The following is a 57671-nucleotide window of genomic DNA, read 5'->3' on the forward strand; positions in this document are numbered from 1 at the left end:
ATACGCCCCTTGGTATATTTCGGTGATGGCTTTTAAACTTTCCGCTACATATTTTCCGGTATTGGCACTCGTTACCAAAGCGCGGCCTATCTCAACAGGCAAATTTTGCGCCGCAGCGGGAGCAACACTGGTAAAGATCATAGTAAAACTTAGTAGTAAAGATAGTAGTTTTTTCATCGGAAAACTCCTTATAAAAAATCAAATTTTACGCCATAATCATAACCTTATTGTAATGCAATTACCAAAAAAGAGCAAGGGCCAAAAGGCCTATTTTTTACATAGGACTTTTTGCCCTCTAATACAGCATCAAACACTAACCAAGTGTTATACCTGTATTATAACAAAAAAGCAAACGCTGTCAATATTTTTATATTTAACCAACGCTTTTTCGTCCTATACAACAACCAAAATATATATAATAGTATAAGAGAGAAATTTGAAAAAACAAGGTTGTTTTCCGTCAAGAATATACATTATGCACGTCAGAGCACCACATATCAGCAAAAAATGGATGATTTTTTCCGTAACAGCCAACGGAACATTTATGTCCACCTTGTCAGCGGGCATTGTAAACATTGCACTACCGACCATGTCAGAGCAGTTTCATGTATCGTTAGAAAACATCCAACTTGTCGTCAGTTTATATTTATTAGTATTGACGTGTTTATTACCGGTATTTGGCAAATTAAGCGACTTATATAGCCGTAAGTGGATGTATTTAGGTGGCTTTATTACGTTTGGAGTAGGGGCTTTATTTGGCGCGCTTGCCAATTCGCTTACAACCATGTTGCTGGCACGGGCCGTACAAGGTATCGGATCATCGGCCATGATGGCTACATCGCAAGCCTTAATTGCACAAATTTTTCACGGGAAGTCGCGCGGAAAAGCGTTTGGCGCCATCGGTGCGGTAGTAGCAGGGGGATCTTTGGCAGGGCCGGCTATCGGCGGTGCGCTCATTCAAGCATGGGGTTGGCGATCTATCTTTTGGCTGACTATTCCTATTTGTATATTAGGTGTATGGCGGGGTATTTATTTAATTCCGCGTTTTAAGGCTATTAAAAAGATGAAGATGGACTATCTCGGCGCGGCGTATTTTGCCGGGATGAGTTTTACCTTTTTATATGCGCTTAACACCGCTACCGATAAAGGATGGAATCACCCGCTTATTTTACTTTCTTTTGCTTTATCGCTCGTATTATTTCTTTTATTTTTCCGTCGGGAACATACCTCAAAATATCCTTTCATCGGTTTAACGATTTTTAACATCAAAGCCATTTCATACGGTTGTCTGGTGGCCGTGTTGGGATATACGGCCCTTTTTACAAACTCCGTATTACTTCCGTTTTATTTAGCCGATATTATGCACTTGGATCCTATTCATATAGGTATGCTTATTTTGCCTTTCCCTATAACATTAGCCATTACTTCCGCCGTTTCCGGAGCCCTGTGCGCTAAATGGCCCGCTCGTATTATTACAACGGCGGGGTTTGTCTTATTGATAATTTCTACCTTAATGTTTGCCTTTATCGGCAGTGAACCGAGTTTATCTTATATTGTGCTGGCCCAACTAATTATGGGTGCCGGAAGCGGTACGTTTCAAGTACCTAATAATAATACCGTCATCAGCGCGGCACCGAAGGGAAAACTCGGTGTGGTGGCGAGTGTCAATGCGCTATCTCGCAACGTAGGGATGATAGCAGGGATTGCACTTTCCGTGGCCATTTGTGTACTCGTGCAACGTTATTTGGAAAGCCGCGGGATCTTACCTGATACCGCATTTATCGGCGGCTACCAAGCGGCCATGTTATTTGGAACGGCCTGTTCGGTGGTGGGGGGCGTTTTATCTGCCAAAAGGTAAATGGGTCTTTATTACCCAAACAAATAGGTCCAAAGACTCATTTCTTTTTGGCATATTTACGCTATAATATAGAGGTATTTTTGAGTAGTAAAGGAGAGATAAACCGTGAAAAATGTATTACGTTTATGTTGCTTCAGTGTACTACTGAGCATGGCCGCATTAAGTGTGCAAGCAACCACATTTTACCGACAACCCGACGGAGAAATAATTATGGAAGTTTCCACTCCGGAAGAGGCAACACGTTTGCTAACATTATTCGGAGGAAAAAAGACCAACACCTTACCCGAGGAAGAAGGGGGACAACCGCTTGTCCCGCTTACATTTTCTGAACAAGATTTTAACTTGGCACAAGCCAAACTCATCGCATATGTGCGTGACATAAACTGGAAAACGGGCTTTAATCTCACGTTACGTGATGCCGGATTTTTTCGTCGGTTGAAAATTATTTTCAGCGGTGTTATGGAATATACGCGGCCTTACCGCATGAGTGTAAGTGCAGTGTACCCGGATTTGGAAAACCAACTGGCAGATATGGAAGATGAACTTATAACCGTTCTGCAAGATTACGCTACGGCCACGGCGTTTGATAGAGCCATTGAACTCTCTTTAATCGGTTTGCGTTACGCCATTTTAACCGACAAACCGTTCCTTTTGCTGTTCGTGGACGAAGGGCAATATAAAGAGTTAATCGATTTAGATAACCGGTTACACCCGAATGAACCCTCTGCTATTGAGTCCCTCATGAATAATCTGTATAAATTTTTTGCGTATCGTGCCGTATATATGGAAAACGGATATGAACAACACGGCTATGATGCCAACACCGAGCAACTCATTAAAATTGCTAAAATGGGAGAAGGGGATGCCACGCATACATGGGAAAAATTAGCCGCATTTGCCGAAAAAATGTATGTCTATGAAGCAAAAGGCGATTTAGACCCCGGCAAAGAACATGATATTCATCTCCCGCGGTTAGAATATGCAATGCGCCGCGTTAAACACAATTTAGATGTGGAAAAGAAAGCGGCTGACATCGCTTACAAAGACCCGGCTTACCAAGATATTGTGATAGAAGCCAAAGAGGAAGGCCCTAAAAATCCGACGTTGGAACAAGAAGCCTTAAAATGGCTTCAAGAACATACACGGGATGAAATTAAAGAGGCCATTCTCAAACATAAAATGAAGTAGAGGAAACTATGAAAGGAATTATCCTAGCAGGCGGAGCAGGTACCCGGTTGTATCCGGCCTCGCGTCCGATTTCCAAAATTTTACTACCCGTCTATGACAAACCGATGATTTATTATCCTTTGTCTGTACTTATGCAGGCGGGCATACGTGATATTTTGATTATTACCACACCTGAAGATAGTAGTAATTTCAAAAAACTACTGGGGGATGGTAGCAACTGGGGAATAAAACTTTCATACAAAGCACAACTTGTTAAACGCGGAATTGCCGATGCATTTTTACTGGGTGAAGAATTTATCGGGCAAGATTCCTGCGCACTCATTTTAGGAGATAACTTGTTTTACGGAAACGGTTTTGAACGTCTCTTAAAAGCCGCTTGTTTGCGTAAAACAGGGGCTACTGTTTTTGCTTACGAAGTAGCCAATCCGCAACGTTTCGGCGTGGTGGAATTTGACGAAAATCATCGGGCTTTATCGTTGGAAGAAAAACCGGCCCAACCTAAAAGCCGTTTTGCGGTAACGGGGCTTTATTTTTACGATAACAACGTCGTAAAATATGCCAAAGAATTAAAACCGTCCAAACGTGGCGAATTGGAAATTACCGACTTAAACAAACGCTATTTGGAAGAAGGAAATTTACACGTTACCACCTTGGAACGCGGCTTTGCCTGGTTGGACACCGGCACGCATGAAAGCGTACTGCAAGCGGCTAACTTCGTGCATAGTATGCAAGTAAATCAAGGCATTGAAATTGCCTGCTTAGAAGAAATTGCACTTCACAATGAATTTATTACACCGCAAGAATTAAAGGTACAACTTGTCAACCAACCGAACAACATTTATTATAATTTTGTGCGTGAGTTGGTAAAAGAGAAATAGCGTTTTTGATATGCATAAAAAAGCCGCCCTAACCAATAAGCGTAAAGGCTGCGTTGTTTCTCATAAATAATCTCCTTAAGAATATTAGTTGGTACTGCCACAAACGGAGCGTCCTAATGCGGTTGTTCCCACGCAAGTTGTTTGGCCCGGATGGTCGGAATGATCTAACCAAACGGTATATAAAAATTCTCGGTTCGGATAACAATCATTATCCCAATGTGTTTGATGATAAGGACAATAAGAAGCACGAATATTCGGTACGGATCCCGCTAAATTATCCACTACAAAATAGTTATCACACTTGAAAGCGGTAGTGTCTTGCACTAAATCACAAGAAAATTCCAAATCTAAATCAGCGAGGGCGCTCGCATAATTTCCATTGGCCAAATAATAGATTTCATTGGCGGTTTTGATGGCATTGATATAGGTGCGTGCATTAGCAAACCGGCTTTTGGCAACGGCCACCTTATATTGCGGCAAGGCGACACTGGCTAAAATGCCGATGATTAAAACAACGACTAATAATTCAATTAACGTAAAACCCTTTACGTCTAAATGGCCCAACAAACTTCTTTTATTTTTCATACATGTTCCTCCCTTAAAAACAGTCTCATATAAAAAACGTAGAAAAAAAAAACGATGTCAAGCATTATTTTTCTCTGACGAAAAAGCAACGAAACCTAAAACATTTCGTTTTAGGTTTCGTGCGTAAAACGCAAGATAACATCCGTTGTTATCTATTAATAATTTTCCGGATGAATCATAAAGTAGGCTTGCGGGTGATTGCACACCGGGCAAACTTCGGGGGCTTTTTCGCCAATGACCACATGGCCGCAGTTGGCACATTCCCACATGACAATACCGGCTTTTTTGAACACCGCATTCGTTTCTACATTTTTTAAGAGTTTGCGGTAGCGTTCTTCGTGCATTTTTTCAATTTTACCGACGGCTTCAAACATAAAAGCCAATTTATCAAAACCTTCTTCTTTGGCTTCTTTGGCGAAAGTGGCATACATATCCGTCCATTCATAATTTTCGCCGTTAGCCGCGTCTAATAAATTGACGGTTGTGGTCGGGATTTCGTTATCATGGAGTGCTTTGAACCATAATTTGGCGTGTTCTTTTTCGTTATTGGCGGTTTCTTCAAAAATTTTAGCGATTTGAACAAACCCTTCTTTTTTGGCTTTAGAAGCGTAATACGTATATTTGTTGCGTGCCTGAGATTCACCGGCAAATGCGGTCATCAGGTTTTTTTCAGTTTTTGAGCCTTTGAGTTCCATACTATTCTCCTTATATACAGTGCGCTATTTGCGACACCGTTTGCAAATTCCTTTGTATTGAATATTGACGTGTTTCACTTCGCCGCACGTTAACCGGGGCAGTTCCACGGGGGTGGTGACTTCGGGGGAGAAGATATCATACACTTCTCCGCAACGGTTGCAAATAAAATGCGCGTGCGGGCGCAAATCTCCGTCAAAGCGTTCTTTTTCCGGTGTACCCACCCGAACGAGTAAATCCATTTTTTCCAAGGATGCCAATGTACGGTACACTGTATCCAACGATACATTTGACATTGTACACCGCACCGCATCAAACACACGTTCTGCGCTAGGATGCTCTTTAGAAGATGCTACCGTCTTGAAAATCTCGCGGCGTTGGTTAGTCACACGCAATCCACGGCGATGACATTCCCGTTCAAAATGTTTTACGCGTGCGGCAATTTCTTGAGAGGTCGGCGCAATCATAGATTTATCCGTAATTTTTCTTAATAAAGTATATCATATTTTGAAAAAAAGTATTTTTTTTGCTACGCTGTAAAAGATGCGTACTACTTCTTTTTATCATACGGCTATCATTGGCGGCGGCGCAAGCGGATTGTTTTGCGCAGGCAGTTTTGATGCACCGAAAATCGTTTTTGACACAAAATTAAAACCGGCACTAAAAGTGAGCGTTTCCGGCGGGGGAAAATGTAATTTTTCCAACCGTTTTGTTTCCGCGGCTAATTACAACTGCACCCACAAACACTTTTGCAAAAATGCGCTAAGTGCTTTTAAGCCCACCGATTTTACGGCCTTATTAGACGAAGCACATATCCCTTGGGAAGAACGTAAAAACGGACAACTATTTGCTAAAAATGCCGCAGACATTGTCCGCTTTCTTGTTAAACGCGCCAAGGCGCACCATACCACACTAGCCCTAGGCGTACAGGTATTAGACATCCAACAAGATTCCGATGGCTTTTTACTACACACGTCCACCGGCCCGGTACATGCGCAAAATATCGTCCTAGCCAGTGGGGGGCAATCATTTCCGCAATTGGGGGGAAATGGTTTCGGAATTAAATTGGCTCGCCAATTGGGGCTATCTATTATAGAGCAACGTCCCGTTTTATGCGGGCTGACATTTCCTAAAGATTTACGCCCGTTATGCTCATCTCTGGCCGGGAACAGTTTGCCTGTCATCATTAAACAAGGCAAACACGTTTTTGAAGGCCCTTTACTTTTTACACATGACGGAATCAGCGGCCCCGCCGTATTACAACTGTCGTTATTTTGGCAACCGCAACTCCCCGTAGAAATTGATTTTCTGCCCCATCAAAACGCAACAGAAATTTTAACGGCCCATAAAAATTCTACCAAAACGATCTCATCGATTTTTGATTTACCACACAAAGTTGCCAAAACATTGCTAAAGACCTACGACGGCCCACTCGCGAATGCTTCGCGCGAACAATTGCGTCAAACCGAAAAAACACTTCATCACTTTTCCTTTATCGCCCCCGGTACTGCCGGTTACACCAAGGCCGAAGCCACCGCCGGAGGAATTGATACTTCTGCCATCAATCCATCCACCTTACAAGTTCGGCACATACCGGGACTCTTTATTATCGGCGAAGTATTAGATGTAACCGGAAATCTGGGTGGGTTTAATTTGCATTGGGCATGGGCCAGCGGATTTGTAGCCGCACACGCATTAGCCCAACGTTTCTAATTACGTTGATTTTTGATATAATAAAAAAGAGTATAAAGGATAGTATTATGGATATCAGAGAACAACATTCTTTTCTAGCATTATTAGTTGAAAGTTTCCGTCTCATCAACCGTTCATTTAGTGTACTGTTGGTATTCGCAGGTTGTGCCGTAGTAGGCTATGCACTGTTAACTGCCCTTCTATTGATTAAAGTACATCCGCTTTTGGTTTCGCTGTTACAAATGCTTTTTTCGTCTTTTTTGGGAGTCGTGCTCATCCGTTTGTTTGCTGCACGTGCAGAAGGAGATAATATCTCTTTATCCGACACGGCCGCCGGTTCTATATTACCTACTGTTTATACAATTATATTTGGTTTGATGTGCGGTGCCGTCGGACTTGCTTGTGCGGTAATAGCACAACTCTTGGGCAAGACCGTAACGGCTATTTTAGCCATTCCGGCCGTATTAGCCCTCATCTTTGTAATGATCCGGTTAGTCTTTACCCACATTATTATTGCCGCACGCGAACAAAATCCAATTGCGGCATTATTGCACAGTTGGCAATTGACTAGCGGTCGTTTTTTCTACACATTAGGTATTTTGCTTATTTCCGGCATACTCCCTACTTTGTTTCTACATGCTGTAGGTTACGGCTTATATGTGGCTATTCCGTTATATTTTCCGAATAGTTTTAGTTTGGTGCACCCGTCTGTATTGTGGATTTGTGTAGGAATTGTTATTCTTTTATGCTGGATAGGTTTATGGTTATCTATGATGGCCTATCTGGTACTTGTTTTCTTAAACTTAGATTACCAAGATAATCGCAGCGGTGGTTTGGCCGATCAAGCGGCTATAAATATGCCACAACCCCAAATGGTACAAGCCCCGACTTCCGTGATTATGCAATCCGATTCGGAAGCACCCCAAACAGAGACTGCTCAGCCCCAAATACAACAACCGCAAGAAGTACAAATTGTTCGGGCTTCTGTTAAAACGCACTCCAGTGACGAGTCCATTGAGCAACATTTGGAACAGGTCTATCAACCCACCTCTCAAGACACAGTAGAATATGCGGAAGAAGATCGTATGCCCACGATTTTGTTTGATGATGACATGGCCCGGCAAATGGAAGAAAACCGGCGCAAATGGGAAGAAGAAAAAGCCAAATCACGTCAACGAAACCACCACGATGATGATGGAAACACTTCTACGATAAAAATGTCCAAATAATTCTGGAAAGAGCGGACAATTTTTTCCGCTCTTTTTTAATAAAACAAACTATGACAGGGATACTTCAACTTTTTAATTTATTAGGTGCGCTCTCACTTTTTTTATTCGGCATGAAAATGATGAGTGATGGGCTACAAAAAGCATCCGGCGATAAACTACGCAGTTTGCTTGCAGCCGCTACCGCCAACCGCTTTACTGCCATGTTATGCGGGGTATTTATTACCGGGTTGGTGCAATCATCCAGCGCTACTACTGTTATGGTCGTAGGTTTTACCAGTGCCGGACTTCTTAACTTGTACCAAGCATTAGGTGTAATTTTTGGGGCCAATATCGGTACCACCACCACCGCGTGGATTGTCAGTTTATTCGGTTTCAAAATTCAAATTTCGCTCTTTGCCTTACCGGTAATTGCTTTAGGTTTTTTTATGCAATTTATTACCCGGCGCGCTTTATGGCGACGTATGGGGGAAACGCTCGTAGGGTTTGGATTATTATTTTTAGGGTTGGCCCTCATGAAAGACGCTATCCCTGCCGATTTAGCCTCTAACGAGCATCTTACGGCTTGGCTTTCGCGCATTAGTCCTACCCATCTAGGTAATTTACTGATTTTAATTTTAAGCGGAGCCGTATTAACAATCGTTTTACAATCATCCAGTGCGGTAATGGCGATGACGTTGACCTGTGCCGCTGCCGGGCTGATTGATTTTCCCGCCGCCTGTGCGCTTGTTCTTGGTGAAAACGTTGGGACAACGGTCACCGCCAATTTAGCCGCATTAGGAGCCAGCAAAAATGCTCGCCGCGCGGCATTAGGGCACTTTCTATTTAACTTTATCGGAGTATGCTGGGTAGTGGCTATTTTCCCGCATTTTATTCGTTTGATAGATTATTTAGTCCCCGGTTCGCCTTACACAAAAGAAACTGCCGTATTAAGTGCCGTTCTTCCGTATCATATTTCAGCCTTTCATACTGTTTTTAACGTGTTAAATACGGCCCTGATGCTACCGTTATTAAAACCGTTAGCCAAACTAACGCTTGTATTTATTCCCAAAACAAAGCGGGAAGATAAAAACGAATATGATTTACAATTTTTATCTACCGGTTTTATGCAAACCCCCGAATTGGCATTAGTGGCCATGCGTAAAGAATTAGAACGGATGATGGGGTTTGTTACCCGGATGAGTGATAAAATTATTCACGCGCTAAAAGTACAAGATGACAGAATGTTTAGCCAACTCATTGACGACGTCAAAGAAGCCGAAAAAACAACCGATGTTTTAGAGCATAAAATCAATGCTTATCTGACTCAACTGACGCACGGAAACCTATCCCGCCATGCCGTAGCGCAATCATTTACACTATTTGATGTGTTAAATAGTATTGAACGCATGGGAGATTGTGGCGAAAAAATTGCCCGCATTTTAGAAAAATTCCACACGAAGGAACCGTTTTCCCAAGCAGATATTGATAATTTGGAAACCATCGCGCGGGACGTAAAGAAAATCACCAAACGTCCCCGTCGGTTATTGTTAGACTTTTCTCAACAAACCTCTTTTTGGAAGGAACAAGCCAAACGTGTTTTTAATGAAGCCGTTGAAGATGAAAAGAATCTAAATGCCTTACGAAAACAACTTTTGCGGGAGCGGCGCGAACGTATTGTATCCGGGCAACAAACGGTCTCGCCCGATGCAATTACCGCCTATGCGGATATTGTCAACAATTTTGAGCGCATGGGAGATTATGCCTTACGTATTGATGAAAATTTACTTGGCTTTCACGCACAAGACAGCACCCCACAACCAGGAGAAAGAGCCTTATGAAATTTAGTCCGTCTGTAATTATTAGCGACATTAAAACTTTTTTCCCGATGGTTTTTGCCATTTTCCGCGGCAAATATAAAATGCCATGGGGCACACTCATTTGGGCCATCGTATGTTTTATCTATTTGGTTAGTCCGGTGGATGCTCTCCCCGATGTATTACCTTTGCTGGGAATTACCGATGATGCCGCCTTTGTGTTGTGGATATACACCAAACTTCATCAAGATTTGGCCCGCTATCGCGCCTTGCAAAACGGGGAAAACCCGGATATCATAGAAGCCGAAATCGTTTCAACAGATGAGGAAAAAAATAAAGGAATTAACAAATGAAAAAATTACTTAAATTAGTTGTAAAAATTATAGTTATTGTAATCTTATTTATCGCCGTAGGGCTGGTAGTACTACGCGTGATGTTTCCGCCGCAAAAACTCAAACAAATGGCCATTGACTATGCCGCCAACAATTTTCACCGAGAAATTTCGTTTGATAAACTGTCATTTAACCTAATCGGTTTTACGTTGGAAAATTTTGCCATGTCGGAAAATTCCACCTTTGAACAAGGCACCTTCATCAAAGCCAACCGTGTAGAAGCCAAAGCCGCCTTAAAACCATTGTTTAAAAAGCGCATAGAAATTGCCGCCATTTATTTAGACGGCGTAAATGTTAATATCCAAAAAAACGAGGACGGAGCCTTCAATTTTGATTCGTTAGTTACTCCGGCTGAAGGGGAACAACCCACCGCCGAAAGCACGGCAGAAACTCCGGCGCCAGAAACCACCTCGGACGAATTTGTTTTTACCGCTCAACACATTAAAGCCACCGATTGTGATTTCTCTTATACCGATAAACAAAGCGGTTTAATTACCGGTATAGAAGATCTTAATTTTCAATTGGACAATGTAGATTTCACCAAACCATTCCCGGTACAAATTTCGTTTGTCAGCCATACTAAAGATAATACCGGGCTTACGCTTTCCATACCGGTCAATATTGCTTTTGATTTGTTTTTAGCCGGGTTAGATATGAATCAAGCATATGCTGATGTTACCCAAGCAAACGCTTCGTATAAAAATCTCAAGTTAGACTTACAAGGTAAAATTACCAACTTCCATGCGCCCGACGTTAATTTAACCGGAACGATCACCGGGCTTACAAATACGGTTCTTACGGATCTGCTGCCCGATTTGCCTAATTTTTCACTACCCGCTATTCAACTCGTCTTGCAAGCCGCTACCGATTTGGATAAGTCCACCGCCCAAATTACAAAGGCGTCACTAAAAATTTTAGATAGCGAATTTGCCACGCATGGTCAAATCGGCTGGGGGGGAACAAACACCACTTATCAATTAAGCGGGAACTTAAAAGCCGATATTGCACAAATTGTCAAAATGACCGACGACACCGGCTTTGATCCTAAAGGAAATTTAAATGCCACCTTTACCGCAACAGATAAAAATAACGGAAGCGATGTTAAAGGGACACTTACCTTAAAAAATGTTAGTGCGTTATATCCGCCTTTTACATTAACGGAAACGAACGGGACGATTAAATTAGCCTCGTTAGATGATATTTCTTGTCCGTCGTTAACCGGATTATTAAACGGTGAAAAATTTGATTCGTCTTTCTCATACAAATCTCATAAAGATATAACTGATTTGGACCTCAAATTAAATTTAGCCAAACTTACACTTACGCAATTTCCGTCCTCAAGCGAAGAACAAACAGCCGCCCCGGAAACGACGGCGAAAGGTCATGAAACACCGGCACCCGAAACGTACTTGAACTTAACAACCGATATTAAGGTGGGCCCGGTAAGTATTCCGTATTTCCGTACCGACGGAGTAACGGCTCAAGCCGCCCTAACTAATTTAAGTGATTCTATGCAAAAAGCCAACGGTACCGTATCCTTTTCATTAGAGCCGGGGGCCATTACGGAAATGGATACTCTTATCAAAGAAAGCAAAGTGGCACGTATTATTTTACTACCGCTTAATATATTAAATTCCGTCGGCAAAAAATTAAATCTTAATTTATTTGAAGCCGAAGTCCAGGCAAAAAAAGGAGAAATCGCCATAACAAAAGCCGAAGGGAAATATACGTTTACCAACGGCGTAATGACGTTGGATACCACCAAATTTGAATCGACCCTAACAGATTTGAATGCTACCGGAACGGTCAATTTTGTTTCGCGCGATCTAAACATGAAAGCGTCGGCCACGTTAGTCACCAAGCAAACCCCGGTCGTTATTAAAATCGGCGGGACGATAGATAATCCGTCCGGCAAATTGGATGTCGTCAATACGGTAACATCCGTAGTGGGGGGAATTTTAAGTTACAAAGCCGCTAAATCAGCCGTTCAAGGCACTACACACGCAGCATCCAATGTGGCCAGCACAACGGCGCAAGATACCGTCAAAGCGGCCTCGTCTGCGGTAAAAGCATTGGGTGGATTATTCAAAAAGAAATCGGACAAAACCGCTGACGAAACCGAACAGAAATAATAAACTTATAAGTAACATAAAAAATCTCCCGTTTGGGAGATTTTTTATTCTCAAAAAACATCCCTATTACCCACCGATATATACCCATCAATTACTCCCTTGACGATTAGGGGTTTTTCTCTTACAATATAGTTAAGGTTTTTCTTGCCGATTATCCGGCAGAGCAACACCTGTCTTTTTTTGTTGTATATATAGGAGCAATTATGATTTTCTTACGGCAATATGCAAGCACTGGGTTGGTTTGCTTATCCTTATTGGTGGCAAACGAAGGAACCGTATTGGCTCAAACGAAGAAAAAAACGCCCACGCCCCCGGCCTCTTCAACCGTAAATGTTAACTTGACAATGCCTCAACGAGATCCTGCCTTACAGGATACTTCTTTTGCTGGTCAAGCCCAACGTGACCAAGCCTTTCAGAAGATAGCCCAAGCCACGAATAAAGCCTTAAAAGAAGAAGAGGCTCCTAAAGCCGTTATTACAGATTATTTAACTCGCATGAAGCAGGCATTGGCCAAAAATCAGTTTGATACTTATAAAACCTTGGTAGATGAATTAAACAATTTAATTATTTCCGATTTGGAAAAAGAATTCTCCACTTTGGCCAAAGCCATTTTGGCCGAAAATAATGTTTATAAACTTATGGTATTACAAGACCATATTTCACAAGGTACTATTTCCGACAAAGATTACGAGCGTACCGTCAACGCATTATATGCCGATATATACCAACCTTGCAAAGGAAATGAATGCGAAGTGCGCGGGGCCATGATTTTAACTTTGGCAACGGCAGGGTCTTTCAATGTGGCCAAGAAACACGGCCACGATATAGCCTTTACAAATAAGATTGTAAGACGTATTTCGGGCGCCGCAAAAAATAATTACGGTGGGTTTGAGTCTGACAAAATCATCGGCGAACATCTTATTCCCGCTTTATCCATTCTCTCCAGCCCGACCGGGATGCGTACCGTCGTGCAAACCTATGTGAACAAATACGGCAAAAAAGGACGTTATGAACCGGCCTCCAACCCGCAAGATGCTTTTTTAATCCAACTGACGGAACTGGCCGTACAGTTTCCGGTATTATTAAAACGGACAGCTCCGAATTCTTACCATACTCCCAATTTATTAGCAGATTGGGCAAACAGTGATAATTTCTTATTGCAATTACGCGGAAATATTGAAATCGGCCGTTCTCAATTTAGGTTAGGTAAAAAATACTATAGCGATGAAACACTCGATCAAGTCAGACAATACTTGCGTACCAAATATTGCAATATCGGCAACGCTTACGGTACAAATATTAAAGGTACCGCCGAAGATAAATTTTTAGCCCGTCGGGATATTTCTTTCGGATACAACAATGGCAACAAATCCGAGGTGCTTACTTCAGCTGGTGCTAGCCGTTGTCATGTCACTACCCCGGCCGAACCGAATCAACAGGAAATCATTGATGATTTGGCGCATACTGCTTTGAAAACAGTCATTTTATTTGCTATTCCGCCGGGTTGTGCTTTAGCCGGTATAGCCAAAGTAGCAAAAAACGCTATTAAAGCCGTTAAATTAGCCAACAAAACAGGCAAACCGTTGCGGGATATTTATAAGACCGCAAAAGCAGTCCACAAGGGACAAAAAGGCTACGATAGAGCTCATGCCCTGGAAAATGCGGCCCGAAATATTCAAAACGGTCCTTCCGCTTTAGGCAGACAAGGTGCTTATGATGCAAAAGTAGCCGCAGAGGCCCGCCAAACCCAAAAGGCTTATGCAGGCCAACGGGGAGTTGCCGGTAGTTCAAAAACCGCCACTCCGACTATACCTACCGCTACCAAAAAGGTCGCGCCAACAGCCGAAGGAACAATTGTTAAAGACGGAAACAGTTGGATTTCTCGCAGCAAGACAGCCCCTACCACGCCACCGCCCGGCGTAGAGGCAAACAGCGGAACATGGCAACGTCAAATCGGTTATGGTGAACAACCGTATATCTGGCGGGGAAATGCCACGAATGCAAATCCGCGGGCAGACAAACTGACAGATATCCCGTCTACGATATCACAGGATAATACCCCGGCATGGGGCGGTTCTTATTACCGGACTCCGACCGATATGACCGGCACGGCGTCGGCGGTACATTATACACCGCAACCCATGGTCCGCGGAGGAAATGGGGGAACGACGACCACCACACGCAACCCGATCGGATATCGCATCAGAGCATCCGAACCGAGCGAGTATATTGTGACAGATAAACTCCGAGATCTCAAATTTGTTGTACGAGAGAGTGAAGGCCCCGCTATTCAAAAAATCTTAACGACGGCAGCGGATAATGTAAGGGCCAAAACAAAAGTAGTACATGATTTAAATATGGAAATCGCCCAATTAGAAAAGAAAGAACAACAATTGTTCAGTTTCTTCGGGCGAGATTCCCGACAAGCAAAACTGGCCCAAAAGCAACAAGAACTTCGCAGAGCCAAAACTGAATATGACCGAGCCGTACATCAACGCAGAGAGGTGTTAACTGCTATCAGAAACGACAAGACACCCCAGGAAATACAAAATGTCTACGAAACGGCTGCCAAATCTTTTGATCCCGCGGCCGCTACGGCCCGTCCGGCCGCACAAGCCAATAACAGCGGTTTAGAAGTAGTTGAAATGTCACCGGAAGAGGCACGACGGTTTGCGGGCCAAGAGTCCGTTACGCCACCAACGACCAAAGGTAGCACCACACGTCCGGCGCCCCAAGCCGATAACGCCGGCGTGGAAGTAGTCGAAATAACACCGGAAGAAGCACGACGGTTGGCAGGCAAGAAGTCCGTTACGCCACCGACGCCCAAAGCCCCTGTCCGAGCAACGACAATCCCGACGAACGGTTTATCTACCCGGCTGAGCGGTCAAATAGAACGGGACGATTTTAAGGAACTTATTAACGAAATATCCACCAACTTGGATAAAGCCAAATCTAATACAGCGCTCTCGGCAGCCCAACGCGCCCGCGTAGAGGAAGCGGAACAGTATTTTGCCCGTTTGACACCCGCGCAAGCCAATGACATTCGCACACTGACTTCCGCTGAATTTAGACAACACGCGGCTGTTTTACGCTCGCCAACGGCAACCGAACACGCTTTCTATGTAGAAGGAGCGGGCTTTGAACATGCTTATGACGTATCTGCTTCGTGGTTTGTGGGACAAGAAAACGGTTTTATTCCTTCTGTGGTAGGAAATCCGCAAGAAGGTTTTTCCAGAATCAAACTGCAACAAACTTTTTCTACGGCGGAAAAAACGAATAAACCCATATTGGTACAAATTACTTCTCACGGAGAAATTGACGGCGCAGGTCGATTTTATATTCCTTCCCGCGGGTTAAATAGTTCTACCCAAATAACGACAACCGAATTAGTAGATGACTTGCAAATGTTGCGCAAAACGACCGGCACTCCGGTAGTTAATTTGCAGTTAGATGCCTGCCACTCCGGACAATTTATGCGGGAATTTGAAGCATTACCCAAAGCCAAGCGGGAAGGTATCAATGTATTTGCTCACTCGGGCGGAGTACAACAGGAAGGGTTATTAGGATCCGGCTTTGCACAAACCAAATCGCGCGGCGTCGGTTCTATTGCCTCGCACCAACAACAAGTGTTAATTGACCAAATTAAGGACGGAAATGTTTTCTCACGCGGATATATTGACGGAGTCTCTTTCAATCCGTTAGAACAAGCCGCCTTACGCGCTAAAGCCGAAGGCAGCCCGTTGGCGACAGAATTACAATTGTTAAGCCGCCTTCAAAATGCTTCCAAACGGGAAGTAGAGGCCATTATGAAACAATATACTAAAATTAATCCCTCTGTCGGATTCAGCCGGGGAAGTAATTTTAACAGAGCCAGTGTCAATGTAAGCAAACAAATTCTTAATTACATTACCGATACTTCTAACAAAATGATCTCCGGCCAACGTTGGGGGAAGCAAGCCGCTTCCTCATCGGGCGGGTTCTTTGGCAAATTCTTTCATAAAGAGCCGGAAATTGTTGGAGTAATATAAGACAAATCAGCGATATACCGTCCTTTCAAAACCCGGAATTTGGTTCCGGGTTTTTTAATTTTGCGGAATATCCGTGGCCCAAAAGGCCCACATACAACTAGGCCCTTTGACCCTTGTTGATAAGACGACAAAAAACTTAAAATAAATAAAGAAAATAGGTACATACTATGAAAAAAATTTTTATTTTAACACTTGTTTTATTAGGTTGCACGTGCGGGGAAACATTTGCCCAAGGGCCACTTGTAACGGCTGGAAAAAGTGCAAAAGTTATACTTCGCAGTAACGAGCAAATGATGCTCATTATGCGTCAATTATCTTCCGAAGGATTAGAATTTAATGGAACTTTAACCGCGTTGGTTGCCAATACCAATTTGCCAAATCCGTCGCAGGTACACTCTTTTGACACCTACATAAACAGCACCTGGCCGGCCCGTGCGGAATCGGCATTAGTTTGGAAAAGCCCTACTCTCAATGTAGAACAGGCCGCCCAATTATTACTTAAGCAAGAACCTATTACCCATTTATCTGCAAAACAACAACAAGATTTTTATTTAATTTCTTATCCGGCCTTAGTATTAGAAGGGCCTTTTGTCGCCGAACCGCAACAACTTTCTTATGCGCTGGCCTATTACCGTAATATTTTAGAAGGCAAACCTGTCAAAGCCACCTTGCCTCAAGCCTTAAGTGATTGGGCCCGCTCCATGGCAGCCGTTACTGATTTGGGGCTGTTGGGCACTTCCAATGATATATTTTTGATTTTGAAAAATGCTAAAAAACCATTTCCGCCTTTAGTTACTCCGTGGACCGATTTAATCACGGTGCAAGCCTTGCTTCAACACGAAGCCTACGATGCTATTGAAGAATTGGCCAAATTCCGTTTGACAAATATCGAAAGCAATCACCCGGAACTTTTATCCAGTTATTGGCATCACATTGCGGAATATATGAATAATATCGGGCATCCGTTATCTATTACGCCCAATAAAATAGCCGGATATTTTTTCCAACGGCCTATGCCATCTAAAATTCAAAGATTACTTGCCCAATATAACCCGTATAATTTATTTTATGTACAACCGTCTGTCAAAGTATTTGAAAACGGGTTAGCCTTGCGTCAAAACTTTTTACAAAAAATGCAACAAGAACAAGTAGCCGAACAAGAAGATTTAACCGATCTTATTTCCCAACAACTTAGTGAGAACATCCGTCCGGAAACGATGCCATCTTCTTCTATCGCGCCGGAACAACTCACTCCGGAAAATATGGGATTTTCACGCTATAACAATCGTGCTATTTGGCAAACGGACCCCAAAGAAGGATATGAAAAATTAATTCGTCGGGCCTTGCAAGAATGTGTCACTTTACGACAACAAATTGAATTAACACAAATAAAACTCAACGGAAATCTCCGCCCCTATCGTACTAAAGAACGGCTGCAATTAGAACGCCAATTGGCTAATTTACAAATGCAATATCAAGCGGCCGAGGCCCGGTTGCATCAAATTCATACCGAGCATGCAAAAAACACCCCGATTGATCAAATTTCTTATTTAACTTATAAAGAACCGTTAGATATAGAAAATGATAACACACTTCCTTTTTCTACCCATTTTGATCCTACTATGTCCACTTCTTCATTAGGATTATTAACATTCTTTCACGCGCCTGTTAGTTCCCGTGAAGAAGCCAATTTGAAACAAGCCTTATTAGATTATGCCGAACATAATGTGACATTAGCCCAACAAGCGGCAAGAAATTCTAATGATCCCGAATTACTGCGCCAACACCAAAATGCTATAGACAAACTGTCCTATATCCACCGGGAAATTATCGCAGGCGCCCCGTATGAAATTATTGTTGTCAATGCGTACGGCGTTTCGGCGGAAGAAACAACCAGCACCCTTTTTGAAATACCGCCCATGCCTTACCGGTTTGAAGGGCATGGCCGTTACAGTTCATTTGAAGCCCCGGTGAAAAATAAATCCGATGGGGATGCAAAACAAAAATTATTTGATGATATCTATTATCACCAAGAAGCATTCTTCCAACAGCAAGTCTTAATGTATCGATACGAGATAAGAGCCATGGAACAAGATAAACGCCTTATCGGACGTAAAAATCGCGCACAGTTGCTGGAAAAATACCGGTTTGAATTAGCCGAAGCTGAAGCGAATTTATTGCGGGCTCAACAACGGATAGAGCGCCTCCTTAACCAAATCAAACAAGGTACTGCAATTAAAGAAATTCACTAAATTTACGCCGCACACCAGCCGAAATTTCATATAATAAGTATATATGGGATTATTTGTATTATTCCTAACCAATTTGATTTTTCCGTTGGCGGCTTTGGGCGTATTGTTTAGTTTCTTATTCTCGGGCCGGAGGGGTTTGCTTGCCCACTTGGGGCAAGAACTTCGCGAACGGTTCGGACTAGAGAAAAAAGACGAAATCATCCAAAACGCCATTTGGTTGCATTGTGCCAGTGTCGGAGAGGTATTATCCGTCCGAGAAGTTATTAGCCAACTTAAAGCGTTTTATAACCGAGATATTTTAATCACTACCTCTACTCAAGCCGGAAAAGAAACCGCTCTTAAAAATCCGCAAGTAAAACAAGCCTTACTCGTTCCGCTTGATTTTTATCCGTCTTGCCGCCGTTTTATTCGGTTGGCTAATCCTTATCGTTTGTTTGTCGTAGAGCGCGAAATCTGGCCCAACCTATTAGAAGCCGCCTTTCAAGCCAATGTTCCGACGGCTCTTATTAACGGGCGCATTTCTGTAAAATCGGCCCGCGCTTATACGTTAATTAAACCGCTTTTTTCGCGCTTATTAAAACATTTATCTTTTGCCGCCTTGCAAACCCCCGAAGATGCCCAACGCTATGAGCGTTTAGGATTACCGCATGAAAACTGCCACATTTGCGGTAACGTTAAATACGATGCACTTAACGATGCTCCTGCCCGCCTCGCCGAAGTAGATAAACTGATCAGTACATTAGGCTGGGGGGGCAAACCGATTGTAGTATTAGGCAGCACGCATCCGCAAGAAGAAACCATGTTATTACGTGCTGCGCCTGAATTTATTAAAAACAATATTCGGTTAATTTTCGCGCCGCGCCATTTAGAGCGTATGCCGGAAATTCGTGACACGTTACGTCAAAGTGGCATTTCCCACACATTTTTCAGCGATACCACTCCCAACAAAAATGCAGTCTTAGTTTGCGCAGATGTTATGGGCTTGTTACCCTCGTTATATGCGCGGGCCACGCTTACATTTGTAGGCGGCTCGGTTGTTCCGCGCGGCGCGCATAATTTGTTGGAACCGGCTATTCTGTCTAAAACCGTTTTATTCGGTAAATATTTTTTTAACACCCCACAAACAGCCGAAGCATTATTAGAAAGAGGTGGGGGAATTTTAGTCAACGAACACGATTTTAAAGCAGTAGTCTTACGGTTAATTGCCGACCCGGCGCAACTGGAAAACATGTCCCAAAAAGCACGCCAAACGGCATTACATTTCAAAGGAGCCACGCAACGTATTATGCAAGTGGTAGAAAATTATGAACGAAAATACAACTAAACAAAAACCGAATATATTAGTGATTCGCTTGTCGTCACTTGGCGATATTGTGCTTTCCTCGCCCGTCTATAAAAACATCAAAGCGGCGTGGCCGGATGCCAAAATCACCTTGATGGTCAAGCCGCAATTTGCCCAAGTGCTGGCCGGACATCCGTATATTGATGAAATTATGGTTGCCAAAAAAGGATTATGGGCCAATGTACGTCAAATCCGTGCGGGGGGATTTACCCACCTGTTAGATTTGCACGTAACGTTAAAAACCATTTTGCTTAGTTTCTTTAGCCGCGTGCCGAACCGTATCCGCTACGATAAAAACTCTCTTGACCGCCGGCTATTTGTTCATTTTCGCCGCATGTCGCCGGTGCTTAAAGACAGCCACAATTTAGATAAGTATTTAGCCGCTTTAAAAGCATGGAATATTCCGGTTAAATACCGTGAATTTAAATTGGGCGATTGGGCCTATAAACATGTGGAAAATCTCGGTAAAAAAATTAATACGATTGCTATTTTCCAAACGTCTTTTATCGGAGACAGCGTACTGACCACTCCGCTCATCCAAAAAACAGCCAAACTGTTTCCGGATGCTAAAATCGTCGTGGTAACTCGCCCGCAAACGGAAGATATTTTCCGCCCGATGAAAGAAGTTTCCCAAATTATCTTAAATGATAAAAAAGGGTGGAACAAAATTGCCGGCGTATGGAAAACCGCCAATGCCATTAAAAAAACACATGCGGATATCTTGCTTGTACCGCACCGCAGTTTCAGAAGTGCGTTAATTGCCTGGCTCTCGCGCGTGCCGATACGCATTGGGTTTACATCCAGCGAAGGCAGATTCTTCTACACGAAAACGGTTCCGTTCTCGTGGATGATTCATGATGCAGAACGCAATTTATCCTTGTTGCAAGGAATTGCCAAAGAACAATTTACGGCTGAAAAATTAAGCATGCGTTATGCCCCGTCTGCCGAAGAAAATGTAGAACGGTTGATGAAAGACTTTAATTTAGAAGGCAAAGTACTCGTCGGTATTCATGCGGGAAGCGCGTGGCCGACCAAATGCTGGCCGATGGAATATTTCGTTAAACTCATTAGCCGCTTGCAAAGCGAATTAGGCGTGCAAGCCGTGCTTATCGGTGGGGGGAAAGAAGACACCGCCCAAGGTGAAAAAATCTGCCAACTTTCTACCGGACATGCTGCCAGTTTATGCGGTAAAACAAGTCTGGCCGATTTGATGGCGTTAATGAAACATTTTAAATTGTTCATTACCAACGATTCCGGCCCCATGCATATTGCTACCGCGTTTGATGTGCCGACGCTCGCCATCTTCGGGCCGACGACGCGCGAATTAGGATTCTTCCCATATGGCGAAGGACACCGCGTTATGGAAGTGAAAGATTTGCCTTGCCGCCCTTGTGCTTTACACGGCGGAAAGAAATGTCCGAAAAAACATTTTAAATGTATGCGTGACATTTCGCCGGATGTAGTATTTGAAAACGCCAAAGAGATGTTAGAAAAAGCCGGCGTTCTTCCGGTAAAAAAATAAGGAAATTTTTACTAAAAAACCCGGAGACAAATTCTACGGGTTTTTTGTTTGCTACATAACCATCAAAAGTCGTCTTCGGGCTGCTCGTCCAGAGCGGCTTTGGTTTCTTGAAATAACTTTTTAATTTCTTTAATTTTTTCCAAGGGCAACCAAACCCCTTTTTTGGTCCAGCCCTTTTCATCTTCCCATTGTCGTAATACCAACCCGCGCACGCCTTTAAGCATACCGAAACCGGCCACAATACAGATTCCCGGACGTTTGGCAAATTTGCCCAAGGAGTCCGGAGGGATATTTTGCGGCTCATCGGATAGCGCAGATATTTTGGCGGTAAGCGCCCGTACGATTGGCGGAGTAAGCGTTACACCATCATGAGTGGGCGCATTAAGCCCATCCATATCTATATACCTGCGTATAGACACATAACGAAAATTGCGATATACATCTATACTAAAGTGTATCTCACTTTTATCGTCTAAGGTTAACACCCCGATTTCCCTAAGTACCGTAAAACTGCTTTCACTCATATTTATCCATCTGTCTTAAAACCAGATGCCCCCTATTATAAAACCCGAAAATATGGTATGATATTGCTAGTTATATTGTAACGGTTAGATGCCGGAAAAGCAAGCCGTTTTTAGTCATACCTCAAACCCGGCATCCAAAACAGAGAAAATAGTATGAGCGAACTCCCTTCTTTAGTCGGACAAATTATCTCCGGTTGTGAGATTTTAGAAAAAACCGCCGAAGGCGGCATGGGGTCTGTGTACCGGGCCCGTCACCGCGCCTTAAACCGCATTGTCTGCGTAAAAATTTTAAGTCCGGCTTTATCTAAAGATAAAAAAGCCGTAGAATTATTCTTAACCGAAGCACGCGCTATTGCCGAACTGGATCACCCCAATATCGTTAATGTATATAACGTAGGTAAAGAGCATGGATATTATTTTATTGTGATGTCCTTTATTGAAGGGCAAACACTCTCTTCCATGCTGAAGAAAGAAAAAGTCCTTCCGGTAGGAAAGGTTTTAGATTTATTTGACGGTGTATTGCAAGGGTTGGACGCCGCACACGCCAAAGGCATTATTCACCGCGATATTAAACCGTCTAACATTTTAATTACTCCGCAAGGGCAAGCCAAATTGGTGGACTTCGGTATCGCCAAAAAAGTAGAAAAAGGCGGTTCTACCAAAACCAGTGAACTGGCAGGAACGGCTTACTTCATTGCGCCGGAACAGGCATTAGGCCAAAATTTAGATACCCGCGCCGATTTATATTCTATCGGGGCAAGTTTATTTTACGTTTTAACAGGGCAATTTCCGTATAACGGCAAAACTACGATTGATATTATCCAAAAACACATTAACGATCCCGTGCCGGACCCGAATAAATTACGCAAAGATTTACCGGCATGGTTAGGGCCTGCTATTCAAAAGTTAATGAGTAAAAACCCGGATGATCGTTTTGCTACCGCCAAAGAAACCTATTTATTTTTCCGCAAGATGCGCGCAGACGATCAACTTCGTTTGCAATCGGGCAGCGCCGGGAAAGCCATTGATTTGGGTGGGGAAGCCCCTAAAATGGTCGTGAAAGATGAACGGCAACATACCCAAACTTTTCATACGCCGCAACGTCAGGCACAACTTAAAACGCCTACACAACCGACGATAAATACCTCGTTGATGCCTAAAATTAACGTAGGCGCAGCCGCCCCCGATCCTGCACCGACTGCTCCCGAAAAAGCAGCACAATCCACAACGCAAATGTTAAATACGCAGAATGTGGCGACCAATCCTATTTATACAGGAACAAATAAAAAATCTTCTGTATTTGATTCGTCGCTTTCTCCGGCTGATAAAAAGGATATTCGTTCGTTAATTATTTTCTTGCCGTTATTTTTGTTATTTGCCGGGTTAATTACGTTTGTATTTTATAACTTAGGGACTATCGGATCCGTGCATTTGTCAAATTCGGCAGGCTTATTGCATAACTTTATTTCGCCGTTTATTGCTTCGCAATATGCTCCTAATCAAATGATATTTACGTTATTAAGCGGAGTGATGATTGTGCTCATATTCGCCTCGTCTTCCATACGGGCATTTTCTCATTCCACAACCGTGCTACTCTTTTTAGCCCTTGTATCATTTGTAGCAGGGTTATTTACGCCGCATGCACCGGTAATGGATATCAGTCATATGTTCCAATATATCTTTTCACCGGAATATTACTTCTGCTATTTGATTATTTCCTTATCATTAGGAATATCAATCTGCTGGACAATAAACCGTTCGCGCATGCAAGGTGTTTTAGGTGCCGCATTAGTTATTTTTGCTATCGGAATGTCCTTTGCCTCGTCTCACTTAACAATCGCACCGGATACCAAAGAAATCTTTTTCTCTGCGCTGTTCTATATTGCACTATTCTGCGGAATTTGTGCCGTGTATTATTTGTCTTCACAAAGACATAAAGATTCTATCCTATTACCTTGTTTCTTGTTGTTAGTTGCAGTAGGGGGGATATGGATATATACGGTGTCTGGCTTAGTAGCCTCTACCAATAAAACATTAGATGTACTGATTTCACAAGTAGATGTACGACTCAATGCAGAAACACGTGAAGGTACCGAACCGGAAGACAGTGTCCTTAATGAGAGTGTCCTTAATTTGAAAACCACTAAAAGACCGTCATTAAAAAACATTGACCGTTCTAATGAATTTACCGGTATGCCATTAGAAGAAGTAGCCAAAGAATTAAATGTACGTATTGAAAAAGCGGCACCTAATTTATTAGATGATGATACACGCGCCTTATTTGCGGGCCTATTGGCGCCGTTCTATCAAGGCGGACGCCAAGCCATGAAATGGCGGATATGGGGTTATGCATTTACATATCCTATTCATCACTTTAACCGTAATGCTCAAACCAACGGGGCCTATTTCTTCTTAATTGCCATGTTATATTTGGTAGGGCTAGTCGGTTGTGCCAATACCATTATCTTTAGGGAGGAGTTATGAGCCATTTTGATATAGAATTTGCCGCCGTAACCGATATTGGCAAAATCAGAGAAAAAAATGAAGATAACGTGCTGATTTCTTCTTCCTTAGGATTAGGGGTAGTGGCCGACGGAATGGGGGGGCATAGTGCCGGAGAAGTAGCCAGCAATATTGCCGTTTCCGTATTGGCCGAAACCGTACGCAAATTAAACAACGGCCAACTTAAAATTCCCGCCACCTTTTTACCCAAGTTAGATTATACCGAACGTAAAATGTTAATGGCAGCGAACTTGGCCAATATCGCCATTTACTCTACGGCCCAATCGTCTGAAATTTACAAGATGATGGGTACCACGTTAACGGGCGTTATTTTTGACCACGATTACGCTACGGCTGTTCACGTAGGCGATTCCCGCTTATATTTGTTCCGTAACGATAAAATTGTTCAAATCACCACCGATCACTCCTTGGCTAACGAACAAGTACGTCGCGGCTTACTCACGCGCGCAGAAGCCGACCGCTCTAAAATTCAAAACGTGCTTACGCGTGCTATGGGTATTAAAAAGAACATTGAATTTGACTTGTTAAAATTCCCTATCAAAGCAGGAGACGAAATTTTGCTCTGCTCCGATGGCCTTTATAAAGGCCTTCGTGAAAGTGATATGGCAGATATTTTACGCAACGGCAAAGATATGCCGATTGTCAAACTGTGCAAACAATTAGTTAATTGCTCTAACGAAAAAGACGGACAGGATAACATTTCTGCCGTACTTATCAAAGTCATGCCACCTAAAAAATTGACTTTCCGGCAACGGATGCGTCGGTTTTTTGGGGTTAAATCGTAATATTTAACGACCTCATTTTTACGTCTGAAATCAACCCTTCTTTTTTAGCACTCAAAAAGAAGGGTTGACAATTATGTAAAGATATGCTAAATTAGCATTATGCTTGAAAGAGTGCTAAAAACACTACCCCAAGCACATCAACTTTAATTCCAAAAATAAGGAGTGTATGGAATATGGCAGAAGTAAAAATTAAACCGTTGGGTGACCGTGTAATCGTGAAGCCCATTGAAAGAGAGACGATGAAAGGGGGAATCATCATTCCTGACACCGCCAAAGAAAAACCGATGGAAGGGGAAGTATTAGCCGTCGGCCCGGGTAAATTAAATGAAAAAGGCGAACGCGCCGCTATGGACGTTAAAAAAGGCGACCGCGTGTTGTACGGGAAATACTCCGGTACGGAAGTAAAATTAGATGATGAAACGTATTTAATTATTCACCAAGACGAAATCTTGGGTATTTTGGGGTAAAATAAGAGGTATTAAAAATGGCAAAACAAATTGTGTACGGCGATGAAGCCCGCGCCAAAATGAAATCGGGTATTGAAAAAGTAGCCAATGCTGTAAAAGTTACGTTAGGGCCTAAGGGTCGCAGCGTAGTGTTAGAAAAAAAGTTCGGCTCGCCGCTTATTATTGACGACGGTGTAACCATTGCTAAAGACATTGAATTAGAAGATAAATTTGAAAATATGGGCGCCCAACTCATTCGCGAAGTAGCGTCCAAAACCAACGACGTCGCCGGTGACGGTACCACCTCGGCTACCGTTTTAGCCAATGCGATGCTTACCGAAGGTATTAAGAATATTACCGCCGGAGCCAACCCGACTCTTGTTAAGAAAGGTATTGAAATGGCCGTAGAAGCCACCAAAGAACAACTTAACAAAATGCACAAACCGGTCAAAACCAAAGAAGAAAAAGCGCAAATTGCCACCATTTCTTCTAACGACCGCGAAATCGGAAATATGATTGCCGAAGCCATTGAAAAAGTCGGCGCGGAAGGTGTTATTACCGTAGAAGAAGGCAAAACCGCTACCACGCAATTAGACGTCGTAGAAGGTATGCAATTTGACCGCGGTTATATTTCGCCTTATTTTGTAACCGATTCCGAACGCATGGAATGTGTGTTGGAAAACCCATACGTGATCATTACCGATAAAAAAGTTTCGTCTATGAACGAATTATTGCCGGTATTGGAAAAAGTAGTACAAAGCGGCAGACAATTCTTAATCATCGCCGAAGATGTAGACGGTGAAGCACTTGCTACGTTAGTTGTCAACAAACTTCGCGGTACCTTGAAAGGTTGCGCCGTAAAAGCCCCCGGCTTTGGCGACCGCCGCAAAGAAATGCTTGAAGATATCGCTATTTTAACAGGCGGAGAAGTACTCGCTGAAGAACGCGGCATTAAGTTAGACAAAGCCGAACTGGCCATGCTCGGTCAATGCGCCCGCGTCGTGATTGACAAAGAAAATACGACCATCGTCAGCGGCAAAGGCAGCAAAGAAGCCATCGCAGCCCGCTCGGAACAAATCCGCAAACAAATTGAAAATTCCAAGAGCGAATACGATAAAGAAAAACTCCAAGAACGCTTGGCCAAACTCTCCGGTGGTGTAGCCGTCATCAGCGTAGGGGCCGCTACCGAAACGGAACTTAAAGCCAAAAAAGCCAAAGTGGAAGATGCTAAAAACGCCACCAAAGCCGGCGTGGAAGAAGGTATCGTTCCCGGCGGCGGTGTGGCTTTAGCGCGCTGCCAACAAGCCTTGGATAATTTGAAAGCCGATAACGATGATATCCGCACCGGTATCAATATCGTTCGCAAAGCCTTAACCGCTCCGTTAAAACAAATTGCAGTCAATGCAGGTTTGGACGGTGCTGTTGTCGTGGATAAAGTACTTGCCATGAAAGGCGCAGCCGACGGTTATGATGCCGAAAAAGACGAATATTGCGATCTCTTGAAAGCGGGGGTAGTTGACCCGGCTAAAGTGGTTCGCACCGCGCTAGAAAATGCGGCGTCTATCACCGGAACGGTATTACTGACCGAAGCGTTAGTAGCCGATGCACCGGAAAAAGAACATAACCATGCGCCGGCCATGCCCGGCATGGGCGGTATGGGCGGCATGATGTAAGTGCGAGGCGCACTCCCAGTGCCCGCGCGTTACGCGTAATTTAACCCCCTTGTGGCAAGTGTCCGCGAGGGGGTTCGTTTTGAGTTTTTACTAAACACCATAAGATGTCCTTTACGAAAGAGCGGATAAGAAAATTTCTTATCCGCTCTTTTTTTCATATACACAAAACAAAAAAATCCCCGCGTCTAAGCGCGGGGTTGTTCAACTAATTAAGTTCGTAATAATAATAACCGCTTACCCAACCGTCGGGGGTACTGGTACTGGTGGCCGTACCCGTTTGCCCACCGCTCATAGCCTTACATATCGCCTTGTATTTTTCTTCTTTGGCTATGCAAGTTGCGTTTTGAATAGGCGTTCCGTCAATCGCGGCAAACCCGCGGGCATACATTAAATGATAATCATTGTCCCCGCATTTTACTGATCCGGCAATACCTGCTCCGTTAGGAAATAACATACAGCAAAACATTTTATTATTTTTCCGGCAGACGCCATTGGATATATCATTTTGCGTACTCATATCGGCAGGTATTTCCACAGCTAACTCGTCTAATGTAGTAGGCCAACTGCTATTAGCCAAATAAAACGCATCAGCAGATTGTGCCAAACTGCCGGCCAAGGCACGGTACGTCGCAAAGCGCGATTTTTCCACCGCTTGCGTATATTGCGGCAACGCCACCGCCGCCAATATGCCGATAATCAAAACTACCACTAACAATTCTATGAGCGTAAAACCTTTTACACATTCCGATTGATTTTTCATATGTTTATTCCTTATTGTCACACTATTTCTATAAATAAAAATAGCAAAAAACAAATCGGATATCAAGTTTTATGATATCAAACTTCTCAAAAGCCAAAAGGCCCAGACGGTAATAGGTCTTTTGACCCTCGTCGGACAATCTATAAATTATCTAAAATATAATAAAGGAGATTATTAATCATGAAATTTTTAGTAACATTTTTCTTACTGCTGGCGGGGGGAAATTTTGCTTTTGCAACGACGACGCACGATACAATTCACGAACAATTAACCCGTAGCGTAGCGCAACAACAAATAAGTCCGGCCGGATTTTCCAATGAAGGAGCCATAGAGAAAAATCACCGGATAACCTTTACCGCTTTCGACGGCAGATTCGTACAGGAAGATCATAATTTCGCCCCGATGGAACAGGCGACGATTTATTGTAAAGCCTATGCGTTAGATGCCCATTGGACGTTAGTAGCAGCCCCTTGCGCACACGCTTTTGCTTTTAACGGTTGGAAGAAAAATATCCCGTATGCCCAACAGATTTATTCCGTTTCCATGCATACCAACAACTTTGAAAATTGGGACAGTATTTTTCAAGATGATACAAATTATTTTTTAGGTTGGATTTCTAAAAACGGGCAACTGCCGCACGAAGATACCCACATGGCCTATAACAATCACATTATGCTGATTTGGCACGAACAACGACTCTATGAAGGGCCATACGTAAATGTGCTTGCCACGACATCACCTGAACAATTATTTGCATTAGAAACCAACAATACCTTCAAAATCAATACCGCGCGTTACATGTTTTTTTCCGACAGCATACGCGAGCGTTCTTTGCAAAAAGGCTCCGTCAAAGGCAATACGTTTAGATTAGATGAAAGTGCCACCGACTTATCCGGTACATCCACCGATCCGCTGTTTTTAATTACCCCGCAACATACCGAATTTATTGCCGGATATAATGCCGCCAAATTAGGTAAAAAATGGTTTCGTGCCCAGTGGCTATCCGGTGAGAAAAGTTTAGAAGGGTTGGCTTGTCCGGTTTGGTACAGTTTAACAAAAAATGATTTACAGTTTATTGAACAAACCGTCCGCGCTTATCGCCCGCAAGATTGGTTTAGTATTAAAGGCCGTTTATTTTTCAACCAAACGCAAACGCCCTTTTTTAAGTAAGTCCTAAAACAATCTAGGTCTTTTTTACTGCGTATATTAGGTCTTAAGACCGATGAAACTTTAGTTATTTATTATCTATACTATAATTATGGAATATATTTTATAAGGAGATTGTATGAAAAAAATTATTGCTGCAGTAAGTCTGTTAATTTGTGCCGGAGTTGTATCTTTTGCAAGCGACGTCAAGTACGCCATAGATAAGCAACTTCAAGAAGCCGTTGCCAAAACCGTTCTGGCCCAACCGTCTCCCAACAAAGGGGCCATTGATGAAAACATTACCATGGAATTTGATCTTTACGGCGGGGATCTCGTTGTAGGGCGCACCCAAGTCAACGGAGAATATAAAGAAGACGATTTAATTGAAAACCCCTATCCCAGTTTTTCTATCAAATGTAAAGCCTATGCATTAGATGAACATTGGGCCATTTTAGCGGGTACTTGCCCCGAAGCCATCAACACCGGCTTACAAAATGAGTGGAGTGATGACCCCAATTCTATGACTGTTTTTGCGGTAGGCACCTATATGGGACGGAAAGAAAAATTTTTGGGTTTCTTTTTAGATTATGGCTTAAAAGAAGATATCAAAAACCGTATGGATCATAATGATCATGTTATGTTAGTGTGGAACGAGGAAGCCACTTTCTCCGGCCCGTTTGTTAAAGTGTTAGCCACGCAAAACCCAAACCGTTTGTTTGCCTTGTCCGACACACACACGTTCAAAATCAATTCGGCTTCGTTAGGGTTAAATGCCGTTAGAACCAGAACGCTTAAAACGGGTTCTGTTAAAAACGGAACGTTGGAATTACAAGAATCTTTTGCAGATTTGTCCGGTACGTACACCGATCCGTTATTTGCTATCAATTCACGCGGAAATGAATTTATTACCGGGTATAACCAAGCCGTACAATTTGTTAACGTCCATTCTTCCAGTTGGTATACGTTAACCGAGAGAGATTTACATTTCATTAAAAATACGGTTCAAGCAAATCGCCCGCAGGATTGGGCCCGTATTAAAAATCGGTTGTTTTTCAACCAAACTCAAAAGCCTTTCTTTAAGTAAGTCTTAGAAACTTTAAGTAAGTCCCCAAAAAGGCCTAAAAAGATTTAGGCCTTTTTTGTCTGTTGCATTAGGTCTTAAGACTGCTGGAATTTTTACTATTTATTATTTATACTATGTGTATGAAGCACATTTTACAAGGAGAGTCTATGAAAAAATTACTACTACTGCTGATTGCCGCTATAACAACCATGACATTTGCGCCCTGCGCTTCTGCCGCCGATCCGCAAATCATGGATAAACTTAACGAAGAATTAACTAAAATGAAGATCGTCGATCCGACTTCTACCGATTCACACGAAGACGGCGTCTTTGAAGTTACCTTTCGCGTAAGAAGCAAATTTGATGAACCCTATGCCAAAGAGCATGCTTTTGATAAAACATGTGCCGCCGTACGTATTTCCACACATTATGTATTGGCCTCTATGGTATGTATTGGTTATTCTAATACTTCCCAGAAAACAACTTACATGGGCGCAGGGGAACCTCCTGTCGTAACGCAAACACCCGTTGCCTATCGTATTGTTGATTATGCAACTATTGAAGGGCAAAAAATCTCCGCAAAAAACATTTTTACCAATTACGACGCCCGCGTAATCTTGTTACGCTGGGATGATAAAAATGCCAAGTTAAAAAAGGAACTTTCTCCTTTACCGATTCCGAATTTGTTTATTCCGAAAAATCCTCAATCGTTGAAGACTACGTTTGATGATATCGTGGTGAATCGCAATCGTTTTCCCAACGTGGGGCGTACTACGGCAGATGTGGACATAGCCACTATCTGCACCGCAACCAGATGCTTCCAAGTAGAATGGAAAGCCATTGATGCCCAAACAGGTTCGCCGATATTCGGCTTACTTGACAATAACAATCAAGAATTCTTACTCGGTTTTAACGCGGCAGAACCGATTGGTAGCAATCGTCAGTCCGGCAAAACCTATTTCTTGCTGACGGATAAACTTGTTCCTTTCTTACGACAAGTCATGGACGAGCAAGAATTTAACAACGTACAACGAAAAATAGTCGATGAAACATTTTTCAAATAAAAAATAAAGGCTATTCAAAACTCCCCGGTAAAAAACCGGGGAGTTTTTTCTAACCCCAAAAACGTACGCCTATAATTCCCGCAATTTTATAAAATATAGAAAATTAGTTATAAGGAGATTACCAATGGCACAAAACCCAATGTTTAACGAAGCCGCGTTTGAACGCGCCAAAAAAGAACAACACCGTCCATCCGCGCAAGAAGAAAGAGAATTACGCGCCAAAGATCTTTCACCGCGCTACCAAGCCGTACCCGGCGGGCAAGTAATGACGTTGCAAGGAACCATCAATAAAACTTTTGTTTTATTTGCTTTATGTGCCGTGGGGGGATTTTTCGGTTGGATCAAAGGCAGTATATTGCCCCCGTTCGTACTGTTCGGTGCACTTTTCGGAGCCTTTATTTTGGCGATATGGACCAGTTTTAAGCCGTCCGTTTCGCCTATCACCGCCCCTATTTATGCGTTAGCCGAAGGGGTTGTTTTGGGTATTATTTCCGCCACGTATAATGCGATGTATGAAGGCATTGTATTAAACGCCTTGTTGATTACGGCTCTTGTGTTTGCCGTGATGTTGTTTATCTTTAAGACAGGCATTATTAAAGTAACCCAAGGATTTGCTACGGCTATCGTCTCGGCTACGGCGGCGATTGCCATTATGTATTTGGGTTCGTGGATATTCTCGCTTTTTGGGGGGAATATTTCGTATTTAGTGTCTTCCTCGCCGTTATCTATCGGGATTAGCGTCGTGGTGTGCATTGTAGCCGCCTTAAATTTGATGTTAGATTTCCAATTTATTACGGTCATGTCCCAACGGGGGGACGTACCGCAATTTATGGAATGGTACGGCGGGTTTGGTTTACTCGTTACGATTGTATGGCTTTACATTGAAATTTTGAAATTGTTAGCCAAATCTAAACGCCGCTAAATTTGGTAAAATATAGACGTAACGGTTTGAAAAAACCGCAACTTAAATCAAGGAGTCAAAAGTATGAATTTTAACAGCATTAAAAAAATGCAAGATATGGACTTAAAAAATAAAAAAGTCTTGGTACGTGTAGATTACAACGTGCCGCTTAAAGACGGTAAAGTAGATAATACGAAACGTATTGTTGCGACGGAAAAAACGATTAAACATTTGTTAGATAATAACTGCCGCGTCGTTTTGATTGCTCACCTAGGCCGCCCGAAAGGAAAAGTCTGCCCGGAATTTAGTTTGGCTCCTGTGGCTGCGGAAGTAGAAAAATTGTTCGGTGTACCGGTACATTTTGCTAAAGATTGCGTCGGGCCGGAAGCCGATAAAGTCGTAGCCGAAACGAAAAACGGCGAAATTGCCTTGTTGGAAAACTTGCGTTTCCACCCCGAAGAAGAAAAGAACGATACGGAATTTGCCAAGCAACTGGCTAAACACGGCGAAATATTTGTGCAAGAAGCGTTTGGTACGGTACACCGCGCCCATGCGTCCACCAGCGCCGTAGCGCAATTACTCCCCAGCGGTGCGGGATATCTCGTACAAAAAGAAGTGGAATTTTTAGGTAAAGCCCTTGAAAACCCGGCCCGTCCGTTTGCGGCTGTTATCGGTGGGGCGAAAGTATCCGATAAAATTTTACTCTTAAATAACTTATTGGACAAAGTCAATGTGTTAATTATCGGCGGCGGTATGGCTTACACTTTCTTAAAAGCCAAAGGCATGGAAATCGGCAAATCGCTCGTAGATGACACGAAGATTGAAGAAGCCAAACAAGTAATGGACAAAGCCGCGGCTAAAGGCGTCAAAATGTTGATGCCGGTAGATTTCCGCGTAGCCAAAGAATTTTCCGAAACCGCCACAGCGACTGACGTGGACGTTATTCCGGCAGATATGGAATCTATGGATATCGGCCCGAAAACCGAAAAATTGTTTGCAGACGAACTCTTGAAATGCAAAACGATTTTCTGGAACGGCCCGATGGGCGTATTTGAATTCCCGAACTTTGCTCACGGCAGTTTTGCTATTGCTGACGCTATGATTGCCGCCACGAAAAATGGAGCCATTTCCATTATCGGCGGGGGCGACAGTGTCAACGTACTGAAGAAAGGCAAAATCAACCAAAAAGAATTTTCACACGTCTCCACCGGCGGTGGTGCGAGCATGGAGTTTGTGGAAGGAAAAGAATTGCCGGGTTTAGTCGCGTTAGCGAAATAAACACGGCAAGTTCTTTCAGAAAATTTGTTGTACTGGAACAAACCAACCCCGCCGCAAGGTGGGGTTGATTTTGCTACAAAAAGAATTGCCGGGTTTAGTAGCGTTAGCGAAATAAACACGGCAAGTTCTTTCAGAAAATTTGTCATTCTGACACAAACCTGCCCTGCGTTGTTTAGCAGGGCAGAATTTTTTCTAAAAAAGAACTTCCGGGTTTAGTAGCGTTAGCGAAATAAACCGGAAGATCTTTAAAACATTCGCTAAAATAAATCAGCCCTGCTTTATGGCAGGGCTGATTTTCAAATTACTATATTATCACTTCGTATAATAATTATTGCCCCCATCGCTATAGGCTAAATTTTGAAATCCCATAAACGAGCAGAAATTTTTTGTTCCGTTTTCATAACACAGCAACGTATTAAACGGAACTTGCGGATTGCCGCTTTCCCGAAACATAAAACCTGTATAACGATACGGCCCTGTATGGAAGAAAGATAAACTTTCTATCGGATTCATATACACCAGCCCATAGTCGTTAGCCCGGCAATCTAACGGTTGATAATATCCATTAAGCAAATTACCGCATGCCTGATTAAATCCGGTAGGTTCCACCGCTAATTCTTCAAAAGAAGATGCCAATTCTCCGTTTGCCATCTGGTTGGCCAATCTGGCAGTATGTACGCCCGATACCGCCACTATTAACTGTGTTGCGCGGCTTTTCCATACTGCTTTTTTATATTGCGGCAAAGCCACCGCCGCCAATATGCCGATAATCAGCACCACTACCAATAATTCAATAAGCGTAAATCCGCCAAAACGGCCCGTTCTTGTATTTTTCATCCGGTTTCTCCTTTTGATTTTACTCTGCTTTTATAAAATATAGAAAAAAAAAAAAAACAATGTCAATTTTTCTCGTTAGAAAAGAAATAAAAACCCCACTCATACGAGTGGGGGGAAAATGTATCACATGATAGTATTTTACATGTCGGCGGGATCTGTTACACACGCTTTTGTCGCCTCTAAAATGCGCGTTAAGGCGGTAGGATTTAAGGCCAGCGTACGCATTTGGAATTGCACATTCATACTGTCCTGCGTAGTAGTTTCAGACACTTCCGTTTCTTTCATTAAATTAAGCGTTACGCCGGGCTCAAGCCATTGCGGATGTTTGGCTAAAATGCGTTTCCATTCTTGTAAAATACCAATTGCTTTCGTATCATTTTGTTCACATACGCAGGTATTATATCCTTTCATCACATCTTCCTGACGCTGCAAACAATCGCCCAAATAAGCCAATTCTTGCATAGAATTATTGATGGCTAAAAAATCGGGGGCATCTTCCGGCGGAACTTGAAGAATCTGCGGAACAGGCATAGCCACCGGCTGAGTGGCCGCCGGCACAGGCTGACTTACCGGTTGTTGTACCGGGGCCGCTTGCGACGCCATCGGTTGCGTTTCGGCGGCGGTATTGGATTTGTACATATAGCCGACAAACCCCAATACACATAAGACTAACAAAACTCCAATCAGTTTTTTCATAAAAACTCCTTAAGATAAATTTTCTACTTCTTTAGTATTATATAATACTTTATGAAATGAAAATCTTTTTTCTAAAAAAATTGGTATAATATAGTATCATTTGAAAGGAGATTTAATGCTATGTACGGACTGATTTTGACGTTACATTTTATTGTTTGTTTATTACTGATTTTACTCGTATTATTACAAAGCGGAAAAGGCTCGGCCGCCGGAATTTTCGGTGCGTCCGGTGCAGACAATTTATTTGCTAGCCCCACGGCCTTTAATGCTGTAAATAAATTTACCGCTATTTTAGCCGCGGTGTTAATGGCAACGTCTATTGTTTTGACGATCGCCTCTAACAAAAAAAATTCCACTTCGGTTATGGATAAAGTAACCGTCATGGAAAAAGTAAATATACCGGCGCCTGCGGATAAATAATTTTTCCGTCGGTAATTTGTCAGCCGTATTATTTTTTTGTAAAATAGTTGTAGGATAGTTCTTTTAATCTCTCGTCGTAAATAAAAATTTTTTCGCGCAGGTGGCGGAATTGGTATACGCGTGCGTTTGAGGGGCGCATGCCGAAAGGCTTGAGGGTTCGAGTCCCTCTCTGCGCATAAAATTATAAAAACCGGGTAAATACCCGGTTTTTTAATTTTATATGCAGAAGCGCACCAACTGCTTGGTGCGCGTGAGGGACTCAAAGCCCGCAGCGATGTGCGAGTTTTGCCGTTAGGCAAAGGCGAGTACCGCGAGGGCGGGCCCGGACAAAATTTCCGTCAGGAAATTTATGTAGGGCGAGTCCGCACCAACATTTTTATAACATCAATCGCTCTATCCGCCATACACATTTTGCTATAATAAACACATGACAAACACCTATAAAAATCCATATTTTCAAGAAATTGCCAATTTATTAACGCGGCTGGAAAGCACCCAGCAACATGCGATGAATCAAGCCGCCGAAAAAATCGCTCATTGCCTAAAAAACGACGGAATTATTCACACGTTTGGTTGCGGGCATAGCGGGAGTGCGGCGTTGGAGCCGTTCCACCGTAGTGGCTGTTTTGTGGGGGTTAATGCAATTTTAGACCCCGGGCTTATGTTTCAGCGCGGCGCACATACCGGCACCGATTTAGAACGGTTAGAAGGCTATACACCGCTAATACTTAATCATCACGATTTACGCCCCGGGGATGTGTTACTCGTATTTTCTAATTCCGGGCGAAACCCTGCCGGGATTGATGCGGTACTCTCCGCCAAACAAAAAGGTGTTTTCACCATCGCCTTTACCGCCGCAAGCGCACATGCGCAAAGTAAAAGCCGTCATTCATCGGGGAAACTGCTTAAAGACGCAGCCGATTTAACGATTGATAATTGTGCGGGGAAAAACGAAACGTGTTTAACGTGCGGCGACACCGAAGTCGCCCCGATTTCTACCATAGCATTTGCCGCGATATTGCACCAAATTTTATTTCAAGCGGCGCAGATTTTAGAAAAAGAAAACGTACCGCTACCCGTCTATAAAAGCAGTAACGCACCGGGGGGAGATGAACACAACACGGCCCTTGCCAAAAAATACGGTGCGCGCATTAAACATTTAGATTAACCCACAAAAAACCCTTCCAAACGGAAGGGCTTTTTATTCAATCTATACATTTACCAATCGCTGGCTTTGCCCATGGCGTTAACAGGTAACGACGGCCCAAATGCAAAAGACCGCGGCATCTCGTGCGAAGATAATTTGTCCGCTAAAAATTGCCGTATATCCGGCAATTCCTGCTCGGAATGTCCTTTTTCAAGCACAATAAATGCTTTTAAGCGTTGCCCTTCCTCGGGACGCATCAGACGAACGCGGCAAGCGGCTACCGCCGGATGAGATTGCAACACTTGTTCCACTTTTTTAAGCGATACATTCACACCCGCCACTTGCACCACGGCATCTAACCGTTTGAGCGGGAAAATAGCACGCGGCGGTACAAAGCGTACTTCATCGGGAAAATCAAGCCAACCGTCAATACCGTCCCGATGAATACGCGGGGATACTGACGTCGTATCCACTTGCCAATAATCGTTTATTTCAAAGGGTTCTTCTTCGCTGTAACGCACACCGATTCCGCCCGTTTCACTGGCGCCGTACAATTCCACTACTTTTTCCGCGCCGGCTTGTTTAAGGCGGTCAAACAAACCTTTTGGACAAGGGGCGGTAGAAGTTACCGCTGTTATCCCGGACGGGAATGTATTTCCGGCTTTCAAAAAATATTCCCAAAACAGCGGAAATCCGGCCACGACATCGCCCGGTTTTAATAAAGTGTGCCACGGTTGAACGGGCAACGGTGGTAACGGCACGGCGGGGATATCAAAAACAGACGGAAAAAATACGGCAAACGAAAGCCCGTATAAGTGTTGGCGGGGGGTAAGCGTGATAAACCGTTTGGCCGTTTTGAAATGCGCGCCCACACTTTTGGCTTCGGCAAGCATCATCTCGTGCGTATGGCGGGCCAGTTTGGGCGTACCCGTACTGCCCGACGTAGAAAGATAAACCGCTTTGCCTTGTTGATAGGCGCTAACGGCTTGCTTTACTAATTCTTCCAATGAATTAAATGGGGAAGGCGTGAAACCCAAAAAACACCCGACTTGCGCCGTAGCCTGTGCCAAAACATCTTTTGGCATACCGGTAAGCACCACCGGCGTTTGGGTATCAAAAAAAGCAAACGCATCGCGGCGCTGTTTTACTAATTCAGTGCGAAAAATATCTTCTATCAAAAACGATATTTGCTCAAGAGAAAACATACGGCTCTCCGGTAATTTCTAAAATACTTCCGGCAAATTGTTCGCGCCAAACAAACGGACTGTTTGTTTTTAATCGTTCTTCAAAAAGCAGTACGCTGTGTGCACACGAACTAACCGGAAATTGCGGTTGAGATTGGGTAGAAATATCGTCGGTACGAGAAAGGCTGACTTGCCGTAATATATGACTGGTTTTTTCCGTGGGTTTGGCACTAATTACAAACGCCCCGGCTACACGTTGAAAGGCAGATTGCGGCTGATAAATAAACGGATCAAACACGTGAGCATCTTGTTGTACACATTGTTCAACCAGCGGGTTGATATCTTCCGAAATAACTACTAATACTTGCTCACACATGTTTTTTTGTAAAAATTGCTGGGCACTCAGTAATGCGGCGGCAAAAGATGAATCAAACTGCCCCGTCACGATACACGGCCCGTGAATATGTAAAAACATGGAAAGCATTAACGCGGTAGAATTATGCACAGAACTGGCAAACGCCGTCGGAGAAGACAATTCATCTCCGTCCTCAACAATGGTATCTATAAATTTAAGCGTACTTTCCAAGGCACCCGCACCTAACGCCAAACTAATGCCCATATCCGTTTGTGCTTGCGGTGTCAGTTGTGCCTGTGCCAAGGCTTTGCAGGCACACAATAACGCGTTTTTGGAAACCGCTTGCGCACGGCGTAATTTACGTACATCTAAAAAGGGCGCAAAATCTTCTACCGGGGCATCTCCGGTCAAGCACGATTGTCCGTTAATAAACAAATCAAAAGGCATCGCACGCTCCTAATACCACAGCCGCATTACACCCGCCAAAAGCAAGCGAATCTGAGACGGCAAATTTTTTAGTTATCGGTAACGGTTTCGTTGTAGGAATAAGATTTAACTGCTCATCCGGTTCCGTAAATCCGGCAGTAGCGGGCACCAAACGATTATTAAGGGCTTGCAAAGTCAAAACGGCCTCTACGGCGCCGGCGGCCCCTAAAGTATGCCCAGTCACGCTTTTAGAGCCCCATACAGGCACACCGGGCAACTGGGCGTGAAATGCTACTGATTCGGCACTGTCATTGGCTTGACTGGCCGTACCGTGTGCGTTAACAAAAGCGATGTCTTGCGAAGTCAGCCCGGCTTCTTGCAAAGCAAACGACAATGCTTTTTGCAACCCAACGGCTTGCGGATCGGGGGCGGTGGGGTGAAAGCCGTCACACGCATTTCCATATCCTAATACATATCCTTGACAAGATAGCGAAAATTTCTGAACAGTTTTTTTATTAGCCAACAATAACGCCGCCGCGCCTTCACCTAAGTTTATACCGTTGCGGGTTTTGCAAAACGGACGGCATTTTTCCGGTGTAGAAACCAGCAAGCGGATAAACCCGTCATAAGGACTTTCGCTCACTTCATCGGTACCGCCGCATAATACCACGTCACAAAGTCCGGTATCTATCCAATTTTTCGCCATACCGATGGCATCCGTTCCGCTTGCGCATGCGGTAACTACCGTTTGAAACGGCCCTGTAAAACCAAACTGGGCACTAAGCCATTGGGCAAGCGGAGTGGCTAAATACTTTTTAATCTCTTGCGTATCTTGCGCGGTGAACGAATGGTTTTTCCAATGCTTATAGGAAAAGAAACAATGGAATGACGGGTGGACAGATGCGCCGACAATAACACCCACCCGGCTTGCGTCTAATTGTTGGGGGGAAATACCCGCTTGCAAAAATGCCTGTTTGGCGGCCTGCAACATAAAAAATTGGCTATGAGTTAAAGAGGCGGGTTTATCCGCATAATCGCTGGGTGGCACTAAAAAAACGGGATATTTGGCAGTATAGGTACTTTCTACGCGCTGAGTAGGTAATGCGAAATAAGATTGTCCGGTTAGCGCATTAGCAAAAGATTGCTGTGGCGTATTTCCACAGGCACAAATACACCCCGTTCCCACCACAGATACCGGACTGGACAGTTTCATTTTTTGCGGTTTTTTTCAATATAATCAGTCAACGTGCCTAACGTCTTAAACACTTCGCGGCCCTGCTGCATATTTTCAATAACGATACCGTATTTTTTTTGCAGTACCATAATCAGTTCTACCGCATCTAAACTATCTAAACATAACCCGGTATCACCGAAGATAGGTTCATCAGCGCCACAGGCTGATATATCATTTCCGCCCAAATCAATGTTTTGGCTGATGAGCGTTTTTACTTCTTCCAGAAGTTGTTGTTGCATAAGGACTCCACCAATTAAAATAATTAAAAAACTGATATGGATATTTTATACAAAATTGGGCGAGTGCGTCTATAAATTGTTGGGCATAAGATATATAGTTTTCTTTTACGGTACCCTTATCTTCCACTGTTACCGGGGGGAATACCCACGCGGACAATTTACCACAGCCCTCCCACGGGAAAAAAGCAATAACAATGGGCGCCCCCGTCGCGGCAGAGAGACGATAGAAACTGTACGGCACGCGGACTTCACCCCCTAAAAAATGTACCGGCAACGCATTTTTAGGATTTCCGAACACACGGTCTGCCATCGCGCAGACAATTTCGCCGCGGTTCAGCGCCGCTATCATTTCCGGCACACCGCCTAACGGCCCCGCTGGGTTAATAAACGAAAACGGGGCTTTTTTTCCGCTATGTTGGGCAACGGTTTTATCATTATCTTTGGGGTTGCGGTAATACAAAATGTGCATTTTGGTATGTAAAAAATTCATGCAATTTACCGCACTTTGCCAACATCCCACGTGTGCTGTCAAAAGTAAAAGTCCTTTTTTTTGTTGTAAGAGATTTTCACATAATTGGCGTGTTTTCTCGTCAGTATGAAATTCGGCAGAGCCTAAAATCCCCAACGCGGCCCGATCTACCAACGTGCGCCCGAATGTCAAATTTAAGCGGTAGGTATGTTTGAAAAACTCCCAATTCGTTTTGGGTGAAAAACGACGCACAATATACGCACGTGATTTATTTCGCACCGACGGATAAAGACAATATACTAATACGAGCGGGTATAAAAACCAATAAGCCAATTTCCGCCCGCCCAACGAAATCAACCCATATACAAACCGATGCTTAAAACGCGAAGCAATACTACGCCCGGTTGTTTCTTCAAGCGTGTTCATGTAAACTCCTACGTAATATCCACCCGACGGCAGCAACTACCGCCAGCGTAATTGTCGCCAATACCGGCGCCACAATCAGCGAACCGAGTATCCACTCGCCTATCCGTTGTAAGGCTTGCCGTCCCAACGTTGTGAAGTTAAATTGTGTTAAAAAATGGCCGTAGCGCACGTAATATCCTACTTCAATACATACGGCAGGCACAATAGGCCCGACGCATAATTTTTCAAACGATATACATAGTAAACGGTTCAAATTCCACCATCCCGCCCCGCTAAATAGCCAAACTTGCCTGATTCCGGGAAAAGCAATAGAGCCGCAGAAAATACCCCATGCCGCGCTACACGCATTACGCCACACACTGCCCGGCGCGGCTAAATTATCACGCAAGGTTTGACGAAACGGGCGGGGAGTTAATTCTCCGTCTTTATATTCGTATTGACGGTGAGCAACCGGAAGCATAGCGCGCAATGTTAAATAAGTATTAAGCACCGTAAGACGCACATTATCTTTTAGTTTATGAAAATGCGATACACGCTCTTTAGTATATACAACCGGAATATCCAGTTCCCTCACTTCAAATCCGGCCCACAACGCACGCACCGTTACTTCTACTTCAAAAGCATAGCGCTTACTCCATACGGTTAATACGTTAAGCATATCTACCGGATAACAACGGTAACCGCTTTGAATATCCCGTACGGCTTTCCCGGTTTGGATATGCACCCAAAAATTACCGAACTTCCGTCCAAAACGCGAACTGCGCGGCACCGTATCATCAAATTTGCGTACCCCCATAATTAACGCAGCAGGGTTCTTTTCAACCGCCGATACAAAAAGCGGAATATCTTCCGGATGGTGTTGACCATCGGCATCCAGCGTAATAATATGAGTAAAACCATGCGCTTTGGCCCATGTGCTCCCCGCCAAGATAGCCGTTCCTTTGCCTTGATTGGGTGTTTGGCACAAAAAGGAAACAGACAAACCGTCTAATAAAGGTTTTACAGAAACAGAACTTCCGTCATCCACCACCAGCACATCCGGCCACACGGCAAGACAGCGCTCTGCCACTTCGCGCAACGTTTTGGTGTGATTATAATGAGCAATAACTACTAAAATTTTTACGGACGTTTGAGTGTTCCCTGTTTCCATGCTTGGCATATTTCTTCGTAAAAAGCCGGACGTTCAAACAAAACCTGTTGATTCATGTCCGTAAGCAACTGCACGCTATATCCGCGTGCCATTACCTTTTTTTGTTCGTCTAATATCGTAAAATCTACATTGAGCCGCACCGCTTCGGTATAAAAAAGCCGCGCTTTTACTTCATACGTATGACCATAGACAAGGGGGGATAAATAATCAAGATGCATCTGCCGCACGGGCAGCAATACCCCGTGCTTAAAAAAATCGCCATAGCCAAGGCCGACGCTGTCGCCCAACGCCATACGGGCATCTTCGCACATCGCCACATAATGACCGTGCCACACAATACGCATGACATCTATTTCGTTAAAACGCACGGTATGAAAAATAGATTTTTCCAACGGGGCGGGCGCGCCGGGTTCGGGCTTAAAATAGGTATATTGTTTCATTTAGATTTCTCCGTAAACTGCAAGGTAAGTTGACTGATTTTTGCACTGTCTTTGGCGTTTATCAACTCCGCTAAGAAACTCCCGTCCGGACGGGATGAAAGACAAACAAGAATATCCGTTTGCGGTAGTACCGGACGCAAAAATTTTGCCCGTTTCAGTGCCCGCAGTTGCACCGGATAACCCAACAAGCGGCTGGCCGCGTCGCTACACAGCGATATTTGGCACACTGCCGGCAACACCGCATACGCATCAAAATGTCCCTTAAACGCCGGGAAATCTTCAGCAAGGCGGTATAAAAAACCGTTAGGTGTTTGAGTTTGAAAACTATCTTTTACAGCCTGTTCTACGGACATACGCCCCCCGTTACTTCCAATTCAAAATTTCCGCGTAACTTTTTAGCCGGACGGTTGATACTACGCGCCGGGCACGCGGTCAAAAATTGTGCTTGCACCAGTTTGCCCAGTTCAAGGGCCAATTGATTAGGAACTTGTGCATTTTTCTCGTGGAAAATAATTTCTTTTTCCGTCACGCTCATATCTACCCACGTAAAAGCAGGCTCACCAATCACCACCGCCCGTGCACGGCCTTGTTGGTAATCACTAATTAGTGTAAAAGAAATATCTTGCGGACGCAATACCCCTTTAGCAATAACCGCCTTTTGCATAGCCAGCGACTTAGTAGGAGCCGGCGCATATACAAGCGGCAAACTGCAACCTGTTAATAAAAAGCAAATAATATACGTTAATTTTTTCATATAAAACGCTCCCATAAAGGCGGTAAAACAAACATCGCAATAAGCACCGCCGCCCCAATACCGACCAGTGCACAAAAACCCATCATAAACAGCACCGCATGTTTGGCTAGGATAAGGACGCCGAATCCGGCCAGCGTAGATAACCCGGCCGCCAAAAGGGCTTGCGGCGGATATAAGGGGGCAAGCCCGGATTTACCGGCCCGTAATTTCATCAGTTGGAAAATGGCATAATCTATACCTAACCCAACCAGTAGCGGTAAAAAAATGAGCCCGAATAAATTAACAGGCAATCGCACCAAGGCCAACACACCCACCAGCGCGCACGCCCCTAATACGACGGGAACAAAGCAAAGCAACGTTTCAGGCAATCGGCGAAAAACTAACCACACGGCTATAAAATTAAACAATAAGGCCAAACATACTACCCACAAGGCTTCGCGTTTGATACTGTGCGTCAACCGGTATTGTAATTGCGAAACCGACACAAATTGTGCCGGGAAACGGAAAGAAATTTCTTCATATATTTTTTCATCGGGCACCACATTGACAAGCGCATATGAGCCGTCACGCAGCAAAATAAGCGGGTTATACCACGACGAAAAATCCACATCGTCTTGTTCGGCAGCATTATCTAATTCTTTCCAAAAAGGCGCAAAAGCCGCTGCATTGAAACCTAATTTTGCAGATTGTTGTTGCAAGAGATTTTTGGCATATGCACGTCGTGTTTCATTCCAAAAAGAAACCCATCGTTGTTTGTTTTGCGCTTGCGTATGCGCCGAAACAAAAAGATCGGCCGTAGCCAACGGACGCGGTAAGGCACGCGAAAGTTGTTCATTACTTTCAAGCACTTCCTGCGGGGTTTTGCCGAGTACAAAAAGTAACGCATGCGTACCGGTATCAAACAGTTGGTTGGTCAGTTGTTTATCACGCCTAAATTGCGCCGATGTAGAATTTAATGAATCTAATTGTGCATTAAACGACACGTGAAACATGCCCCATATTCCAAAACCCACTAAAATGATGCTTGTTAAACACGCTAAACGAAATGAAAACGGCTTAAAAAAATGCACCATATGCGCGGGAGTTTGCAACGGAGCCTTTTTAAAATACGGCGGAAAAACAAAGCACGCTATCATAAAAGAAAGCACCAGGGCCACTAAAGCAAATACGGCAATTTGCTTAAACACTTCTACCGACGAAAAAAGGAGCGCAGCAAAACATAATGCAGACGTTAAAAAATTGCATCCCAAATGATAATATAACGCACGTTTTGCACCGGGCAAATGCAAAGATGCCGTAGCAAAATATACATACACCGCATAGTCCACCGATAGCCCCGCCACCACGCTACCAAATCCTAATGTAATACCGCTGATACGTCCGAAAATTTGTTGGGTAATAAAAGCCGCCGGAAATAACACCAGTAACGGTAACGCATACACCAATAGTGCACGTTTAGAACGGAAAAACCATGCAAAAATCAGCCCCAAACAACAAAGTCCGGCCAAACTCACCCACACTAAATCACGTTTAATTAACTGCACATTTTCCAATGTATAACGAAGTCCGCCCATAAAAAATACGCGCACATTTTGTGCCAGTTCTTGCGCCAAGCGCGCCAGTTCTTGTTGCACGCGAATAGCCGTAGAAAAATCAGCGGTAGGCACTGTTAAATCATACAAGCCTGCTTGTAATGTGCCGCCTGCGGAAGATAAAAACCCATCTTGATAATGCGTTTGGGTTTGCTCGCCCAGTTGCGCCCATTTATCAAATAATAATGGGGCTAAATTAAACGGATCGTGTGTAATAAGTTGTTGAAAAAATATACCGGAAAAAGAAAATAATTGTTCTTGGTATTTTTCAAATTGGGCGGCTACTGCTTGCGGTTCTAATTTTTGTTCGGCTTGCTGTTGGTCTCTCGCCGTAAAACGAGCAGGCAACGCGCGTAACATTTCGGTCAGATTTTGTTGGGGGGAAAAAACACGCACCAGACCGGCTTGCGTCAGTTTTTCGCGCACCGTTTGTGCGGCCCGATTGGTCTGTTCTTCCGACGGGCCTTGCACCATTACAATTAACTTTTGGCTTAACGGAGAATGTTCAAACAGTTCAACCTGTTTTTTTATAGATTTAGGCACAAGAGCCAAGATGTTTTCTTCTATTGGATTACGGAATAATCCCACCGCGCACGCCACGCATAACAGACTAATAGCCATTAATTTGCAGTGCGTGCCGATCCATGTCATAAAAAGACTCCGTCTTGTAATTGGGGATTCAGTTTCGTATCGGAAAATCGCCATAATACAAAATCGCCGTTTGGGTTATCCATTTTGACTCGGTGGACAATGCGCGAATCTTTTTCGTCTAACCAAACGGTAATTAGTTTGACGGCTTGGTTGTTTTTATCACGCGGAGTAAAGATAATCTCCTGTCCGTTTAGTGTGATAAGATATGTTTTAGACAACGTATCAAAATCAAGCGTAAGCCACTGCAACATTTGCCCGGCCATCAAACGCCCCATAGCATTTTGAATAGGCTGCTTTTGACTATTTTTCAGACGGGAAATACGATTTTTTTCAATCAAAAAACCATTTTCAAAAGGAGTCTTATATTGCCAGCGCAATTTCTGTGCGTCCTTATCAAAATTTAGCGTACCGGTACTTTGCATCGGCTGAGAAAGTAGCGCCAAATGTTTTTCTTCCACAAAATTACTCGTTAAAGTTTTGACTTCTTTTAGTCGTGCGGCATAATCTTGCAAAGACGGCTTTTTAACATGTTGCGCACTGACCGAAAGACATATTAAAACTATGGATAAAAAAGTCCAAAATAATTTTTTCATTTTGTCTCCGGTGTTTTTCCTTGCCACATAAAAATATAGACGGTGGCTTGCGCGAGTTTTTGCTCGTTAGAAAATACTTCGCCTTTCACAATATACGTACCAAAACACTCGTCTACTCTTTCGGTTTTAACGGTTAAAGTGTCGCCTGTTTTGGCAGATGCAAAAATTTCCACATCACGCAAACTGGCCAAATAACCACCGCCGTCCAACGTAAGGCCTTTCTCAAGTCGGCGGCAGGCTTCACACACGCCAAATCCTTGCGCTACGAGTTCGCAAAAAACTTCCGGCGAAACAGTGCCATCCTGACGCAAAAATAAATGGTTAGGCCCGATACAAGCCCGCGCCGTTCCGATAACCGGTTCCACGGACAAGACTTCATCCACCAGTAACATCGGCGGGCGATGCGGAAGTAAAGAAGTAACTGTCGGAAAAGTTTTCTTTTCTACTTGTTGCATAGTTCTGTTTCCTGATTCACTACATCCATAATTTGTTTTTTAACGGCTTGCGCCATGTGTAAATGTCCTAACTCGCCGGGATAATCTGCGGGCAAGACAGCGGGGAAAGATTTTAATACCAAATGCGCGGGGGCTATGGTAAAATGTCCGGCGGGAAGCATTGTTTGTGTGCCGCAAATCGCCACCGGAACAACGGGCAAGTCAAGTTGTTTTGCCAAATAAAATGCACCGCTTTTGAACCGGGCTTGCGGGTCTTTGCGTGACCCCTGTGGGAAAAGGACAATATCGCACCCTTTTTGAACCGCTTGCCGACATAAATTTAACATTTGTTCGGGCGGTGTTTTTTCAGCATCTATATATCCGGCGCTGTTCATTACGTAACGGAAAAACGGCAGTTTGAACACCCACCCTTTGGTAATATACACCACATTATCAAATCCAAACGCGCTAATTGTGTATAAGTCCAACGCGGAAGCGTGATTGGCAACCACCACGCAAGGGCCCGATGGGCGGGGAGAAACATCCACCCGAAGTGACTTGCCCGCCAGTTGCATTAACCACACAATACCGCGCGATTGAATAAATACAAATTTTCGCACGGCCCGGCCTGTTTTATCGCGTCGGATATTAAGAAACACTGCCGCCACCAACGACGACAGCACTAACCAACTTATCGCCACTGTACCAATTACAACCGTATTAAAAAAGGTACGCAAACGCGTCATAAGTTAGTTGGTATGGGTCTGGGCTAATTTTTCAATAAAGTCGTACAAATCATTCAAGGTAACGATGGTGCGTAAATCATATCCTTGGCGTAATGTGACACCAAATTTTTGCTCCAGCACCACTACCATATCTACCGCGTCCAAACTGTCTAGCCCTAAATCATCGCGTAACCGGGCGGCGGGAACTAACTGTTCCGGTTTAAATTCAAACTCCTTTTGCAAGGCTTCGTTCGTTTGTTTAATAATTTCTTCACGTGTAATCACAGGGGTCTCCTTATCAGTAATGAACAATTATTTCCACCAATAGCAAAACTGTTTTTCATGATAATATGCAAGGGCGTTTGGCGGGGAGAACGCACATAATCTACCCTACCGCAACGTGCGTCCGGTTGTTGTAAATTTTTCGTCGGCAAAATTTGTTGATCGGCCAGCATTTTTACACAAGCAATACTTTCTAAACTGCCGCTTGCGCCCATCGTATGGCCCAGATGTCCTTTCAAACTATTGATTTTTAAGGACGGGCCGAAAACCGCTTGTGCGGCTTGTGTTTCGGCAATATCTCCGGCGATTGTTCCGGTAGCATGGGCATTTAATAAATCTACTTGTTTAGGCGATATATGGGCGGACGCCAACGCGCCGCGCATACATGCTTCCAATGTTTTCTGCGACGGAAAAGCCATATTTTCCGTATCCGTATTGGAATAAAAACCAAGCACTTCGGCTAAAATCGGTACGCCGCGGGCAAGCGCACTTTTTTTACTTTCCATAAATACAAGTCCACATCCTTCCGATACGACAAGGCCCGTACGACTTTCGTCAAACGGACGGCACGCCGCAGACGGGTTATCATTGGAATTGGTGGACGTGGCTTGCATAATATCAAAGCACGCACTAAACATCGGATGATATTCTTCCGTACCGCCGCACAAGGCTTGCGAAACAAGTCCGCTGCGAATGGCTAAAAAACCAAGGCCCATATTCATGAGTCCGGTCGCACACGCTTCACTACCGCCCATGGCGGGGCCGTTTATTTTTAACGCTTGGCACACCGCCGCTAACGGCGAGTGATTCATAATTTGTAAAAAATCGGACGTTTTAATTCGTTCCAAATGTGCCCCTTGGCTATATGATGCAAGTTCTAACCATACGGAAATACTGTTTAGCGTAGAACCCATAAAAAAGCCGAGGTGATCCGGTGCGTTTTCATAACCGGCCTGTTGCAGGGCTTCTTGTGCTGCCAAATAGGCATAAATGCCCATACGACTCATGGAACGGCGTATTTTGCGGGGAATAAACGAGTAATCGGTATCGGGAACAGTCGCCGCCACTTTGGTATTTACCATCGGCAATTCTGTTAATTCCGACACAGCGTGCATACAATTTGCACCTTGGGAAAGTCCTTCCCAAAGTTTCTGCACACCCGGGCCATACGGAGACACGGCCCCCATGCCCGTAATTACAACAGTAGTAGAATCGTCCATATTCGTATTATATCAATTTTAGTACGGCAGATTTACATACAAATTCCGCCATTGACTTGAAACGCTTGTCCTGTAATATAGGAGGCTTTTTCCGAACATAAAAACGACACGAGCCCCGCCACTTCTTCCGGTTTACCTAAACGGTTTAACGGAATAAGCGGCAAAATTTTATCGATGGGAAGTCCGTCCAACATTTCCGTTTCAATAAACCCCGGCGAAACGGCATTGACTAAAATATTGCGTTTGGCCACTTCGGCGGCTAAACTGCGCGTCGCGCCGACAATACCTGCTTTGGCGGCGGAATAATTGGTCTGCCCCGGCACGGGCGCGTGTGCCGCCGACGAAGCAATATTAACAATGCGTCCTTGACGTGCACGAATCATCGCAGCCAAGACGGTACGCGTAACATGATAAAAACCGCCTAATATAGTGGAAAGCACATCGTGCCACTCATTATCTTGCATAAAAATCAGCAAATTATCTTTGCGGATACCGGCATTATTGATAAGTGCAAACGGAGTTTGTTTGGCAAGCAACGGGTTTAACGCCTCTTGTACGGCTTTTCCGTCGGCCACATCAAAGGGAACAAGGGTACAAGTTGCCCCTAATTGTTCAATAGATTGTTTGGCTTTCTCGGCCGCGGCGTGGTTGGAGCGGTAGTTGAGCCAAATATCAAAACCGTCTTGCGCTAATTGTTTGGCAATCGCCAACCCAATGCCGCGACTGGCGCCTGTTACTAATGCAATTTTTCGTGCCGTTGTCATAGAAGATACTCCTTATATATAAAATCTATTTTTATATCATATCAAAAAATAAGGCTCACGAACGGACGTATGAGCACAAATTACTTCTCCGACGAAGAAAAGTGGTATAATAGATTAACAAGGAGGGTTTTATGTCCCCATTAGTTGCGGCTTGGATATGTTGGGCCATCGTCGGCTTTTCACCAATTGCCGGAAAATTTGCCGCCGGTATTGTTAGCCCCGCATTATTAGTTTTTTTAGGCACGTTAATCGGCGTAGGTTATTTTGCTCCGTGGATTACCCACCACCACAAGTGGGGGGAATTACTCGCCCGGGAAACTTTACTCAAATTTCTATTTATCGGCACATTCGGTACCGCCTTACCATTTACCATTTCTTTGATTGCCTTGCACTATACCACACCGGGAAATGCTGCCATTTTGCAACAATCGGAACTGGTATATTCGCTAATTATCGCTGCTATTTTTTTGCGGGAAATCCCCAGCAAAGCCCAACTGGCGGCCTGCACGCTTATCGTAACAGGCGTTTTGATTATTCTGCATAAAGGACAATATACGCCGTGTTGGAAAGGTGATTTACTTATCGTCGGAAGTACATGGATGTTGCAAGCCGGCTCAACGGTGGCAAAAAAACTCCCAAAATCGCTAGATTACCGCGTTATCGGTATGGCACGCAACTTGTTTGCCCTACCGGCACTCGTACTGATTTTACTAGTTATGTATTTTTATACCGATACATTTGTACTTGTTCCCAACACTACTTTTTTTGTCGTGTTAGGCTATACCGGACTTTTCAAATACGGTCTTGCGATGGTGGTGTGGTACAAAGCCATACGCGCGTTAGATTTAAGTAAAGTAACCGCTATTTATTTATCATATCCGGTACTTTCGCTACTTATTTCCGCTGCGTTAGGGATGGAAACGCCCTCTTTCGCGCAATTAGTCGGGTTAGCGGTTACTACCGCTGGGGCTTATTGGATCAGTTTAACCGTAAAAAAAGAAGGCCATTAAATTTTATTTTTCCGTAGTAAAAATTAGTAAAATAAATATATGTCTAAATTATCCCCATTAGTTGCTATTTGGATTTCGTGCGTTTGCACCGCTATTAATGTAGTGATTTCCAAAATGGCTACACCGTATGTAACATCGGCGTTATTTTTACTCGGCGCATGTTTTAGCGCCTGTGTATTTTTATCATTCCACTTGGGAAAAAGCGGTTGGAAACGCATTTTAGCCCCGGATGTACGTTGGAAAGGGTTAGGCATGGGAACATTCGGCACGGCACTTACCATGACCGTTTTTATGATTGCCTTAAATTACACCACCCCCGTTAATAGCGCCGTGGATAACCAGTTTGAAATTATTTATTCGCTGATTTTATCCGCTATTATATTAAAAGAACGGCCGACGGTAAAACAAATTGGCGGCTCGTTGTTTATTTTGCTGGGTGTCATTTTAATTGTACTTAAAGGCGGCTACACACAGGCCAAAGGAGACTTTTTAATTTTAGGCAGTTTGTGGATGTTTCAGGTAAGTCACATCTTTGCCAAAAAACTTCCGGCCGGACTTACGGCTCCGCAAATTGCCGCCGCGCGTGCGTTTTATGCCATGCCCGCCTTGATTATTTTACTGATAGCATTATATTTCATACAAGGGCCGTTTTTGTTCGTCGGCAATGCTACTTTATGGGGGACGTTACTGGGAAGTGCGGTTATTAACTATGTGGCGGGAAACATTTTATGGTACCACGCCATACGCAACATGGATTTGAGTAAAGCCACCGCCATTATTTTATGTTATCCGGTATTTACATTTATTTTGTCCGTTGCCATTGGGCAAGATACACTTTCTATGTATAAGATAGTAGGTATGGCACTGGCAGTTGGCGGTGCTTATATGGTTACCAGCAGTGCAAAAAAACAACAAGGAGCAAACGCATGAAAAAACTCGTTTTATTTGATTTGGACGGAACGCTCGTAGATGCAGGCGGCTGCGGACGGCGCGCCTTGGTGCGCGCGATAGAAGAACTCTATCACACGACGCCCAAATTTGAACATGCACTTATATCGGGCCGAACCGATTTAGACAACTTTTCTATCGTCTATGGTCTTATTAAAAAAGGCAAAAAGCCTTCGGCGGTAGAGATGAAAAAAATGAAAGCCAAATACTTGGAAATTTTACCGCAAGAAGTACGTGCCTCGGTAAAAGCAAAAAAATACAAATTAATACCCGGTATTAAAAAGTTTTTGGAATTTTTATCTAAAGATAAAGATATTATTTTAGGTTTAGGTACAGGCAATTTGGAAGAAGGCGCCAAACTTAAATTAGAACCCAGCGGTTTATCGGCTTACTTTACCGTCGGCGGATATGGCGAGGACGGACACACCCGCGAAGAAATGTTACAAGCCGCCGTCAAACGTGCCGAGAAAAAATACAAAACAAAAATTTTACCCGAAAATGTTTTTGTTATCGGAGATACGCACCGCGATATCGTGGCTGCCAAAAACTGCGGTTTTCATAATGCAGTATTGACTACCGGTTTTGGCGAAGCACAAAAAATTCAACGCGCCGCCGCCGAATTGGAAGCCAGAGATTTTACCAAAGATTTTGCTTTATTTTGCGTATGGCTTTGCGTCAAAGCCGACCCCAAAGGGGTCAAACGCGGCAGTTATATCATGCCCGCTACTGCTATCGAACACGTTTTTTTTAGCCGTACCGGCATTGACGAAGACCGCTTAAAAATGTTGCGTATTAAAAAATACGAAGATTTAGAATCTGGTACCATTATGTAAAGGAGTTCATTTATGGAATGGTTTACTGCTGCTGAAAAATTTACTACTGCCCTAGCCTCATCTGACCCGACACCGGGTGGGGGGGCCGCTGCCGCGCATACGGGCGCTATGGGATGTGCGTTAGTTTTAATGGCTGCGGGAACGACTCTGAAAAGAAAGACTACTACGCCGCAGACTAAAGAACGGTTAGAAAAATCTATCCGCCGGCTAACAGCCCTAAAAACACAATTAAGTGCATACGTTCAAAAAGACGGCGAAGCATACAGCGCTTATATAACAGCCAAAAAATTACCTAAAGAAAATCCGACTCGCCACGACGCCATGCAACAAGCCCTTATTTTTGCGGCCAGCGTCCCGGCAGATACAGCCACCACGGCGCTTGAAGTGCTTAAAGAATTAGAAAATATCAAACCGGATATTGCGGATATTATTATGTCGGATATCCTTTGCGCCAAACATCTTTTACAAGCCTGTTTGCGTTGTGCGGTAGAAAATATCCGCGCCAATTTAGTATTTATAGAAAATGAAGACCGAAAAAATGCAGTTGAAAAACAAATTGCCCTTTTTCTAAAATCGTGTTAGTGAGGTTTTATGACAGAAAAATCTACGCTTCGTAGCGGTATGCTCAGCACTATTTATAAAATGCTCCCGGCTATTGACGACGATTACGCCGCCCGGCTTGTTTATACCTTAGAAGATAAAAAAACCTTACCCCAATTAGAACAGGATATCGCCAATATATCTGCCCAACTCGGCTCCGATTCACCCAGTGCAGATACGCTGGTTGCCCAAATGTTATTAGACGAAATTACCTTACCGGCAGCCTTGCGGCAACTTCGTATTTATAATAACGCTCTGTCTATTGGTGAATTGTGCGATTCGTTGGAAGTATCTTCACAAGATACTCAATTATTAGTGGAAGTATATGCGTCTTTCTCCTCACGCAAATACTTTGATGAGGCTTTTGCCAATGCTTTAAAAACATTACCGCAAGGCAAAAAATTAACGGATGTGGAAAAAGCCCAACACGCCGTAGATACGTTACTTCAAGAAGGACGGCAATGGTTGGAACAGCAAAATCCCGTCGTAAAAAAAAATAAACAAGAAATTTTTACTCTGGCCGATAAATACCATTTACCATTAAAAATAACCGCCCAACTCCAAGAACGCTACACGCATCCGGGCAGTATAGCGTTTGAACCGGAATTTATGCGCTTGGTGGGGGAAATTACCAAACAAAATCCGGATGAAAACTTGGCCACCTCTTTGGCGGCGCATGTCATGTTAGGCAACCTTACCCTAAAAGACGCCAGCGAAACAGCCTTAGTTTCTAAACTGGTGGACGGGCAAATTTTAGAAGAAGATCTACTTATTATCGCTTGCAGATACCTGAAAGTAAAAACTCCTGCCGACATTGTAGCCACGTTCAAAGCCGTTTTATCCAAGTTGCCCCATGTGGCAGATCCGGCTGAAAATTTAGGACTTGCCGTACGGGTATTGTTGGATGGAACAGCCGCCAGTTTTGATTATGCTTGCCGTAAAGCAGCCTTGCGCCAAGAACGCGAATTACTGCGCCGCAATTTAACCCAAAACGAATTATATGCCGGGTATGAACAAGATTTATCTGTACACTTTGGCGGCAAAAAAACATTTACACAATTAGAAAAAGAAACGGAAGAAATTCTTCAAAATTTACCGTTTTGCGTAGAAAAGACCGAAAACAAAGAGTTGGCTTGCAAAGTATTATTAGGAACACTCAGCCAAGAAGAAGCCGCTAAACAAGCCCAATACTTGCGTGATTTGAAAGCGAAATCACTTACGCAGGGGCTCGCTCCGGAAGTAATGAAAAGTTATTTGGGGACAAAATCAGCCGAAGAAATTTTGGAATTTTTTGATACTTCGCTTGCCCCGTACACTTTTTGGAAATCAGATAGAGAAAAACATGAATTTGTATTACGGGTATTACTTGGCGAATTAAACGGACATTATAACCGCCAAATTTCCCAATTTGTATTGGAAATGTTGGAAAACGGCTCGTCGTTAGAACTAATGACGGATATGCTTTCCAATATCCAAACGCGCAAAACCAGTAAAGAAGATTTAGACAATTTGCTAAGCCTTTATAAACAGGCGCGGGCCAATTCTAAAGCATAAAGTAAAAAATTACTGTTAAAATGCGCCATAATCTGCTATACTGTTATCATATTGTTTTATATTTATTTAAGGGTGATAAATCATGAAATATTGGGTCTATATAAACAACAAAGTAACCGGGCCGTTCACAGCCGGTAAACTGGTAACGCTTAATGGCTTTACCCCTGATACATTAATTTGTTCTGAAGATGCCGCCAATAGCGGTAATCAAGAATGGGTTAAAGCATCTACTGTATTTGAATTTGAGCAACCCGCTCCTGTTCAAACACCAACTACTACGCCGGCAGAACAAGTAGCAACAGCCGCAGCAACTGCCGCAGCCGTTGCACCCGCCGCTTCAAATGATGCCATAGTATCCGCTTTGATGGAAAAATTAGATATGCTTACTAACCAACTTACGGGTATGCAATCTAAAATAGACCGCGTGCAAGGCAAATTAGACGGCATGCAAGAAAAAATGGACGGTATGCAAAACAAAATAGATGAGTCCATTGCTACCCAACAACAAAATGCCGAACGCACCGAAGTTTTGACCCAACAAATAGACCACATGGCCCATACGATCCACCCCGAATCGAAAGAATCTGCGCCGGAAGATACAGATCTGCTAGCAGATACTCCGACGGAAAACTTTATCACCCCACAAGATACGCCGGCTGAAAACGCGGCAGAAGCACCGGCCGAAACCCAAGAAAATACTCCCGCTGAAACTCCGACCGAAACTCCCGCAGAGGCACCGGCCGAAACTCCCGTAGGGACTCCGGCAAGTGATTTAGACAAACCCGCTACGGAAGAAGATAGTTTATTAGATAAAGCGGGAGATGCGCTTGTATTAAATGCGGCGTTGGAAACTTTACGCATGCCCACGCCGGATAATCAAGATGATAAAGAAAATACATTCCAAGATTTATTAACTCCGGCGCAAGCCAAAACGTTAGCGCAAGAAGCGCAAGCTAATCAAGCCCAAGCCAAACAAGAACAAGAAAAAGAACAAGAACAAAAAGAGGAGTTGATTAACGAATTAACTACTCCGCCGCAATCGACGGACGTAGTAGATCAACTTATCCAAGAAAAAGAAGAAGATGAAGCCAAAAAATCAATGACCATGCGTATTCTTTCCGCCGGGGCTGCTGTCTTTGGTTTAGGAAAGAAAAAAAGTGAACCCAAACCGGAAGAGCAAAAAGAAGAACCGGCCGCAGAGGAAAAACAACCCGAACCGGAACAACCCGCCCAAGAAGGGCAGACTGAACCGGAAGTTGTTGAACAAGAACCTACCGCGGAAGAAAAACAACCGGAAGGGATTTCTCTTAGCGAACAAAACAATCAAGAAAACCCGGCCGACATTGAATTGGTAACGCCTTCTTCCGACGGGCAAACCACTGATTCGGCGGAAGAATTGCCGGAAAAACAAGATTTAAACTTAGAAGATATGGGGGAAGATCAACCATCGTTGACCATCTCGCCCGATACTCCCAAATTACAACAAGTCGAAGAAATTACAGCGCAACCGCAAGCCTTGCAAGCCGCTGATGTGGCGGACGTTTCTCAAGAAGAATCACAAACCAAAATTGGTGAACGCTTACAAGCCTCGCCGGACAATCAATCGGTTTTACCGTCGTTGGATAGCAACGATGCCGTAGGGGAAACTTTTGCTCAAGAACAAAAAGACTTAAGCCCGCAAGAATTAGTTCCCAATGCAAAAGAAGAAAAACCGGAGGATTTAATCTCCGAAGCAGATTTGCAAATTGCATTTGCCGATCAAAAAACGCATGAAGAAGAATCGGTAGAAAAACTGTTTGGATTAGCCAGTGCCGGCGGAGCCGTAGCAGCCACCCAAGGCAAAGAAGAACACATAGAGCAATTAGACAATGCCCTTCCGTCATTAGATGATATTAACAATACTTCTTCTACGCCTGAGAAACAACCCGCCTCACAAGAAAGCGATCCGAACGGTATATCGGAAGTAGAATTAAAAGCCGGATCTACCTATTTGATTTCCGACTTTGTACCGCCGGCCTTGTCCGAAAATAAAGATGGCAATACAACCACCAATCTTTCCAACCAAAACAATAAAGACAAGGACGACATTGAATTACAAGAAATGGTACCGGGCGCTCAAACAGCCACAACGACTGATGCCCCGAAAGATGCCGTTTCCGATGTAACCGTTTCGCAAATCGTGTTAGAAAACACCATCAAGGCCAAACGCGGGGCCGCTTTAGATATTAAAACGGTACCGCTCGTACCGGAACCGGCCCAATCCGACCGCTTACAAATTGAAGGCATGGATGATATTAACACCCAACACGATATCAAGAGCGCCGAAGCAGAACCTGCCGGCAAAATGGTAAAAATGATTGGCGGTTCTCTCTTTGCGTTATTGTTGGCGGCGATTATTTACGGTATGCTCGCGTTTATGAACTTGATTCCGCAACAGTTTAACGTGTTTGCCAAAAAACAAGCCGCCGAAGTAGCCCAACAACAAGATGCGCAAATTAACGAAATGCTTGGCACAGATGAACAATTGCCGACACCCGTAAACGCCGAAGAACAGACACCGGTTACGGAGCAACAAAACCCGCAAGATGCCGTTTTAACAGAAGTAAAGAATTATGTGCTTCCTAACGGAAAGACCTTGCAAGCGTTTATTGAAGCCAAACACCCGGCTGCCGTGAATTTGATTACGTGGGATATTTCTACGGCCGTTGACCCGGATAATTATTCTGTCTTAGTCAAAGTACCGCCGGAGAATCCACAGAGTTTCAAAATCTCTTACCGCTTCAATTACAATGCGGTAACTAAAGCATTAGATCCGACTATTTCTGATGCTAAGAACCTGTTAGATTCAGCCGCAGCTCAATAAACAACATAGATTACCAAAAAACCCCCGGTAGAAATACCGGGGTTTTTTATAAGGCCTATACTTCTTTTAGGCCTTTTG

General features: G+C 43.8%; 52 protein-coding genes and 1 tRNA gene. 30 read left to right on the forward strand and 23 right to left on the reverse strand.

What is annotated here, in order from left to right:
- Nucleotides 1-475: 475 nt before the first annotated feature.
- The 3 genes from ACQY3H_RS06805 (at nucleotide 476) to rfbA (ending at nucleotide 3924) form a co-directional block, all read left to right on the forward strand.
- Nucleotides 476-1858 carry an MFS transporter gene (locus ACQY3H_RS06805; RefSeq protein ID WP_428075867.1) on the forward strand — a complete coding sequence of 461 codons (1383 nt, stop codon included), beginning with the start codon at nucleotides 476-478 and terminating at the stop codon, nucleotides 1856-1858.
- 105 nt (nucleotides 1859-1963) lie between these two features.
- A complete protein-coding gene (locus ACQY3H_RS06810) occupies nucleotides 1964-3046 on the forward strand; it encodes a hypothetical protein (protein ID WP_428075869.1) in 1083 nt (360 codons plus the stop codon).
- An 8-nt stretch (nucleotides 3047-3054) separates the two neighbouring features.
- Complete coding sequence (gene rfbA / locus ACQY3H_RS06815; protein ID WP_428075871.1) at nucleotides 3055-3924, forward strand: glucose-1-phosphate thymidylyltransferase RfbA; 870 nt, start codon at nucleotides 3055-3057, stop codon at nucleotides 3922-3924.
- An 84-nt stretch (nucleotides 3925-4008) separates the two neighbouring features.
- Here the strand turns inward: rfbA and ACQY3H_RS06820 are convergent, their stop codons facing one another.
- The 3 genes from ACQY3H_RS06820 to ACQY3H_RS06830 all read right to left on the reverse strand — a co-directional run bounded on the left by ACQY3H_RS06820 (nucleotide 4009) and on the right by ACQY3H_RS06830 (nucleotide 5669).
- A complete protein-coding gene (locus ACQY3H_RS06820; protein ID WP_428075873.1) occupies nucleotides 4009-4509 on the reverse strand; it encodes a type IV pilin protein in 501 nt (166 codons plus the stop codon).
- 155 nt (nucleotides 4510-4664) lie between these two features.
- Nucleotides 4665-5204 (reverse strand): rubrerythrin, encoded by a 540-nt coding sequence (rbr, locus tag ACQY3H_RS06825; protein WP_428075875.1) that lies wholly within the window; start codon nucleotides 5202-5204, stop codon nucleotides 4665-4667.
- A gap of 24 nt (nucleotides 5205-5228) precedes the next feature.
- On the reverse strand, nucleotides 5229-5669 hold the full coding sequence (locus ACQY3H_RS06830) for a Fur family transcriptional regulator (RefSeq protein ID WP_428075877.1): 441 nt from the start codon (nucleotides 5667-5669) through the stop codon (nucleotides 5229-5231).
- Nucleotides 5670-5745: 76 nt separating this feature from the next.
- On the opposite strand from ACQY3H_RS06830, the gene ACQY3H_RS06835 reads away from it, so the two are divergent.
- The 9 genes from ACQY3H_RS06835 to waaF all read left to right on the forward strand — a co-directional run bounded on the left by ACQY3H_RS06835 (nucleotide 5746) and on the right by waaF (nucleotide 21584).
- Nucleotides 5746-6915, forward strand: a complete 1170-nt coding sequence (locus ACQY3H_RS06835) for an NAD(P)/FAD-dependent oxidoreductase (RefSeq protein ID WP_428075879.1) — start codon at nucleotides 5746-5748, stop codon at nucleotides 6913-6915.
- Between the two features lie 47 nt (nucleotides 6916-6962).
- Complete coding sequence (locus ACQY3H_RS06840; protein WP_428075881.1) at nucleotides 6963-8123, forward strand: hypothetical protein; 1161 nt, start codon at nucleotides 6963-6965, stop codon at nucleotides 8121-8123.
- A 50-nt stretch (nucleotides 8124-8173) separates the two neighbouring features.
- Entirely contained in the window at nucleotides 8174-9940 is a 1767-nt protein-coding gene (locus tag ACQY3H_RS06845) for a Na/Pi cotransporter family protein (RefSeq protein WP_428075882.1), read from the forward strand.
- A complete protein-coding gene (locus ACQY3H_RS06850) occupies nucleotides 9937-10269 on the forward strand; it encodes a YkvA family protein (protein ID WP_428075884.1) in 333 nt (110 codons plus the stop codon). The genes ACQY3H_RS06845 and ACQY3H_RS06850 overlap by 4 nt, the downstream gene beginning before the upstream one ends.
- On the forward strand, nucleotides 10266-12440 hold the full coding sequence (locus ACQY3H_RS06855; protein WP_428075886.1) for an AsmA family protein: 2175 nt from the start codon (nucleotides 10266-10268) through the stop codon (nucleotides 12438-12440). Before ACQY3H_RS06850 ends, ACQY3H_RS06855 begins: the two co-directional genes overlap by 4 nt.
- 203 nt (nucleotides 12441-12643) lie before the next feature.
- Nucleotides 12644-16468, forward strand: coding sequence for a hypothetical protein (locus ACQY3H_RS06860; protein WP_428075888.1), 3825 nt, complete (start codon nucleotides 12644-12646; stop codon nucleotides 16466-16468).
- A 167-nt stretch (nucleotides 16469-16635) separates the two neighbouring features.
- The gene (locus tag ACQY3H_RS06865) at nucleotides 16636-18720 is read left to right on the forward strand and encodes a hypothetical protein (RefSeq protein WP_428075890.1); all 2085 of its coding nucleotides are present in this window, start codon (nucleotides 16636-16638) and stop codon (nucleotides 18718-18720) included.
- Nucleotides 18721-18763: 43 nt separating this feature from the next.
- Nucleotides 18764-20044: a 3-deoxy-D-manno-octulosonic acid transferase gene (locus tag ACQY3H_RS06870; protein ID WP_428075892.1), complete on the forward strand. Its 1281-nt coding sequence runs from the start codon at nucleotides 18764-18766 to the stop codon at nucleotides 20042-20044.
- Nucleotides 20025-21584, forward strand: coding sequence for a lipopolysaccharide heptosyltransferase II (gene waaF / locus ACQY3H_RS06875; RefSeq protein WP_428075894.1), 1560 nt, complete (start codon nucleotides 20025-20027; stop codon nucleotides 21582-21584). Before ACQY3H_RS06870 ends, waaF begins: the two co-directional genes overlap by 20 nt.
- Nucleotides 21585-21646: 62 nt before the next feature.
- Here waaF and ACQY3H_RS06880 read toward each other — a convergent pair whose 3' ends face one another.
- A complete protein-coding gene (locus tag ACQY3H_RS06880) occupies nucleotides 21647-22108 on the reverse strand; it encodes a hypothetical protein (protein WP_428075896.1) in 462 nt (153 codons plus the stop codon).
- Nucleotides 22109-22261: 153 nt separating this feature from the next.
- On the opposite strand from ACQY3H_RS06880, the gene ACQY3H_RS06885 reads away from it, so the two are divergent.
- From ACQY3H_RS06885 to groL, 4 genes are all read left to right on the forward strand, one after another.
- Complete coding sequence (locus ACQY3H_RS06885; protein WP_428075897.1) at nucleotides 22262-24592, forward strand: protein kinase domain-containing protein; 2331 nt, start codon at nucleotides 22262-22264, stop codon at nucleotides 24590-24592.
- Nucleotides 24589-25416 (forward strand): Stp1/IreP family PP2C-type Ser/Thr phosphatase, encoded by an 828-nt coding sequence (locus ACQY3H_RS06890; RefSeq protein ID WP_428075899.1) that lies wholly within the window; start codon nucleotides 24589-24591, stop codon nucleotides 25414-25416. Before ACQY3H_RS06885 ends, ACQY3H_RS06890 begins: the two co-directional genes overlap by 4 nt.
- 173 nt (nucleotides 25417-25589) lie before the next feature.
- On the forward strand, nucleotides 25590-25883 hold the full coding sequence (locus ACQY3H_RS06895; protein ID WP_428075901.1) for a co-chaperone GroES: 294 nt from the start codon (nucleotides 25590-25592) through the stop codon (nucleotides 25881-25883).
- A gap of 17 nt (nucleotides 25884-25900) precedes the next feature.
- Complete coding sequence (gene groL, locus ACQY3H_RS06900; protein WP_428075903.1) at nucleotides 25901-27535, forward strand: chaperonin GroEL; 1635 nt, start codon at nucleotides 25901-25903, stop codon at nucleotides 27533-27535.
- A gap of 205 nt (nucleotides 27536-27740) precedes the next feature.
- Here groL and ACQY3H_RS06905 read toward each other — a convergent pair whose 3' ends face one another.
- Nucleotides 27741-28295 (reverse strand): type IV pilin protein, encoded by a 555-nt coding sequence (locus tag ACQY3H_RS06905; protein ID WP_428075905.1) that lies wholly within the window; start codon nucleotides 28293-28295, stop codon nucleotides 27741-27743.
- A gap of 180 nt (nucleotides 28296-28475) precedes the next feature.
- Between ACQY3H_RS06905 and ACQY3H_RS06910 the strand changes: the two genes are divergently transcribed.
- The 5 genes from ACQY3H_RS06910 (at nucleotide 28476) to ACQY3H_RS06930 (ending at nucleotide 33747) form a co-directional block, all read left to right on the forward strand.
- On the forward strand, nucleotides 28476-29465 hold the full coding sequence (locus tag ACQY3H_RS06910; protein ID WP_428075906.1) for a hypothetical protein: 990 nt from the start codon (nucleotides 28476-28478) through the stop codon (nucleotides 29463-29465).
- Nucleotides 29466-29580: 115 nt separating this feature from the next.
- Nucleotides 29581-30525, forward strand: coding sequence for a hypothetical protein (locus ACQY3H_RS06915; protein WP_428075907.1), 945 nt, complete (start codon nucleotides 29581-29583; stop codon nucleotides 30523-30525).
- A gap of 146 nt (nucleotides 30526-30671) precedes the next feature.
- Nucleotides 30672-31568, forward strand: a complete 897-nt coding sequence (locus ACQY3H_RS06920) for a hypothetical protein (protein WP_428075909.1) — start codon at nucleotides 30672-30674, stop codon at nucleotides 31566-31568.
- A 124-nt stretch (nucleotides 31569-31692) separates the two neighbouring features.
- Nucleotides 31693-32490 (forward strand): Bax inhibitor-1/YccA family protein, encoded by a 798-nt coding sequence (locus ACQY3H_RS06925; RefSeq protein ID WP_428075911.1) that lies wholly within the window; start codon nucleotides 31693-31695, stop codon nucleotides 32488-32490.
- Nucleotides 32491-32553: 63 nt separating this feature from the next.
- Nucleotides 32554-33747 carry a phosphoglycerate kinase gene (locus ACQY3H_RS06930; RefSeq protein ID WP_428075913.1) on the forward strand — a complete coding sequence of 398 codons (1194 nt, stop codon included), beginning with the start codon at nucleotides 32554-32556 and terminating at the stop codon, nucleotides 33745-33747.
- A 312-nt stretch (nucleotides 33748-34059) separates the two neighbouring features.
- Here the strand turns inward: ACQY3H_RS06930 and ACQY3H_RS06935 are convergent, their stop codons facing one another.
- Both ACQY3H_RS06935 and ACQY3H_RS06940 read right to left on the reverse strand, forming a co-directional pair.
- The gene (locus ACQY3H_RS06935; protein ID WP_428075915.1) at nucleotides 34060-34584 is read right to left on the reverse strand and encodes a type IV pilin protein; all 525 of its coding nucleotides are present in this window, start codon (nucleotides 34582-34584) and stop codon (nucleotides 34060-34062) included.
- Nucleotides 34585-34722: 138 nt separating this feature from the next.
- Nucleotides 34723-35280, reverse strand: a complete 558-nt coding sequence (locus ACQY3H_RS06940; RefSeq protein WP_428075916.1) for a hypothetical protein — start codon at nucleotides 35278-35280, stop codon at nucleotides 34723-34725.
- Nucleotides 35281-35400: 120 nt separating this feature from the next.
- Between ACQY3H_RS06940 and secG the strand changes: the two genes are divergently transcribed.
- The 3 genes from secG (at nucleotide 35401) to ACQY3H_RS06955 (ending at nucleotide 36868) form a co-directional block, all read left to right on the forward strand.
- The gene (gene secG / locus ACQY3H_RS06945) at nucleotides 35401-35700 is read left to right on the forward strand and encodes a preprotein translocase subunit SecG (protein WP_428075917.1); all 300 of its coding nucleotides are present in this window, start codon (nucleotides 35401-35403) and stop codon (nucleotides 35698-35700) included.
- 94 nt (nucleotides 35701-35794) lie between these two features.
- Nucleotides 35795-35876, forward strand: a tRNA-Leu gene (locus ACQY3H_RS06950).
- Nucleotides 35877-36127: 251 nt separating this feature from the next.
- Nucleotides 36128-36868 (forward strand): sugar isomerase domain-containing protein, encoded by a 741-nt coding sequence (locus tag ACQY3H_RS06955; RefSeq protein ID WP_428075919.1) that lies wholly within the window; start codon nucleotides 36128-36130, stop codon nucleotides 36866-36868.
- 50 nt (nucleotides 36869-36918) lie between these two features.
- On the opposite strand, the gene ACQY3H_RS06960 is transcribed toward ACQY3H_RS06955, so the two are convergent.
- Genes ACQY3H_RS06960 through fabG form a run of 16 tightly spaced genes read right to left on the reverse strand, consistent with a single transcriptional unit; the run spans nucleotide 36919 to nucleotide 49785 of the window.
- On the reverse strand, nucleotides 36919-38052 hold the full coding sequence (locus tag ACQY3H_RS06960; protein WP_428075920.1) for an AMP-binding protein: 1134 nt from the start codon (nucleotides 38050-38052) through the stop codon (nucleotides 36919-36921).
- Entirely contained in the window at nucleotides 38039-38833 is a 795-nt protein-coding gene (locus ACQY3H_RS06965; protein ID WP_428075921.1) for a beta-ketoacyl synthase chain length factor, read from the reverse strand. Before ACQY3H_RS06965 ends, ACQY3H_RS06960 begins: the two co-directional genes overlap by 14 nt.
- Entirely contained in the window at nucleotides 38823-40025 is a 1203-nt protein-coding gene (locus ACQY3H_RS06970; RefSeq protein ID WP_428075923.1) for a beta-ketoacyl-[acyl-carrier-protein] synthase family protein, read from the reverse strand. The genes ACQY3H_RS06965 and ACQY3H_RS06970 overlap by 11 nt, the downstream gene beginning before the upstream one ends.
- A complete protein-coding gene (locus ACQY3H_RS06975; protein WP_428075924.1) occupies nucleotides 40022-40285 on the reverse strand; it encodes a phosphopantetheine-binding protein in 264 nt (87 codons plus the stop codon). The genes ACQY3H_RS06970 and ACQY3H_RS06975 overlap by 4 nt, the downstream gene beginning before the upstream one ends.
- On the reverse strand, nucleotides 40233-41180 hold the full coding sequence (locus ACQY3H_RS06980) for a lysophospholipid acyltransferase family protein (RefSeq protein WP_428075928.1): 948 nt from the start codon (nucleotides 41178-41180) through the stop codon (nucleotides 40233-40235). Before ACQY3H_RS06980 ends, ACQY3H_RS06975 begins: the two co-directional genes overlap by 53 nt.
- Complete coding sequence (locus ACQY3H_RS06985) at nucleotides 41167-42330, reverse strand: glycosyltransferase family 2 protein (protein ID WP_428075930.1); 1164 nt, start codon at nucleotides 42328-42330, stop codon at nucleotides 41167-41169. Before ACQY3H_RS06985 ends, ACQY3H_RS06980 begins: the two co-directional genes overlap by 14 nt.
- Nucleotides 42300-42770, reverse strand: coding sequence for an acyl-CoA thioesterase (locus ACQY3H_RS06990; RefSeq protein ID WP_428075931.1), 471 nt, complete (start codon nucleotides 42768-42770; stop codon nucleotides 42300-42302). The genes ACQY3H_RS06985 and ACQY3H_RS06990 overlap by 31 nt, the downstream gene beginning before the upstream one ends.
- Nucleotides 42767-43123, reverse strand: coding sequence for a hypothetical protein (locus ACQY3H_RS06995; RefSeq protein ID WP_428075933.1), 357 nt, complete (start codon nucleotides 43121-43123; stop codon nucleotides 42767-42769). The genes ACQY3H_RS06990 and ACQY3H_RS06995 overlap by 4 nt, the downstream gene beginning before the upstream one ends.
- A complete protein-coding gene (locus ACQY3H_RS07000) occupies nucleotides 43114-43524 on the reverse strand; it encodes a hypothetical protein (RefSeq protein WP_428075935.1) in 411 nt (136 codons plus the stop codon). The genes ACQY3H_RS06995 and ACQY3H_RS07000 overlap by 10 nt, the downstream gene beginning before the upstream one ends.
- Nucleotides 43521-45767, reverse strand: a complete 2247-nt coding sequence (locus ACQY3H_RS07005; protein WP_428075936.1) for an MMPL family transporter — start codon at nucleotides 45765-45767, stop codon at nucleotides 43521-43523. The genes ACQY3H_RS07000 and ACQY3H_RS07005 overlap by 4 nt, the downstream gene beginning before the upstream one ends.
- The gene (locus ACQY3H_RS07010; RefSeq protein ID WP_428075938.1) at nucleotides 45764-46360 is read right to left on the reverse strand and encodes a LolA family protein; all 597 of its coding nucleotides are present in this window, start codon (nucleotides 46358-46360) and stop codon (nucleotides 45764-45766) included. The genes ACQY3H_RS07005 and ACQY3H_RS07010 overlap by 4 nt, the downstream gene beginning before the upstream one ends.
- Nucleotides 46357-46815 (reverse strand): hypothetical protein, encoded by a 459-nt coding sequence (locus ACQY3H_RS07015; RefSeq protein WP_428075940.1) that lies wholly within the window; start codon nucleotides 46813-46815, stop codon nucleotides 46357-46359. Before ACQY3H_RS07015 ends, ACQY3H_RS07010 begins: the two co-directional genes overlap by 4 nt.
- A complete protein-coding gene (locus ACQY3H_RS07020) occupies nucleotides 46803-47540 on the reverse strand; it encodes a lysophospholipid acyltransferase family protein (RefSeq protein WP_428075942.1) in 738 nt (245 codons plus the stop codon). Before ACQY3H_RS07020 ends, ACQY3H_RS07015 begins: the two co-directional genes overlap by 13 nt.
- A 3-nt stretch (nucleotides 47541-47543) precedes the next feature.
- Nucleotides 47544-47804: a phosphopantetheine-binding protein gene (locus ACQY3H_RS07025; protein ID WP_428075944.1), complete on the reverse strand. Its 261-nt coding sequence runs from the start codon at nucleotides 47802-47804 to the stop codon at nucleotides 47544-47546.
- Nucleotides 47801-49021, reverse strand: coding sequence for a beta-ketoacyl-[acyl-carrier-protein] synthase family protein (locus ACQY3H_RS07030; RefSeq protein ID WP_428075946.1), 1221 nt, complete (start codon nucleotides 49019-49021; stop codon nucleotides 47801-47803). The genes ACQY3H_RS07025 and ACQY3H_RS07030 overlap by 4 nt, the downstream gene beginning before the upstream one ends.
- Before the next feature lie 32 nt (nucleotides 49022-49053).
- Nucleotides 49054-49785, reverse strand: a complete 732-nt coding sequence (fabG, locus tag ACQY3H_RS07035; RefSeq protein WP_428075948.1) for a 3-oxoacyl-ACP reductase FabG — start codon at nucleotides 49783-49785, stop codon at nucleotides 49054-49056.
- A gap of 131 nt (nucleotides 49786-49916) precedes the next feature.
- Between fabG and ACQY3H_RS07040 the strand changes: the two genes are divergently transcribed.
- The 6 genes from ACQY3H_RS07040 (at nucleotide 49917) to ACQY3H_RS07065 (ending at nucleotide 57593) form a co-directional block, all read left to right on the forward strand.
- Nucleotides 49917-50795 carry a DMT family transporter gene (locus tag ACQY3H_RS07040; RefSeq protein WP_428075950.1) on the forward strand — a complete coding sequence of 293 codons (879 nt, stop codon included), beginning with the start codon at nucleotides 49917-49919 and terminating at the stop codon, nucleotides 50793-50795.
- Nucleotides 50796-50834: 39 nt separating this feature from the next.
- Nucleotides 50835-51725 (forward strand): DMT family transporter, encoded by an 891-nt coding sequence (locus ACQY3H_RS07045; protein ID WP_428075952.1) that lies wholly within the window; start codon nucleotides 50835-50837, stop codon nucleotides 51723-51725.
- Entirely contained in the window at nucleotides 51722-52576 is an 855-nt protein-coding gene (locus ACQY3H_RS07050) for an HAD family hydrolase (RefSeq protein ID WP_428075953.1), read from the forward strand. The genes ACQY3H_RS07045 and ACQY3H_RS07050 overlap by 4 nt, the downstream gene beginning before the upstream one ends.
- Nucleotides 52577-52588: 12 nt before the next feature.
- Nucleotides 52589-53158: a cyclodeaminase/cyclohydrolase family protein gene (locus ACQY3H_RS07055; protein WP_428075955.1), complete on the forward strand. Its 570-nt coding sequence runs from the start codon at nucleotides 52589-52591 to the stop codon at nucleotides 53156-53158.
- Between the two features lie 9 nt (nucleotides 53159-53167).
- On the forward strand, nucleotides 53168-54730 hold the full coding sequence (locus ACQY3H_RS07060; protein ID WP_428075957.1) for a hypothetical protein: 1563 nt from the start codon (nucleotides 53168-53170) through the stop codon (nucleotides 54728-54730).
- A gap of 82 nt (nucleotides 54731-54812) precedes the next feature.
- A complete protein-coding gene (locus ACQY3H_RS07065; protein ID WP_428075958.1) occupies nucleotides 54813-57593 on the forward strand; it encodes a hypothetical protein in 2781 nt (926 codons plus the stop codon).
- Nucleotides 57594-57671 lie beyond the last annotated feature (78 nt).

Origin of the sequence: Candidatus Avelusimicrobium luingense, assembly GCF_902757105.1 — a bacterium.
GTDB classification, from domain to species: domain Bacteria; phylum Elusimicrobiota; class Elusimicrobia; order Elusimicrobiales; family Elusimicrobiaceae; genus Avelusimicrobium; species Avelusimicrobium luingense.

What these genes read in the sequence shown, in the direction of transcription:
- ACQY3H_RS06805 (WP_428075867.1), top strand. Translation starts at nt 476, where the DNA reads ATGCACGTCAGAGCACCACATATCAGCAAAAAATGGATGATTTTTTCC.
- rfbA (WP_428075871.1), top strand. Translation starts at nt 3,055, where the DNA reads ATGAAAGGAATTATCCTAGCAGGCGGAGCAGGTACCCGGTTGTATCCG.
- ACQY3H_RS06820 (WP_428075873.1), bottom strand. Translation starts at nt 4,509, where the DNA reads ATGAAAAATAAAAGAAGTTTGTTGGGCCATTTAGACGTAAAGGGTTTT.
- rbr (WP_428075875.1), bottom strand. Translation starts at nt 5,204, where the DNA reads ATGGAACTCAAAGGCTCAAAAACTGAAAAAAACCTGATGACCGCATTT.
- ACQY3H_RS06830 (WP_428075877.1), bottom strand. Translation starts at nt 5,669, where the DNA reads ATGATTGCGCCGACCTCTCAAGAAATTGCCGCACGCGTAAAACATTTT.
- ACQY3H_RS06835 (WP_428075879.1), top strand. Translation starts at nt 5,746, where the DNA reads ATGCGTACTACTTCTTTTTATCATACGGCTATCATTGGCGGCGGCGCA.
- ACQY3H_RS06840 (WP_428075881.1), top strand. Translation starts at nt 6,963, where the DNA reads ATGGATATCAGAGAACAACATTCTTTTCTAGCATTATTAGTTGAAAGT.
- ACQY3H_RS06845 (WP_428075882.1), top strand. Translation starts at nt 8,174, where the DNA reads ATGACAGGGATACTTCAACTTTTTAATTTATTAGGTGCGCTCTCACTT.
- ACQY3H_RS06850 (WP_428075884.1), top strand. Translation starts at nt 9,937, where the DNA reads ATGAAATTTAGTCCGTCTGTAATTATTAGCGACATTAAAACTTTTTTC.
- ACQY3H_RS06855 (WP_428075886.1), top strand. Translation starts at nt 10,266, where the DNA reads ATGAAAAAATTACTTAAATTAGTTGTAAAAATTATAGTTATTGTAATC.
- ACQY3H_RS06860 (WP_428075888.1), top strand. Translation starts at nt 12,644, where the DNA reads ATGATTTTCTTACGGCAATATGCAAGCACTGGGTTGGTTTGCTTATCC.
- ACQY3H_RS06865 (WP_428075890.1), top strand. Translation starts at nt 16,636, where the DNA reads ATGAAAAAAATTTTTATTTTAACACTTGTTTTATTAGGTTGCACGTGC.
- ACQY3H_RS06870 (WP_428075892.1), top strand. Translation starts at nt 18,764, where the DNA reads ATGGGATTATTTGTATTATTCCTAACCAATTTGATTTTTCCGTTGGCG.
- waaF (WP_428075894.1), top strand. Translation starts at nt 20,025, where the DNA reads ATGAACGAAAATACAACTAAACAAAAACCGAATATATTAGTGATTCGC.
- ACQY3H_RS06880 (WP_428075896.1), bottom strand. Translation starts at nt 22,108, where the DNA reads ATGAGTGAAAGCAGTTTTACGGTACTTAGGGAAATCGGGGTGTTAACC.
- ACQY3H_RS06885 (WP_428075897.1), top strand. Translation starts at nt 22,262, where the DNA reads ATGAGCGAACTCCCTTCTTTAGTCGGACAAATTATCTCCGGTTGTGAG.
- ACQY3H_RS06890 (WP_428075899.1), top strand. Translation starts at nt 24,589, where the DNA reads ATGAGCCATTTTGATATAGAATTTGCCGCCGTAACCGATATTGGCAAA.
- ACQY3H_RS06895 (WP_428075901.1), top strand. Translation starts at nt 25,590, where the DNA reads ATGGCAGAAGTAAAAATTAAACCGTTGGGTGACCGTGTAATCGTGAAG.
- groL (WP_428075903.1), top strand. Translation starts at nt 25,901, where the DNA reads ATGGCAAAACAAATTGTGTACGGCGATGAAGCCCGCGCCAAAATGAAA.
- ACQY3H_RS06905 (WP_428075905.1), bottom strand. Translation starts at nt 28,295, where the DNA reads ATGAAAAATCAATCGGAATGTGTAAAAGGTTTTACGCTCATAGAATTG.
- ACQY3H_RS06910 (WP_428075906.1), top strand. Translation starts at nt 28,476, where the DNA reads ATGAAATTTTTAGTAACATTTTTCTTACTGCTGGCGGGGGGAAATTTT.
- ACQY3H_RS06915 (WP_428075907.1), top strand. Translation starts at nt 29,581, where the DNA reads ATGAAAAAAATTATTGCTGCAGTAAGTCTGTTAATTTGTGCCGGAGTT.
- ACQY3H_RS06920 (WP_428075909.1), top strand. Translation starts at nt 30,672, where the DNA reads ATGAAAAAATTACTACTACTGCTGATTGCCGCTATAACAACCATGACA.
- ACQY3H_RS06925 (WP_428075911.1), top strand. Translation starts at nt 31,693, where the DNA reads ATGGCACAAAACCCAATGTTTAACGAAGCCGCGTTTGAACGCGCCAAA.
- ACQY3H_RS06930 (WP_428075913.1), top strand. Translation starts at nt 32,554, where the DNA reads ATGAATTTTAACAGCATTAAAAAAATGCAAGATATGGACTTAAAAAAT.
- ACQY3H_RS06935 (WP_428075915.1), bottom strand. Translation starts at nt 34,584, where the DNA reads ATGAAAAATACAAGAACGGGCCGTTTTGGCGGATTTACGCTTATTGAA.
- ACQY3H_RS06940 (WP_428075916.1), bottom strand. Translation starts at nt 35,280, where the DNA reads ATGAAAAAACTGATTGGAGTTTTGTTAGTCTTATGTGTATTGGGGTTT.
- secG (WP_428075917.1), top strand. Translation starts at nt 35,401, where the DNA reads ATGTACGGACTGATTTTGACGTTACATTTTATTGTTTGTTTATTACTG.
- ACQY3H_RS06955 (WP_428075919.1), top strand. Translation starts at nt 36,128, where the DNA reads ATGACAAACACCTATAAAAATCCATATTTTCAAGAAATTGCCAATTTA.
- ACQY3H_RS06960 (WP_428075920.1), bottom strand. Translation starts at nt 38,052, where the DNA reads ATGTTTTCTCTTGAGCAAATATCGTTTTTGATAGAAGATATTTTTCGC.
- ACQY3H_RS06965 (WP_428075921.1), bottom strand. Translation starts at nt 38,833, where the DNA reads ATGCCTTTTGATTTGTTTATTAACGGACAATCGTGCTTGACCGGAGAT.
- ACQY3H_RS06970 (WP_428075923.1), bottom strand. Translation starts at nt 40,025, where the DNA reads ATGAAACTGTCCAGTCCGGTATCTGTGGTGGGAACGGGGTGTATTTGT.
- ACQY3H_RS06975 (WP_428075924.1), bottom strand. Translation starts at nt 40,285, where the DNA reads ATGCAACAACAACTTCTGGAAGAAGTAAAAACGCTCATCAGCCAAAAC.
- ACQY3H_RS06980 (WP_428075928.1), bottom strand. Translation starts at nt 41,180, where the DNA reads ATGAACACGCTTGAAGAAACAACCGGGCGTAGTATTGCTTCGCGTTTT.
- ACQY3H_RS06985 (WP_428075930.1), bottom strand. Translation starts at nt 42,330, where the DNA reads ATGGAAACAGGGAACACTCAAACGTCCGTAAAAATTTTAGTAGTTATT.
- ACQY3H_RS06990 (WP_428075931.1), bottom strand. Translation starts at nt 42,770, where the DNA reads ATGAAACAATATACCTATTTTAAGCCCGAACCCGGCGCGCCCGCCCCG.
- ACQY3H_RS06995 (WP_428075933.1), bottom strand. Translation starts at nt 43,123, where the DNA reads ATGTCCGTAGAACAGGCTGTAAAAGATAGTTTTCAAACTCAAACACCT.
- ACQY3H_RS07000 (WP_428075935.1), bottom strand. Translation starts at nt 43,524, where the DNA reads ATGAAAAAATTAACGTATATTATTTGCTTTTTATTAACAGGTTGCAGT.
- ACQY3H_RS07005 (WP_428075936.1), bottom strand. Translation starts at nt 45,767, where the DNA reads ATGACATGGATCGGCACGCACTGCAAATTAATGGCTATTAGTCTGTTA.
- ACQY3H_RS07010 (WP_428075938.1), bottom strand. Translation starts at nt 46,360, where the DNA reads ATGAAAAAATTATTTTGGACTTTTTTATCCATAGTTTTAATATGTCTT.
- ACQY3H_RS07015 (WP_428075940.1), bottom strand. Translation starts at nt 46,815, where the DNA reads ATGCAACAAGTAGAAAAGAAAACTTTTCCGACAGTTACTTCTTTACTT.
- ACQY3H_RS07020 (WP_428075942.1), bottom strand. Translation starts at nt 47,540, where the DNA reads ATGACGCGTTTGCGTACCTTTTTTAATACGGTTGTAATTGGTACAGTG.
- ACQY3H_RS07030 (WP_428075946.1), bottom strand. Translation starts at nt 49,021, where the DNA reads ATGGACGATTCTACTACTGTTGTAATTACGGGCATGGGGGCCGTGTCT.
- fabG (WP_428075948.1), bottom strand. Translation starts at nt 49,785, where the DNA reads ATGACAACGGCACGAAAAATTGCATTAGTAACAGGCGCCAGTCGCGGC.
- ACQY3H_RS07040 (WP_428075950.1), top strand. Translation starts at nt 49,917, where the DNA reads ATGTCCCCATTAGTTGCGGCTTGGATATGTTGGGCCATCGTCGGCTTT.
- ACQY3H_RS07045 (WP_428075952.1), top strand. Translation starts at nt 50,835, where the DNA reads ATGTCTAAATTATCCCCATTAGTTGCTATTTGGATTTCGTGCGTTTGC.
- ACQY3H_RS07050 (WP_428075953.1), top strand. Translation starts at nt 51,722, where the DNA reads ATGAAAAAACTCGTTTTATTTGATTTGGACGGAACGCTCGTAGATGCA.
- ACQY3H_RS07055 (WP_428075955.1), top strand. Translation starts at nt 52,589, where the DNA reads ATGGAATGGTTTACTGCTGCTGAAAAATTTACTACTGCCCTAGCCTCA.
- ACQY3H_RS07060 (WP_428075957.1), top strand. Translation starts at nt 53,168, where the DNA reads ATGACAGAAAAATCTACGCTTCGTAGCGGTATGCTCAGCACTATTTAT.
- ACQY3H_RS07065 (WP_428075958.1), top strand. Translation starts at nt 54,813, where the DNA reads ATGAAATATTGGGTCTATATAAACAACAAAGTAACCGGGCCGTTCACA.